Source organism: Amycolatopsis sp. NPDC026612 (assembly GCF_040638285.1).
In the GTDB taxonomy this organism is placed as follows: Bacteria; Actinomycetota; Actinomycetes; order Mycobacteriales; family Pseudonocardiaceae; genus Amycolatopsis.
Genome location: NZ_JBEZYB010000021.1, coordinates 1 through 54,852 on the forward strand (window position 1 = coordinate 1; position 54,852 = coordinate 54,852).

Annotated in this window: 62 protein-coding genes (1 of these 62 only partly in view); 44 read left to right on the forward strand and 18 right to left on the reverse strand. The window is 71.7% G+C overall.

The window, feature by feature from the left end; genetic code table 11:
* Window positions 1-97: 97 nt before the first annotated feature.
* On the reverse strand, window positions 98-1,654 hold the full coding sequence (locus tag AB0F15_RS20650; RefSeq protein ID WP_360272396.1) for an alpha-L-arabinofuranosidase B: 1,557 nt from the start codon (window positions 1,652-1,654) through the stop codon (window positions 98-100).
* Window positions 1,655-1,909: 255 nt separating this feature from the next.
* Here AB0F15_RS20650 and AB0F15_RS20655 point away from each other — a divergent pair, with 255 nt between their 5' ends.
* The gene (locus AB0F15_RS20655) at window positions 1,910-2,512 is read left to right on the forward strand and encodes a hypothetical protein (RefSeq protein WP_360272399.1); all 603 of its coding nucleotides are present in this window, start codon (window positions 1,910-1,912) and stop codon (window positions 2,510-2,512) included.
* Window positions 2,513-2,525: 13 nt separating this feature from the next.
* Here the strand turns inward: AB0F15_RS20655 and AB0F15_RS20660 are convergent, their stop codons facing one another.
* A complete protein-coding gene (locus AB0F15_RS20660; protein WP_360272723.1) occupies window positions 2,526-2,918 on the reverse strand; it encodes a helix-turn-helix domain-containing protein in 393 nt (130 codons plus the stop codon).
* A gap of 143 nt (window positions 2,919-3,061) precedes the next feature.
* Here AB0F15_RS20660 and AB0F15_RS20665 point away from each other — a divergent pair, with 143 nt between their 5' ends.
* Complete coding sequence (locus AB0F15_RS20665) at window positions 3,062-3,913, forward strand: SDR family oxidoreductase (protein ID WP_360272402.1); 852 nt, start codon at window positions 3,062-3,064, stop codon at window positions 3,911-3,913.
* 45 nt (window positions 3,914-3,958) lie between these two features.
* Here AB0F15_RS20665 and AB0F15_RS20670 read toward each other — a convergent pair whose 3' ends face one another.
* Complete coding sequence (locus AB0F15_RS20670; RefSeq protein WP_360272405.1) at window positions 3,959-4,180, reverse strand: hypothetical protein; 222 nt, start codon at window positions 4,178-4,180, stop codon at window positions 3,959-3,961.
* Window positions 4,181-4,375: 195 nt separating this feature from the next.
* Between AB0F15_RS20670 and AB0F15_RS20675 the strand changes: the two genes are divergently transcribed.
* The 3 genes from AB0F15_RS20675 (at window position 4,376) to AB0F15_RS20685 (ending at window position 8,079) form a co-directional block, all read left to right on the forward strand.
* Entirely contained in the window at window positions 4,376-5,242 is an 867-nt protein-coding gene (locus AB0F15_RS20675; RefSeq protein WP_360272408.1) for a manganese catalase family protein, read from the forward strand.
* A 138-nt stretch (window positions 5,243-5,380) separates the two neighbouring features.
* Window positions 5,381-7,564: a glycogen debranching protein GlgX gene (glgX, locus tag AB0F15_RS20680; protein ID WP_360272411.1), complete on the forward strand. Its 2,184-nt coding sequence runs from the start codon at window positions 5,381-5,383 to the stop codon at window positions 7,562-7,564.
* A gap of 74 nt (window positions 7,565-7,638) precedes the next feature.
* Entirely contained in the window at window positions 7,639-8,079 is a 441-nt protein-coding gene (locus tag AB0F15_RS20685) for an SRPBCC family protein (RefSeq protein WP_360272414.1), read from the forward strand.
* A gap of 74 nt (window positions 8,080-8,153) precedes the next feature.
* On the opposite strand, the gene AB0F15_RS20690 is transcribed toward AB0F15_RS20685, so the two are convergent.
* Complete coding sequence (locus tag AB0F15_RS20690) at window positions 8,154-8,630, reverse strand: DUF4383 domain-containing protein (RefSeq protein ID WP_360272417.1); 477 nt, start codon at window positions 8,628-8,630, stop codon at window positions 8,154-8,156.
* A 380-nt stretch (window positions 8,631-9,010) separates the two neighbouring features.
* Here AB0F15_RS20690 and ctaD point away from each other — a divergent pair, with 380 nt between their 5' ends.
* From ctaD to AB0F15_RS20705, 3 genes are read left to right on the forward strand one after another with little or no spacing between them, the layout of a single operon-like run.
* The gene (gene ctaD, locus AB0F15_RS20695; RefSeq protein ID WP_360272420.1) at window positions 9,011-10,783 is read left to right on the forward strand and encodes a cytochrome c oxidase subunit I; all 1,773 of its coding nucleotides are present in this window, start codon (window positions 9,011-9,013) and stop codon (window positions 10,781-10,783) included.
* The gene (locus AB0F15_RS20700; RefSeq protein WP_360272423.1) at window positions 10,761-11,042 is read left to right on the forward strand and encodes a hypothetical protein; all 282 of its coding nucleotides are present in this window, start codon (window positions 10,761-10,763) and stop codon (window positions 11,040-11,042) included. The genes ctaD and AB0F15_RS20700 overlap by 23 nt, the downstream gene beginning before the upstream one ends.
* Window positions 11,030-11,269: a hypothetical protein gene (locus AB0F15_RS20705; protein ID WP_360272426.1), complete on the forward strand. Its 240-nt coding sequence runs from the start codon at window positions 11,030-11,032 to the stop codon at window positions 11,267-11,269. Before AB0F15_RS20700 ends, AB0F15_RS20705 begins: the two co-directional genes overlap by 13 nt.
* A 51-nt stretch (window positions 11,270-11,320) precedes the next feature.
* Here the strand turns inward: AB0F15_RS20705 and AB0F15_RS20710 are convergent, their stop codons facing one another.
* Complete coding sequence (locus AB0F15_RS20710) at window positions 11,321-12,163, reverse strand: SDR family oxidoreductase (protein WP_360272429.1); 843 nt, start codon at window positions 12,161-12,163, stop codon at window positions 11,321-11,323.
* Window positions 12,164-12,246: 83 nt separating this feature from the next.
* On the opposite strand from AB0F15_RS20710, the gene AB0F15_RS20715 reads away from it, so the two are divergent.
* Both AB0F15_RS20715 and AB0F15_RS20720 read left to right on the forward strand, forming a co-directional pair.
* Window positions 12,247-12,684, forward strand: coding sequence for an Hsp20/alpha crystallin family protein (locus AB0F15_RS20715; RefSeq protein ID WP_360272432.1), 438 nt, complete (start codon window positions 12,247-12,249; stop codon window positions 12,682-12,684).
* 10 nt (window positions 12,685-12,694) lie between these two features.
* A complete protein-coding gene (locus AB0F15_RS20720) occupies window positions 12,695-12,973 on the forward strand; it encodes a hypothetical protein (RefSeq protein WP_360272435.1) in 279 nt (92 codons plus the stop codon).
* Window positions 12,974-12,987: 14 nt separating this feature from the next.
* On the opposite strand, the gene AB0F15_RS20725 is transcribed toward AB0F15_RS20720, so the two are convergent.
* Entirely contained in the window at window positions 12,988-14,205 is a 1,218-nt protein-coding gene (locus AB0F15_RS20725; protein WP_360272438.1) for a PP2C family protein-serine/threonine phosphatase, read from the reverse strand.
* A 177-nt stretch (window positions 14,206-14,382) separates the two neighbouring features.
* On the opposite strand from AB0F15_RS20725, the gene AB0F15_RS20730 reads away from it, so the two are divergent.
* The 11 genes from AB0F15_RS20730 to AB0F15_RS20780 all read left to right on the forward strand — a co-directional run bounded on the left by AB0F15_RS20730 (window position 14,383) and on the right by AB0F15_RS20780 (window position 23,525).
* On the forward strand, window positions 14,383-14,808 hold the full coding sequence (locus tag AB0F15_RS20730; RefSeq protein ID WP_360272725.1) for a MarR family transcriptional regulator: 426 nt from the start codon (window positions 14,383-14,385) through the stop codon (window positions 14,806-14,808).
* Window positions 14,809-14,882: 74 nt separating this feature from the next.
* Entirely contained in the window at window positions 14,883-15,746 is an 864-nt protein-coding gene (locus AB0F15_RS20735; RefSeq protein WP_360272441.1) for an STAS domain-containing protein, read from the forward strand.
* The gene (locus AB0F15_RS20740) at window positions 15,743-16,135 is read left to right on the forward strand and encodes an STAS domain-containing protein (protein WP_360272444.1); all 393 of its coding nucleotides are present in this window, start codon (window positions 15,743-15,745) and stop codon (window positions 16,133-16,135) included. The genes AB0F15_RS20735 and AB0F15_RS20740 overlap by 4 nt, the downstream gene beginning before the upstream one ends.
* On the forward strand, window positions 16,125-16,562 hold the full coding sequence (locus AB0F15_RS20745; RefSeq protein ID WP_360272448.1) for an ATP-binding protein: 438 nt from the start codon (window positions 16,125-16,127) through the stop codon (window positions 16,560-16,562). The genes AB0F15_RS20740 and AB0F15_RS20745 overlap by 11 nt, the downstream gene beginning before the upstream one ends.
* Window positions 16,559-17,551 carry a SpoIIE family protein phosphatase gene (locus tag AB0F15_RS20750; RefSeq protein WP_360272451.1) on the forward strand — a complete coding sequence of 331 codons (993 nt, stop codon included), beginning with the start codon at window positions 16,559-16,561 and terminating at the stop codon, window positions 17,549-17,551. Before AB0F15_RS20745 ends, AB0F15_RS20750 begins: the two co-directional genes overlap by 4 nt.
* A complete protein-coding gene (locus AB0F15_RS20755) occupies window positions 17,551-18,747 on the forward strand; it encodes a PP2C family protein-serine/threonine phosphatase (RefSeq protein ID WP_360272454.1) in 1,197 nt (398 codons plus the stop codon). The genes AB0F15_RS20750 and AB0F15_RS20755 overlap by 1 nt, the downstream gene beginning before the upstream one ends.
* Before the next feature lie 76 nt (window positions 18,748-18,823).
* Window positions 18,824-19,537 carry an alpha/beta hydrolase gene (locus tag AB0F15_RS20760; protein WP_360272457.1) on the forward strand — a complete coding sequence of 238 codons (714 nt, stop codon included), beginning with the start codon at window positions 18,824-18,826 and terminating at the stop codon, window positions 19,535-19,537.
* A gap of 57 nt (window positions 19,538-19,594) precedes the next feature.
* Window positions 19,595-20,734, forward strand: a complete 1,140-nt coding sequence (locus AB0F15_RS20765; RefSeq protein WP_360272728.1) for a zinc-dependent alcohol dehydrogenase — start codon at window positions 19,595-19,597, stop codon at window positions 20,732-20,734.
* Between the two features lie 13 nt (window positions 20,735-20,747).
* Window positions 20,748-21,323 (forward strand): hypothetical protein, encoded by a 576-nt coding sequence (locus tag AB0F15_RS20770; protein ID WP_360272460.1) that lies wholly within the window; start codon window positions 20,748-20,750, stop codon window positions 21,321-21,323.
* A 112-nt stretch (window positions 21,324-21,435) separates the two neighbouring features.
* On the forward strand, window positions 21,436-23,067 hold the full coding sequence (locus tag AB0F15_RS20775) for a cytochrome bc complex cytochrome b subunit (RefSeq protein WP_360272463.1): 1,632 nt from the start codon (window positions 21,436-21,438) through the stop codon (window positions 23,065-23,067).
* Window positions 23,064-23,525 carry a hypothetical protein gene (locus AB0F15_RS20780; RefSeq protein ID WP_360272466.1) on the forward strand — a complete coding sequence of 154 codons (462 nt, stop codon included), beginning with the start codon at window positions 23,064-23,066 and terminating at the stop codon, window positions 23,523-23,525. The genes AB0F15_RS20775 and AB0F15_RS20780 overlap by 4 nt, the downstream gene beginning before the upstream one ends.
* A gap of 169 nt (window positions 23,526-23,694) precedes the next feature.
* Here the strand turns inward: AB0F15_RS20780 and AB0F15_RS20785 are convergent, their stop codons facing one another.
* A complete protein-coding gene (locus AB0F15_RS20785; protein ID WP_360272468.1) occupies window positions 23,695-24,471 on the reverse strand; it encodes a GntR family transcriptional regulator in 777 nt (258 codons plus the stop codon).
* A gap of 116 nt (window positions 24,472-24,587) precedes the next feature.
* Here AB0F15_RS20785 and AB0F15_RS20790 point away from each other — a divergent pair, with 116 nt between their 5' ends.
* From AB0F15_RS20790 to AB0F15_RS20800, 3 genes are all read left to right on the forward strand, one after another.
* Complete coding sequence (locus tag AB0F15_RS20790; RefSeq protein ID WP_360272470.1) at window positions 24,588-25,466, forward strand: aldolase; 879 nt, start codon at window positions 24,588-24,590, stop codon at window positions 25,464-25,466.
* A 49-nt stretch (window positions 25,467-25,515) separates the two neighbouring features.
* Window positions 25,516-27,009, forward strand: coding sequence for a CoA-acylating methylmalonate-semialdehyde dehydrogenase (locus tag AB0F15_RS20795; RefSeq protein WP_360272473.1), 1,494 nt, complete (start codon window positions 25,516-25,518; stop codon window positions 27,007-27,009).
* Between the two features lie 67 nt (window positions 27,010-27,076).
* Entirely contained in the window at window positions 27,077-27,436 is a 360-nt protein-coding gene (locus tag AB0F15_RS20800; protein ID WP_360272475.1) for a hypothetical protein, read from the forward strand.
* On the opposite strand, the gene AB0F15_RS20805 is transcribed toward AB0F15_RS20800, so the two are convergent.
* Window positions 27,433-27,999, reverse strand: a complete 567-nt coding sequence (locus tag AB0F15_RS20805) for a TetR/AcrR family transcriptional regulator (protein WP_360272478.1) — start codon at window positions 27,997-27,999, stop codon at window positions 27,433-27,435. The two genes, AB0F15_RS20800 and AB0F15_RS20805, sit on opposite strands and share 4 nt — an antisense overlap.
* Window positions 28,000-28,193: 194 nt before the next feature.
* Here AB0F15_RS20805 and AB0F15_RS20810 point away from each other — a divergent pair, with 194 nt between their 5' ends.
* The 6 genes from AB0F15_RS20810 (at window position 28,194) to AB0F15_RS20835 (ending at window position 35,396) form a co-directional block, all read left to right on the forward strand.
* On the forward strand, window positions 28,194-28,646 hold the full coding sequence (locus tag AB0F15_RS20810; RefSeq protein ID WP_360272481.1) for a (2Fe-2S)-binding protein: 453 nt from the start codon (window positions 28,194-28,196) through the stop codon (window positions 28,644-28,646).
* Window positions 28,633-29,595 (forward strand): xanthine dehydrogenase family protein subunit M, encoded by a 963-nt coding sequence (locus AB0F15_RS20815; protein WP_360272483.1) that lies wholly within the window; start codon window positions 28,633-28,635, stop codon window positions 29,593-29,595. The genes AB0F15_RS20810 and AB0F15_RS20815 overlap by 14 nt, the downstream gene beginning before the upstream one ends.
* Complete coding sequence (locus AB0F15_RS20820; protein WP_360272486.1) at window positions 29,592-31,766, forward strand: xanthine dehydrogenase family protein molybdopterin-binding subunit; 2,175 nt, start codon at window positions 29,592-29,594, stop codon at window positions 31,764-31,766. The genes AB0F15_RS20815 and AB0F15_RS20820 overlap by 4 nt, the downstream gene beginning before the upstream one ends.
* 194 nt (window positions 31,767-31,960) lie before the next feature.
* Complete coding sequence (locus AB0F15_RS20825; RefSeq protein ID WP_360272489.1) at window positions 31,961-33,391, forward strand: carboxylesterase family protein; 1,431 nt, start codon at window positions 31,961-31,963, stop codon at window positions 33,389-33,391.
* 183 nt (window positions 33,392-33,574) lie between these two features.
* A complete protein-coding gene (locus AB0F15_RS20830) occupies window positions 33,575-34,852 on the forward strand; it encodes an ATP-binding protein (protein WP_360272492.1) in 1,278 nt (425 codons plus the stop codon).
* Window positions 34,853-34,970: 118 nt separating this feature from the next.
* Entirely contained in the window at window positions 34,971-35,396 is a 426-nt protein-coding gene (locus tag AB0F15_RS20835; RefSeq protein WP_360272495.1) for a hypothetical protein, read from the forward strand.
* Here AB0F15_RS20835 and AB0F15_RS20840 read toward each other — a convergent pair.
* Window positions 35,393-36,082, reverse strand: a complete 690-nt coding sequence (locus tag AB0F15_RS20840) for a GNAT family N-acetyltransferase (protein WP_360272497.1) — start codon at window positions 36,080-36,082, stop codon at window positions 35,393-35,395. The genes AB0F15_RS20835 and AB0F15_RS20840 overlap by 4 nt on opposite strands.
* A gap of 66 nt (window positions 36,083-36,148) precedes the next feature.
* On the opposite strand from AB0F15_RS20840, the gene AB0F15_RS20845 reads away from it, so the two are divergent.
* The gene (locus AB0F15_RS20845; protein ID WP_360272500.1) at window positions 36,149-36,778 is read left to right on the forward strand and encodes a hypothetical protein; all 630 of its coding nucleotides are present in this window, start codon (window positions 36,149-36,151) and stop codon (window positions 36,776-36,778) included.
* On the opposite strand, the gene AB0F15_RS20850 is transcribed toward AB0F15_RS20845, so the two are convergent.
* The 4 genes from AB0F15_RS20850 to AB0F15_RS20865 form a co-directional block, all read right to left on the reverse strand.
* Window positions 36,697-37,332 (reverse strand): hypothetical protein, encoded by a 636-nt coding sequence (locus tag AB0F15_RS20850; RefSeq protein ID WP_360272502.1) that lies wholly within the window; start codon window positions 37,330-37,332, stop codon window positions 36,697-36,699. The genes AB0F15_RS20845 and AB0F15_RS20850 overlap by 82 nt on opposite strands.
* Window positions 37,333-37,413: 81 nt before the next feature.
* The gene (locus AB0F15_RS20855; RefSeq protein ID WP_360272505.1) at window positions 37,414-37,821 is read right to left on the reverse strand and encodes a VOC family protein; all 408 of its coding nucleotides are present in this window, start codon (window positions 37,819-37,821) and stop codon (window positions 37,414-37,416) included.
* Between the two features lie 91 nt (window positions 37,822-37,912).
* Window positions 37,913-38,467 carry a hypothetical protein gene (locus tag AB0F15_RS20860; RefSeq protein WP_360272508.1) on the reverse strand — a complete coding sequence of 185 codons (555 nt, stop codon included), beginning with the start codon at window positions 38,465-38,467 and terminating at the stop codon, window positions 37,913-37,915.
* A gap of 222 nt (window positions 38,468-38,689) precedes the next feature.
* Window positions 38,690-39,679 carry an NAD(P)-dependent alcohol dehydrogenase gene (locus tag AB0F15_RS20865; RefSeq protein WP_360272510.1) on the reverse strand — a complete coding sequence of 330 codons (990 nt, stop codon included), beginning with the start codon at window positions 39,677-39,679 and terminating at the stop codon, window positions 38,690-38,692.
* An 82-nt stretch (window positions 39,680-39,761) separates the two neighbouring features.
* Between AB0F15_RS20865 and AB0F15_RS20870 the strand changes: the two genes are divergently transcribed.
* From AB0F15_RS20870 to AB0F15_RS20890, 5 genes are all read left to right on the forward strand, one after another.
* Window positions 39,762-40,085, forward strand: coding sequence for a helix-turn-helix domain-containing protein (locus AB0F15_RS20870; RefSeq protein ID WP_360272512.1), 324 nt, complete (start codon window positions 39,762-39,764; stop codon window positions 40,083-40,085).
* A 71-nt stretch (window positions 40,086-40,156) separates the two neighbouring features.
* The gene (locus AB0F15_RS20875) at window positions 40,157-40,597 is read left to right on the forward strand and encodes a MarR family transcriptional regulator (RefSeq protein ID WP_360272515.1); all 441 of its coding nucleotides are present in this window, start codon (window positions 40,157-40,159) and stop codon (window positions 40,595-40,597) included.
* Complete coding sequence (locus AB0F15_RS20880; protein ID WP_360272518.1) at window positions 40,594-41,400, forward strand: ATP-binding cassette domain-containing protein; 807 nt, start codon at window positions 40,594-40,596, stop codon at window positions 41,398-41,400. Before AB0F15_RS20875 ends, AB0F15_RS20880 begins: the two co-directional genes overlap by 4 nt.
* A complete protein-coding gene (locus tag AB0F15_RS20885; RefSeq protein ID WP_360272521.1) occupies window positions 41,360-42,181 on the forward strand; it encodes an ABC transporter permease in 822 nt (273 codons plus the stop codon). Before AB0F15_RS20880 ends, AB0F15_RS20885 begins: the two co-directional genes overlap by 41 nt.
* Window positions 42,182-42,217: 36 nt before the next feature.
* Complete coding sequence (locus AB0F15_RS20890; protein ID WP_360272524.1) at window positions 42,218-44,338, forward strand: transglycosylase domain-containing protein; 2,121 nt, start codon at window positions 42,218-42,220, stop codon at window positions 44,336-44,338.
* 1 nt (window position 44,339) lies between these two features.
* On the opposite strand, the gene AB0F15_RS20895 is transcribed toward AB0F15_RS20890, so the two are convergent.
* Complete coding sequence (locus AB0F15_RS20895) at window positions 44,340-44,765, reverse strand: nitroreductase/quinone reductase family protein (protein ID WP_360272527.1); 426 nt, start codon at window positions 44,763-44,765, stop codon at window positions 44,340-44,342.
* Window positions 44,766-44,922: 157 nt separating this feature from the next.
* Here AB0F15_RS20895 and AB0F15_RS20900 point away from each other — a divergent pair, with 157 nt between their 5' ends.
* The 4 genes from AB0F15_RS20900 (at window position 44,923) to AB0F15_RS20915 (ending at window position 48,133) form a co-directional block, all read left to right on the forward strand.
* Window positions 44,923-45,372, forward strand: coding sequence for a zinc-ribbon domain-containing protein (locus AB0F15_RS20900; protein WP_360272530.1), 450 nt, complete (start codon window positions 44,923-44,925; stop codon window positions 45,370-45,372).
* A 414-nt stretch (window positions 45,373-45,786) separates the two neighbouring features.
* Window positions 45,787-46,221 (forward strand): single-stranded DNA-binding protein, encoded by a 435-nt coding sequence (locus AB0F15_RS20905; protein WP_360272533.1) that lies wholly within the window; start codon window positions 45,787-45,789, stop codon window positions 46,219-46,221.
* A 138-nt stretch (window positions 46,222-46,359) separates the two neighbouring features.
* Window positions 46,360-46,650, forward strand: coding sequence for a hypothetical protein (locus AB0F15_RS20910; RefSeq protein WP_360272535.1), 291 nt, complete (start codon window positions 46,360-46,362; stop codon window positions 46,648-46,650).
* 472 nt (window positions 46,651-47,122) lie between these two features.
* Complete coding sequence (locus tag AB0F15_RS20915) at window positions 47,123-48,133, forward strand: pirin family protein (protein WP_360272538.1); 1,011 nt, start codon at window positions 47,123-47,125, stop codon at window positions 48,131-48,133.
* Between the two features lie 289 nt (window positions 48,134-48,422).
* Here AB0F15_RS20915 and AB0F15_RS20920 read toward each other — a convergent pair whose 3' ends face one another.
* Entirely contained in the window at window positions 48,423-49,808 is a 1,386-nt protein-coding gene (locus AB0F15_RS20920; protein ID WP_360272541.1) for a pyridoxal-dependent decarboxylase, read from the reverse strand.
* Between the two features lie 234 nt (window positions 49,809-50,042).
* Window positions 50,043-50,942: a phosphatase PAP2 family protein gene (locus AB0F15_RS20925; protein ID WP_360272544.1), complete on the reverse strand. Its 900-nt coding sequence runs from the start codon at window positions 50,940-50,942 to the stop codon at window positions 50,043-50,045.
* A 110-nt stretch (window positions 50,943-51,052) separates the two neighbouring features.
* On the opposite strand from AB0F15_RS20925, the gene AB0F15_RS20930 reads away from it, so the two are divergent.
* From AB0F15_RS20930 to AB0F15_RS20940, 3 genes are read left to right on the forward strand one after another with little or no spacing between them, the layout of a single operon-like run.
* Complete coding sequence (locus AB0F15_RS20930) at window positions 51,053-51,742, forward strand: response regulator transcription factor (RefSeq protein ID WP_360272547.1); 690 nt, start codon at window positions 51,053-51,055, stop codon at window positions 51,740-51,742.
* Window positions 51,739-53,148 (forward strand): HAMP domain-containing sensor histidine kinase, encoded by a 1,410-nt coding sequence (locus AB0F15_RS20935; RefSeq protein WP_360272550.1) that lies wholly within the window; start codon window positions 51,739-51,741, stop codon window positions 53,146-53,148. The genes AB0F15_RS20930 and AB0F15_RS20935 overlap by 4 nt, the downstream gene beginning before the upstream one ends.
* On the forward strand, window positions 53,145-53,633 hold the full coding sequence (locus AB0F15_RS20940; protein ID WP_360272553.1) for a hypothetical protein: 489 nt from the start codon (window positions 53,145-53,147) through the stop codon (window positions 53,631-53,633). Before AB0F15_RS20935 ends, AB0F15_RS20940 begins: the two co-directional genes overlap by 4 nt.
* Window positions 53,634-53,661: 28 nt before the next feature.
* Here AB0F15_RS20940 and AB0F15_RS20945 read toward each other — a convergent pair whose 3' ends face one another.
* Window positions 53,662-54,252 carry an NAD(P)H-dependent oxidoreductase gene (locus AB0F15_RS20945; RefSeq protein ID WP_360272556.1) on the reverse strand — a complete coding sequence of 197 codons (591 nt, stop codon included), beginning with the start codon at window positions 54,250-54,252 and terminating at the stop codon, window positions 53,662-53,664.
* A gap of 98 nt (window positions 54,253-54,350) precedes the next feature.
* Between AB0F15_RS20945 and soxR the strand changes: the two genes are divergently transcribed.
* Window positions 54,351-54,833 (forward strand): redox-sensitive transcriptional activator SoxR, encoded by a 483-nt coding sequence (gene soxR / locus AB0F15_RS20950; protein ID WP_360272559.1) that lies wholly within the window; start codon window positions 54,351-54,353, stop codon window positions 54,831-54,833.
* Here the strand turns inward: soxR and AB0F15_RS20955 are convergent, their stop codons facing one another.
* On the reverse strand, window positions 54,834-54,852 hold the final stretch of the coding sequence (locus AB0F15_RS20955; RefSeq protein WP_360272562.1) for a DUF664 domain-containing protein. The gene runs 491 nt beyond the window's last position; 19 of the gene's 510 nt are visible here — the last part of the coding sequence; its start codon lies beyond the right edge, outside the window; the stop codon is at window positions 54,834-54,836.

A 54,852-nucleotide genomic window follows, 5' to 3' on the forward strand; every position in this document is an offset into this window, starting at 1 on the left:
CCCTCTACCGACGCCGGGCCCTCCGCCCGCCCCCCTTAATCCACCCCCGACACGGGAACCGCGTCGGCCGACCGGCCGAGAAAGCGCTATCCCGGAATCAGGACGCCCACGGTGAGCTGACGAGCCAGCTCACGTCATCGCTGTAGGCGTTGGTGCTGTCGAACGTGTTCGAGCCGCCGTTGGCGGCGATGTACACGAGGTTGTCGTAGTGGCGGACGTACCGGTCGGAGAAGTTGAGCGATCGGAGCGACGCACCTTGACCGTTGCGGCCGGCCTCGGGACAGAAGGTCGCGTCCTGGGCGAACAGCGCACTCCCGTCGTTGGCCTGCAGGGACAGCTTGTAGTTCTGGTGCCGCAGGTACTGCCCGGCGACGTTCTTCGACTCGAACGAAACGCAGGAACCGCTGCCGAGCCCGGCCCGGACGGTCCAGGACGCGTTGCCCTTTTCGGTGGCGGAGCTGCCACTGCCGATGACCGCGGTGTCCACTGTGGATCCGGTGTGGTGGATGTAGCGGTCGGTGCAGCAGGCGGTGGTGGCGCGCAGCGAGACGGACGTGCCCGGCGTCAAGCCGGTGTTCGCGGAACCGGTGGCGTAGCCGGCCGCGGTGATGTTGGCCTGCACGGCGTTCTCGGTGGCGTCCGACGGATAACCGGATGTCATCACGCCTTCGTAGAAGGTGCCACGGGCGCCGACGCTGTTGTCGCCGCCGATGCCCAGGATGATGGCCCCTTCCTTCTTCATCGGGTTGTAGCCCGAGACGTTGGGCCGCACGCCGTCGTAGAACGTCGACACGCCACCGGACTGCGCGTTGCCGCCGCGGATGGCCCACCGGTTCTGGCCGCCCTTGATGATGGCGGTCAGGAAGCGGTGGCTGATGCTCGGGTCGTTGGCGTTGTAGTGCTGGTTGACCCCGGAGAACAGGCCGTTCTCGAGGTCGGCCATGATCCACGGGCCGTTGCCGGCGCCGTAGCCCCAGACCTTGATGTTGCCGAAGTAGATGGCCTCCATCGTGCCGTTGCCGTTGTCCCGGCTGTTGCGCTCGGCGTTGCCGTAGTCGAAGCAGCAGCCACCGTTGTAGTGCGTACCGTCGAAGATCGCGTACATGCCCTCCGGCTGATCACCCGTGGCGACGCCGTTGGTGTTGTTGTTGCGGTAGCCGGTACCGGGAGCCACGTAGACGCCGTAGGCCTTGTGGCCGCCGACGGTGATCGGCGCCGCGGTGGCGTTGGCGAGGTTGTCGTACCCGCCCGCGGCCGGGCCGTTGAAGCCGCCTGGCGGTGCCTGCGTGAGACGGTTGTTCCGGCCGGACTGGTCGTAGATGACCGTGATCAGGCAGGTCGTTCCCGCGCAGAAGGAATCCTGCGTCGCGGCGTTCGCCACGCCGCCCGCGGCCAAGGGGGCGATGTCGCGCGTGGCGCTGTCGGACGCGCGCCGGACTTGGTACAGCGGTCCGGTGTAGGCGCCGTACAAGGCCCTGGTGGTGCTGTGCGCGGCGACGCACGGCGTGCCGCCGGCCGCGTAGATGTCGCACGGCCCTTGGGTTGCCGCCTGCGCTGTGCCGCCACCGGTCAGCAGACCGGTGACGAGCGCGCCGGCGGCGACGAGGACCGAGGCGATGGCTCGTGGACGTGCGGATCTCGGCTGTCGTGCCATTAATGATCTCCCGTGGTGTACGGAAATCGTCGAATCGACAGGTGCGCGGGTCGGCGACATTGCCAACCTCCTCCTCGATCACCGACACGCTGGAACGGCACAAGCGGAGCGATTGTGAGCGCTAACATAACGCTCCGGTCGGCGGAGTGCAACGGTCAGTTTCGCCGCCGGAATTCCTTGGGCCCCTTGCCCTCCGGGCCGCGCGGTAAGGGTTCGGTAATCACCGGACGACCCGATGACCGCTACCGTCAGGCGATGCTTCACTCACGATGGTCGCGTGCCGCCGGATACGCCGTGCCCGGGCTCGTGCTGGCCGGCTTCGGGGTGGCACACCCGCTCGCACTGGCTCCGGCCAGCGCACCGTGGTGGACCACCCTGCACGTCGTCCTGCTGCCGGTGTTCCCCTTGCTCGCGGTGGCGCAGTGGCTCCTGCTTTCCCCCGCACCCGCGGTGCTTCGCCACCCCGGCCGGCTGGCGGCGTTCGGCTTCGCGGCGTTCTACGGCGGGCTCGACGCCGTGGCCGGCATCGCGGCCGGGACCGTGGTCCACGCCCAGCACGCCGTCACCCCGGTCACCGGAGCGGTGTTCGGCATCGGCGACACTCTCGGCCACGTCGGCGCGCTGTGCTTCCTGGCCGCCAATGTCCTGATCGTCGCCGCGGTCGCGCGGGAAGCGTCGTGGCGGGCCGCGCCGGGTGCCGTGATCCTGCTGGCCGCCAGCGTTTCCTTCTTCGACAGCCACATCTTCTGGCCACGGGGCGTGGTGACGATGCTCGGCGTCGCGCTGGGGATGTTCCTGCTGCGCGCGGTCCGGAAACCGTTGCCGGCTCAGGGATCCGGCGGCGAACGGGCGCTCTGAACGAGCCCCGCCCCTACGCGCTCGCGGTTTTGGCCTCGTCGTAGCGGGCCTGGGCCGCCAGCACGGCCGGAACGCCGGCTTCGAGGACCTCGATCAACCCCCGCAGCCGCTGCGCGACTTCCCGTCCGGCGGAGGTGAGGCTGTACTCGACGTGCGGCGGGATCGTCGGCCGCGCTTCCCGGTGCACGAAGCCGTCGCGCTCGAGCGCCTGCAGCGTCTGGGCGAGCATCTTCTCGCTGACCCCCTGCACCCGGCGGCGCAGGGCGTTGAACCGGAACACGCCGTCGTCGAGCGCGACGAGCGCCAGCACCCCCCACCGGCCGGTGACGTGCTCCAGCACCGTGCGGGACGCGCACGCCACGGTGAACACGTCGGCGATCAGCGCCTCGTGCTCGGCGTCGGTCACGCCGTCACCTCGTCGTCCGTCCACGCCTCGATACTACCCAAGAGTTCGCACGATGGATGTGACAGCACTAACAAGGAGTTGGTACTTTCTAAAAGTTAGTACATGCTCCAAGTGACCGGTACTTGAAACTTCAAGGAGTCCTCATGATCGTCGTCACCGGCGCCACCGGCCACCTCGGCCGCCTCGTCGTCGAAGGCCTGCTCGAGAAGCTGCCCGCCGACCAGGTCGTCGCCGCGGTCCGCACCCCGGAGAAGGCTGCCGACCTGGCCGAACGCGGCGTCGACGTCCGGCACGCGGACTACACCGAGCCCGAAAGCCTGGTCACCGCGTTCAAGGACGCCGACAAGGTGCTGCTGGTCTCCAGCAGCGAGGTCGGCCAGCGCGTCGCGCAGCACCAGGCGGTCATCGAAGCGGCGAAGCAGGCCGGTGTCCGGCACCTCGTCTACACGAGCGCGCCGCAGGCGACGACGTCGGCGCTCGTGCTGGCCCCGGAGCACAAGGCGACGGAGGACCTGATCCAGGCCTCCGGCCTGATCGCCACCATTCTCCGCAACAACTGGTACCACGAGAACTACGCCGACACGATCAAGCAGGCCGTCGAGACCGGCAGCTTCGCCGGCAGCGCCGGCGAAGGCCGGGTCGCCAGCGCCACCCGCGCGGACTACGCCGCGGCCGCGGTCGCCGTGCTGACCGGTACCGGCCACGAAGGCAAGATCTACGAGCTCGCCGGGGACGTCGCCTGGTCGAACGCGGAGCTCGCCGCCGAGATCGGCCAGGCCACCGGCCGCGAGATCGGCTACGTCGACCTCCCGGCCGTCGAGCACGCCAAGGTGCTCGCCCAGGCGGGCCTGCCGGAGCCGGTCGCCGGCTTCCTGGTTGCCCTGGACGCCAACATCAAGGACGGCTTGCTCGCCGAGACCACGGACGACCTGCGCACCCTCATCGGCCGCCCGGCCACACCGATCGGCGTCACCGTGGCCGAGATCGCCCGCTGAACCCGGTCACGGTGGGGAGTCCCCGGGCGGGACTCCCCACCGGCGTCACCCGGGCCGGCCGGGGTGACGCTGCGAAACGCTGTTCTCCCGCAACGGCGGCTGCCACACCCGGGGTCCCGGGGACGCGCCGTCGTCGCCCGGCTGGTCGAGCGGGTCGGTCCCGTTCTGCCAGCGAGCCCAGTGAGCCGCGCACATCCTCCGCCAGAGGGCCGGCTCGTCGCACTGGTACCGGCGGCAGGTCGGTACCCGTTCCTGGTGCTCGCTCACGTGTCGCTCCACTCGCCATCGAACGTTCCGCGTTCAACTACCACAGCGACGGTGGCGTTGTCGATCCTCGGCCTCCCGGAAGCAGCGCTCGGCAGGACCGTTCGAGATCGCCGTGGTTAACCCTCAGCTAACCGGGAAAGCCCTCTGGACCGCCGGCCCCCGGCGGCGCCAACCCCGGACGACGGAGGGAATCTCGTGTTCCGTCACACGAAGCTGCTGCAGTTCGAAGCCAAACCCGAAAAGCCCGACCCCGTCTACGCCCACAAACTCCAAGAACTCATCGGCGGCGCCTTCGGCGAAATGACCGTGACCATGCAATACCTGTTCCAAGGCTGGAACTGCCGCATCGAAGGCAAGTACAAAGACCTCATCATGGACACCGCCACCGAAGAAATCGGCCACGTCGAAATGCTCGCCACCATGGTCGCCCGCCTCCTCGAAGGCGCCCCCGCCACCGCCACCGCCGAAGCCGTCAAAGACCCCGTCATGGCCGCCACGATCGGCGGCATGGACCTCCAGCAAGCCATCGTCGCCGGCGGCGGCGCCCTGCCCGCCGACAGCAACGGCTACCCCTGGAACGGCCGGTACATCATCGCCTCCGGCAACCTGCTCGCCGACTTCCGCGCCAACGCCGCCGCCGAAGCCCAAGGCCGCCTCCAAACCGCCCGGCTGTACAACATGACCGACGACCCCGGCGTCAAAGCCATGCTCAAATTCAACCTCGCCCGCGACACCGTCCACCAAAAACAGTGGCTCGCCGCCATCGAAGAACTCAAAGCCGACGGCCTCGAAGGCGACATCGCCCCCGACGCCCTGCTCGACGAAGAAGACCAGACCCACAACCACACCATCTGGCACCTCTCCGACGGCCCCGACGGCGCCAAAGGCACCAGCTGGACCACCGACGCCGGCATCGAATACCTCATGGACCCCGAACCCCTCGGCGGCCCCGGCACCGCACCCAAACCCGACCCGGCGCTCTTCGGCACCTACTCGCCGCTCCAGGACGCGAAGGGCACCGCGAAGGGCAAGGCCAAGGAAGTCAAGAACAAGCTGACCTGACGCCGCCGGCGCGGGACCACCGTGCGTACGGCGGTCCCGCGCCGGGTGCTGCGTCCGGGTGAGGAGGCCGACGTCACCGGTTCGGGCCCGCCGTGCTGGGTATTCCCGCAGGACATCCCTCGCACCTGTGGAGGCCCTGTGCAGCCCTGGCCCGGTTCCCCCTACCCGCTCGGGGCCGATTACGACGGCGTCGGCACCAATTTCGCGCTCTTCTCCGAGGTCGCCGACCACGTCGACCTCTGCCTGTTCGCCCCGGACGGAACCGAGACCCGGATCCGGCTGCCGGAGGTCGACGGCTTCGTCCACCACGGCTACCTGACCGGGGTCGGCCCCGGCCAGGAGTACGGCTTCCGGGTCCACGGGCCCCACGACCCCGCCCGTGGGCTGCGGTGCAATCCCGCCAAGCTGCTGCTCGACCCGTACGCCAAGGCCGTCACCGGCCGGGTGGACTGGGACGAGTCCGTGTTCGGCTACCGGTTCGGCCACCCCGAGGAGCGCAACGACGCCGACTCGGCGGCGCACACCGTCCGCGCGGTCGTCGTCAACCCGTACTTCGACTGGGCCAACGACCGGCCCCCGAACGTGCCGTACAACGAGAGCGTCATCTACGAGGCCCACGTCCGCGGGCTGACGAAGCTCCACCCGGACATCCCGGAGGAGCTGCGGGGGACGTACTCCGGGCTGGCGCACCCGGTGATGATCGACTACCTCAAGACCCTCGGCGTCACGGCCGTCGAGCTGATGCCGGTCCACCAGTTTCTGCACGACCACGCCCTCACCGAGCGCGGCCTCGCCAACTACTGGGGCTACAACACCATCGCCTACCTCGCGCCGCACAACGAGTACGCCGCTTCGATCCTGCCCGCGACGCCGGGCAGCGAGGTGCACGAGTTCAAGGCGATGGTCCGGACGCTGCACGAAGCGGGCATCGAGGTCATCCTCGACGTCGTCTACAACCACACGGCCGAGGGCAACCACCTCGGCCCCACGCTGTCCATGCGCGGCATCGACAACCAGGCCTACTACCGGCTGGTCGAGGACGATCCGCAGTACTACATGGACTACACCGGCACCGGGAACTCGCTCAACGTGCGCCAGCCGCACACCCTGCAGCTGATCATGGACTCGCTGCGCTACTGGGTCACCGAGATGCACGTCGACGGTTTCCGGTTCGACCTCGCCGCCACGCTCGCCCGCGAATTCTACGACGTCGACCGGCTCTCGACGTTCTTCGACCTGGTGCAGCAGGACCCGATCGTCAGCCAGGTGAAGCTGATCGCCGAGCCGTGGGACGTCGGCCCCGGCGGCTACCAGGTCGGCAACTTCCCGCCGCTGTGGACCGAGTGGAACGGCGCCTACCGGGACACCGTCCGCGACTTCTGGCGCGGCGAGCCGTCGACGCTGGGCGAGTTCGCGTCCCGCATCACCGGCTCGTCGGACCTCTACCAGAGCGACGGCCGCCGCCCGTTCGCGTCGATCAACTTCGTCACCGCGCACGACGGCTTCACGCTGAACGACCTGGTGTCCTACAACGAAAAGCACAACGAGGCCAACGGCGAGGACGGCCGTGACGGCGCCGACGACAACCGGGCGTGGAACTGCGGCGCGGAAGGCCCGACCGAAGACGAGAAGGTCCTCGACCTGCGGGCGCGCCAGCGCCGCAACATGATCGCCACGCTGCTGCTTTCGCAGGGGGTGCCGATGCTCCTGCACGGCGACGAGCTCGGCCGCACCCAGCAGGGCAACAACAACGCCTACTGCCAGGACAACGAGCTGTCCTGGGTGGACTGGTCGCTGCTGGAGCGCAACCGCGAGCTGTTCGAGTTCACCTCGGCCGTCGTCGACCTCCGCCGCCGGCACCCGGTGTTCCGCCGTCGCCGGTTCTTCGCCGGCCGGCCGATCCGCCGGGGCGACGAACTGCGCGACATCGCCTGGTTCACCCCCGCCGGCGACGAGATGACCGACCAGGACTGGGAGGCCGGCTTCGGCCGCAGCATCATGGTCTTCCTCAACGGCACGGCGATCCCCGACCTCGACGCCCGCGGCGAGCGGGTGGTGGACGACTCGTTCCTGCTCTGCTTCAACGCCCACGACGACGACATCACCATGACCGTCCCCGACGGGGAATACGGCGACGAGTGGGCGATCGTGCTCGACTCCGCGACGGGCGAGGTGTTCCACCGGTCCGTCGGCGGCGTCCTGGTCGGTGGCGTGGCCGGCGACCAGCTCGCGACGCCCCGCACGCTGCCGGGCAAGGGCACGCTGGTGGTCGGCGGCCGGTCCCTGACCGTGTTGCTGCGCACCAAGGAACAGGGCGCGTAACGCCGTTCACGCGGGGTAGCCGGGACGCAGCGGGCCGACCCGGCCCGGCTACCCCGCGTGAACGAGAGGCACCCATGGACAAGGCGACACACCACCTCGAAGTCCGGGCACCGGCACAGGCCTGCTATGACTGGTGGCGGCCGCTGACCCGGCTCCCGGAGATCTTCTCCGACGTCGAATCGGTCGAGGCGGTCACCGGCGACGGGGCGCGGACGCGCTGGAAGGTGGCGGGCCCGGCCGGTTCGACCGTCGAGTGGGAAGCGCGGATCACCGAGGACTCCCCGCCGCACCGGCTCGCGTGGACCACGGTGGCGGAGTCCGATCCCGACGTCACGAACTCCGGGGTCGTCCGCTTCGAAGACAAGGGCGACGGCGTCACCGAGCTGGAAGTCAGCCTCGAGTACTCGCTGCCCGGCGGGAAGCTCGGCGAAGCGGTCGCGGCGCTGCTGGCGAACCCGCAGCGCAAGGTCGAGCGCGCCTGCACCGAGTTCAAGCGGATCATCGAAACCCGGTGACACGCGGGACGTCGGCGGGCCATGACGAGCAGCCGCCGACGTCCCCTTGGTGACCACGCGCGGTGCGTGGGTGGTCAGCCGAGGCCGGGACCCCGGGCGGCGTGCGGCCCCGGGCCGGTGCGCCCGGCCCGGGCGGTCAGCAGGCCGAGGGCGATCATGCCGACGCCCAGGACGAGGTGCAGCCAGTTGTCGGCGTTGTTGACGGGCACGAAGTTCGCGTCACTGCCGCGGTCGATGAGCAGGCCGTACAGCCAGAGCACCAGGTAGACGGCACCCCCGCCGACGAGGAACAGCCGGGCGGCGCGCGGGGTGCGGGCCGAGGCGAGCCCGGCGATCCCGAACAGCAGGTGGACGATGTTGTGCAGCACCGAGACCATGAACAGGCCCAGCAGCATGGCCATCGAGTCGTGGCCGGCGAAGCTCAGCTGGTCGTAGTGGGTGGTGACGCCCGGGATGAAGCCGAGCACGCCGACCAGCAGGAAGACGACCGCGACAACCGCGGCGGCGACCTGCACGGGCGTTCTGGTGCGGGGATGGGTGGCGGTGGACATGGCGGTTCCTTTCGGCGGTCCGCGCCGCGCCCGGACCGTGGTCCGGCCGGTGGACGGCGCTACGCCGGACGGCATACCCAGCCGGACCGCCGCCAAGCGCCGGTCCGGGTCTCACTGACGTTGCAGTTGCGCTTCACGGACACCCAAGCGCCGTGTCAGGCTGTCGAGGACCCGGCAGGAAATGGCCGATCGGAGCACTCGCCGTGGCCGGCGTCGCGGTGTCTTCGCGGATGTCGTCGACAAACAAGAAGGACGAGTGCCTGTGCGCCGTCCTGCACCCGGCCGGCTGATCCCGCAAATAGGCGCGTCCCGCGTGTGTATCCGCCTCCGGCCGGGGTACGCGCGTGGGACAACCATCCTCGCAGCCCAGTGGGAGTCCGATGACCGACACGGTGGCACGCCCGGCTCCGATCCCCCACCGGCCGGTGTGGCGGGGGCAGCGCGGCGCGACGATCCTGAAGACCATCCGCACCACGGACCACAAGACGATCGGGGTGCTGTACCTGACGACGTCGTTCGGGTTCTTCCTGATCGGCGGCCTGACCGCGTTGCTGATGCGGGGCGAGCTGGCCCGGCCCGGCCTGCAGTTCCTGTCGCCGGAGCAGTACAACCAGCTCTTCACCATGCACGGCACGATCATGCTGCTGCTCTACGCCACGCCGAACCTGTTCGGGTTCGCCAACTTCGTCCTGCCGCTGCAGATCGGCTCGCCGGACGTGGCGTTCCCCCGGCTCAACGCGTTCTCCTACTGGCTGTACCTGTTCGGCGGCACGGTCGTCCTGTCCGCCTACGCCACGCCCGGCGGCCCGCCCGACTTCGGCTGGACCGCGTACACGCCGCTGTCCAACGCCATCCACAGTCCCGGCGTCGGCGGGGACCTGTGGATCGCGGGGCTGATCGTCACCGGTCTCGGCACGATCCTCGGCGCGGTCAACATGATCACGACCGTCGTGTGCCTGCGCTGTCCCGGAATGCTCATGTGGCGCATGCCGATCTTCACCTGGAACATCCTGTTCACCTCGATCCTGATCCTGCTCGCGTTCCCGATCCTCACCGCGGCGCTGTTCGGGCTGCTGGCCGACCGGCACCTCGGCGCGCACGTGTTCGACCCGGAGAACGGCGGCGCGATCCTGTGGCAGCACCTGTTCTGGTTCTTCGGCCATCCCGAGGTGTACGTGGTGGCGTTGCCCTACTTCGGGATCGTCACCGAGATCATCCCGGTGTTCAGCCGGAAGCCCCTGTTCGGCTACAAGCTGATGGTGTTCGCGACGATCGGGATCACCGGGCTGTCGGCAGTGGTGTGGGCGCACCACATGTTCGCCACCGGTGCCGTCCTCCTGCCCTTCTTTTCGATCACGACGTTCCTCATCGCGGTACCGACCGGGATCAAGTTCTTCAACTGGATCGGCACGATGTGGAAGGGGTCGATCACGTTCGAGTCGCCGATGCTGTGGTCGATCGGCTTCATGGTGACCTTCCTGCTCGGCGGCCTGACCGGGGTCATCCTCGCGTCCCCGCCGCTGGACTTCCACGTCCACGACACCTACTTCGTCGTCGCGCACTTCCACTACGTGCTCTTCGGCACCATCGTCTTCGCCACCTTCGCCGGCATCTACTTCTGGTTCCCCAAGATCACCGGCCGGATGCTCGACGAAGGACTGGCGAAGTGGCACTTCTGGACGACGTTCATCGGCTTCCACACGACGTTCCTCATCCAGCACTGGCTCGGCGACGCGGGCATGCCGCGCCGCTACGCCGACTACCTGTCCAGCGACAACTTCACCTGGATGCACACGGTTTCCACGATCGGCGCCTTCATCCTGGGCCTGTCGGTGCTGCCGTTCATCTGGAACGTCTTCAAGAGCTACCGCTACGGGGAGCCCATCGACGTCGACGACCCGTGGGGGTACGGCAATTCGCTCGAGTGGGCCACCACCAGCCCGCCACCCCGGCACAACTTCCTCGAGCTGCCCCGCATCCGCTCCGAACGCCCCGCGTTCGAGCTGCACTACCCGCACATGGTCGAGCGGATGCGCGCCGAAGGCCACGTGACCCGCGGGCACCCCGACGGCGCCGCGAGTCCGGCCGAAGTGGCGGCCGCCACCATCCAGCCCGACGAACAGGGCGAAAGTGACGACCCCCGCGGCCGCTGACCCCGGCCCGCCGCTGCGGACGTGGGAACGGCGGCGGCTGCGCGGGATCGAGCGAGGACTGCGGGCGGGCGGCGCCTGGGCGCGGCCGGCGCTGTGCCTCGGCCTGGACGCCGCCACGCTCGTGCTGCTGGCCGCCGGGATCTTCGTGGCGCTGCCGTGGTTGTTCGCCGGGTGCGTCGCGGCCAACCTCGCCGTCTGCCTGCACTTCGAGCGGAGCAGCCGGCCCATCCGACGAGGAGGAAACGCATGTCCCAGGTGACCGTCGACGACCTGCGCGGGCTGCTCGGGTCGGACCTGCCGGACCCGGTACTGGTCCTGACCGGAGGCCGGCTGCGGGTCGAGCCGTCCGACCGGCGGACCGCGGGCGCGAGCGAGGTGATCACCCGCGGCGACCTGCGGGAACGACTGGGGGACGCGGCCGCGGACCGGGATCTGGAGCTCGTCGCCGCGACGCTCACCACGGCGATGGTCCAGCGCGGCGGCTGAGCGCCGGAAAGCCGCCGGAACCGAGGGGTTCCGGCGGCTTCCTTGTGCAGCTCAGAGGATCGGCGCCCCACCCGTCACCGCGACGCGGGCCCCGGACACGTAACTGCCGTCGTCGGAGGCCAGCAGCACGTACACCGGCGCCAGCTCGGCGGGCTGGCCGGCGCGGCCCAGCGGCACCTGCTCACCGAAGGACTTCACCTGCTCCTCCGGCATGGTGGCCGGGATCAGCGGCGTCCAGATGGGGCCGGGCGCGACGCTGTTGGCCCGGATGCCCTTCGGGCCCAGCAGCTGCGCCAGCGCGGCGGTCATGTTGGCGATGCCCGCCTTCGTCACGTCGTAGGGCAGCAACTGCGGGGTCGGGTTGTCGGAGTTCACCGACGAGCTCCCGATGATCGACGCCCCCGGCTTCATGTGCGGCACCGCCGCCTTGGCGAGGTGGAAGAACGCGCTCAGGTTGATGGCGAGGGTGCGGTCCCACTCCTCGTCCGGGATCTCCTCGAGCGTTTCGTGGCTCATCTGGAAGGCGGCGTTGTTCACCAGGACGTCGATCCGGCCGAATTCTTCGACCGCGCGGGCGACGAGGGCCCGGCAGTGCGCCGGGTCGGCGACGTCGCCGGGCACGACGACGGCCTTGCGCCCGGCTTCCTCCACCCAGCGCCGGGTCTCTTCCGCGTCCTCGTGCTCGTCCAGGTAGGAGATCAGCACGTCGGCGCCTTCCCGCGCGTACGCGATCGCCACCGCGCGGCCGATCCCGCTGTCCGCACCGGTGATGAGCGCGGCCTTGCCGGTCAGCTTCCCGGAGCCGCGGTAGGTGTGCTCGCCGTGGTCGGGCCGGGGCGTCATCGCGGCGGTCGTCCCGGGTGGGGTCTGCTGCTGGGCGGGCTGCTCGGACACGGTGGCTCCTCGGATACGGGGTTGGATCTCCCGTTCCGGGTTCCCGGCGCAGGGCGATTCACACTTGTCATCATCTGGATGACATGTTGATGCGCACCGACCCGTTCCGTGAACTGGACCGCCTCACCCAGCAGGTCCTCGGTACCGCCGGAACCTGGTCGAAGCCGGCCGCGATGCCGATGGACGCCTACCGCGCCGGCGACGAGTTCGTGGTCTGCTTCGACCTGCCCGGCGTCGCCCCGGACGCCATCGAGCTCGACATCGAGCGCAACGTGCTGACCGTCAAGGCCGAGCGCCGCCCGCTCCCCGGCGGCAACGACGTGGAGATGCAGGTCTCCGAACGGCCGCTCGGCGTCTTTTCGCGCCAGCTCTTCCTCGGCGAAAGCCTCGACACCGACCACATCGCCGCCGACTACGAGTCCGGCGTGCTGACGCTGCGCATCCCGGTCGCCGAGAAGGCCAAGCCGCGGCGCATCGAGATCAGCGGCGCCCAGTCCGACCGGAAGGAGATCCAGGCCTGACGGGCGAACGATGAACGACCAGGTCCGTGGCGCGGCGGAGAAGATCTTCGCCGCGGCCGCCACCCGGCAAGAGGCGGTCCTCGTGACCCGGGCGGTGCACGCGGTCAAGAACGGCCGCCCGACCGACGTCGCGCTCACCGACACCGCGCAGCACCGGCGGCGCAGGCTCGCCCACGTCGTCGGCTGCGCGCTGTGGGACCCGGCCCTCGACGCGGACGAGGTGCTCGCCGCCGTCGTCAACGCAGGTCGCGCAGCCCCGCGCGAGCGGCAACCCGCAGCGGCCGCCTGACCCCGCGCGAAAGCTCAGTGCGGCGCATCGGTGCGGCGGACCGTCACCGACGGTCCGTGCCCGGTGCCGGACAGCGGGATCGAGCCGAACCAGTCCAGGCACACGACCATCGCGTCGTCCTCGGCCTGGCTGCCGTGGCGGCGGGTGGAGAGCTCCCGCAGCATCGCGCCGGGGACGTGCGCGGCCGGCAGGCCGGCGGTCGCGATCACCACCTCGGCGAGTTCGCGGTCACCGTAGAGCTCGCCGTGCGGGCCGAGCGCGTTGTAGACGCCGTCGCTGACGAAGACGAACCGGTCGCCGTCGGCCGCCTGGAAGCCTTCGAGCGCGTAGATCGTGGCGTCGAACGTGCCGAGCGGGAGCTGTTCGTCGAAGTGGATCCGCTCGGCCTTCCCGTCCCGCAGCCGCCAGAGCCGGGGCGAGCCGGCGTCGACCACGGCCACCGCGCCGGTGCGGAGGTCGAACTCCAGCAGCAGCGCGGCCACGTGCTCGGCGCCGCGGTAATGCGCGTAGACGGCTTGGTCGGCGAGTTCGGCCTGCGCGTCGAGCGGGATCCCGGCGCGCCGGGCGTTGCGCAGCGCGTTGATCGCCAGATTGGTCAGCAGGGCCGCTTCGCTGCCCTCTCCCATGCCGTTGATCAGCGTGACGGCGAGCTTCCGGGCAGACGCCGACCAGTCGAAGCAGTCGCCGTAGATGGCGTAGGCGGGCTCGAGCTGACCGCCGAGCGCGAATTCGGCGCGGGTGCAGGCGCGCCCGGGCAGCAGCTGCCACTGCATCTCCGCGGCCAGCGTGAGCCGCGAGGAACGCCGGGCCTGGATGTAGAGGTCGGTGTCCCGGTCGGCGACGAACAGCTCGTGGGCCACCACTTCGGCGAACCGCTCGAGCTCGGCCCACACCGGCGGTTCGGGATCGTGGGGCAGGGTGACGGCGAGGACGCCGATCCGGTCGCCGCGGACGCTGACCGGCAGGTAGCCGGTGACGCGGTCGCCGTCGCGGGCGAACGTGGCCGCCTGGGCCAGGAACGCCGCACCTGGGGTCGTGCCGTCGACGGGAACCGGCTCCGCCGTGTAGGGCACTTCACTCACCTGGCACAGCTCGGTCAGGGCGTAGTCGGCCATCAGCAGCTCGACCGCCTCGGCGCCGAAGTGCTCGGCCAGTCCCGAGCGCAACGCGCCGGGCAGGTCGTGCGGCGGTACGTCACGGAGGAGACGCTCCACCGCCAGGGATCTGTCCAACGCCTGCCTCCTGCTCAGGGGTGCGCGCGCCGGCGCCGGTCCGTCGAGTCTGCGCCGTTCCGGCGGGCCGGTCCACGGCGATCCGCGCGGGCCGTGCTGCCGGTTCAGCATAGGGATGCCACAGTGGACGCCGTGGATCGATCCCGCGAGCACGCCGCCCCGGACGGGACGGCTGCCGTGTCGGACCTGGCCCGGCTCTTCGAGTCGGTGGTCGAGCGCGAGCGGGAGGTGTCGGCGCGTCCGCTGTCGGTTTCGCAGCTGCGCGCGGTCGTCGCCCTGGATCGCCACGACGGGGTCAACCTGCGGGAACTCGCCGAGCAGCTGGGCTCGACGCCGCCGCTGGTGAGCAGGCTCTGCGACCGGCTGGAGGCGGTCGGCTTCCTCGAACGCCTGCCCAGCGCGCGCAGCAGGCGGGAACTGACGCTGCGGCTGTCCGACCGCGGCCGCGCGTACCTGCAGGACCTGCGGGCGCGGCGCCGGGACCACGTCGAGGCGTTGCTGGCGAAGATGACGCCGGCGGGCCGGACCGCGCTGGCCGCCGGACTGGCGGAATACCGGGCGCTGGCGGAGGCGAGCGGGAAAACCCCCGATTTGCATCGCTGACACAACTGTTGTTATATGGCAATACTTAGGTAGGCGTACAGCAGAGCGCGCCCCGACCACCGGAGGAGGAGTCGGTGCTGGGCACGGACGACAGCCAGGTCCGCACGGTCTTGGCGCGCATGCTGGAAGAGGACCGGGCCGCGCTGGCCCGCGACTGGGCCGGGCAGGAGCCGCGCGACGGCGACCGGAGCGGCCAGGAACTGCGCCGCGAGGCCGTCGCGTTGCTGGACGCCCTCCGGGACGCGCTGAGCGGCACGCTCCCGGTGTCCCGGATCGCCGACCAGGACCCCGCGGTGCGGGACGCACTGACGTCGCTTTCGGAGCGCCGGGCCCGCGCCGGCGCGCAGCCGTCGGCGACGGCCATGGCGATCCTCGCGCTCAAGCGCACGATGCTGAGCGCGATCGAGCGGCACACCGACGACTCCGCCTTGCGCTACCGGGCCGCGTTGCTGGTCAACGAGCTCCTCGACAGCGCGGGGGTGCTGACGTTCGAGGTCTACTGCGCCGGCCGGGAACGGATCATCCGCGAGCAGCACAGCCAGATGCTGGAGCTGTCCACGCCGGTCGTGCGGTTGTGGCGGCACGTCCTCGCGGTGCCCCTGATCGGCACGCTCGACAGCGCCCGGACGCAGGTCGTGATGAACAGCCTCCTGGAAGCGATCCAGGCGAACGAGGCACGGGTGGCGATCATCGACATCACCGGCGTCCCGACCGTCGACACCGCGGTGGCCCACCACCTGCTGCAGACCGTCAGCGCCGTCCGGCTGATGGGCGCGGAGTGCGTGATCAGCGGCATCCGCCCGTCGATCGCCCAGACCATCACCCAGCTGGGCATCGACCTCTCGCACATCGTCACCCGCGGTTCGCTGGCCGACGCGCTGGCCACCGCGATGCAGCTGCTCGGTGACAACGGCCGCCCGGGCGCGGTGACCGGGTGAACGCCGGCCTGCCGATCCTGCGGCTCGGGGACATCCTGCTCAGCGGCCTGATGAACGACCTCGACGACAAGACCGCCCTCGCGTTCACCGACGAGCTGACCACGCGGATCGCGAACGAAGGCATCCGCGGCGTCATCATCGACATCTCCCGGCTGGAGATCATCGACTCGTTCGTCGCCCGCGTGCTCATGGAGCTGGCCGGCACCGGGCGGCTGCTCGGCACGCGGATGGTCGTGGCGGGGATGCGCCCGGCCGTCGCACTGACCCTGACCGAGCTCGGGCTCCAGCTCACCGGCGTCCGGACCGCCCTCAACGCGGAACAGGCGATGGAACTGCTGGGCTGGCGCCGTCCCACCGAGGTCGCCGAAGAGGCGCCTCATGCTTCCTGACGAGCGGACCGGCCACGGGCACGACGTCCCCTCCCGCGAACACCCCGTCCGGGTGGAAGAGGACCTCCTCGCCGCCCGCCACGCCGTGCGGGCGGCCGCGGTCGCCGCCGGTTTCTCGATCGTCGACCAGACGAAGATCGTCACCGCGGCCAGCGAGCTCGTCCGCAACGCCTACATCCACGGCGGCGGCGGCACCATGACCGTCGGTGTCGCGCGGAACCCGGCCGGGCGGCTCGGGATCCGGCTCCGGGTGCGCGACGAGGGACCCGGGATCGCCGACGTCGACCAGGCGATGACCGACGGGTTCAGCACCGGCGCCGGCCTCGGGCACGGCCTCGGCGGCACCCGCCGCCTGGTCGACGACTTCCACCTCGACACCGCACCCGGCCGTGGCACCACCGTCACGGTCGTGCGCTGGAAACGATGACCGCCACCGCGCCCGCCCTGACGCGCCAGATCCGCGTCGAGCACTCCAGTGCCGGGTACGCCGCCGCCCGCGTCGCGCGCGAAACCGCGCAGGACGCCGGGCTGCCGGGCGTGCTGGCCGACCGCGCCGCGGTCGTCGCCGCCGAACTCGCCGGCAACATCGACAAGCACACCACCGGCGGCTCGGTGTTCGTGCAGCGGTCGCTCACCGGGCGCGGGGTCGACGTGCTGGCCGCCGACGACGGCCCCGGCATGGCCGACCTCGACCACTGGCTGCTCGACGGGAACACGACCACCGCCACCCTCGGCACCGGCCTCGGTGCGGTGAAGCGGATGGCGACCGAATTCCGGATCACCTCGTCGCCCGACACCGGCACGCTCGCCGCCGCCCGCCTGTTCGACCCCGCCTCGCCGCCGTCCCACCGCGCGATCGGGCACTTCCGCCTGGCGCGTGACGGCGAGGACTACTGCGGGGACGCCGTCGCGCTGGCCGACGTCACCGGCAGCCGGACCGCCGTCGTCGCCGACGGGCTCGGCCACGGACCCGACGCCGCCGAAGCCGCGGACGCCGCGCTGCGCGTGTTCACCGAGAACCCGGACCGCCCGCTGCCCCACCAGCTCACGAACATGCACCGGGCCCTGCGCACGACCCGCGGCGCTGCGGTGGCGCTCGTGCGGATCGCGCCGCGGCGGCTCGAGTTCTGCGGCGTCGGCAACGTCAGTGGCGCGAGCGTCGGCGGCGGACCGTCCCGGCTGCTGCTCAGCACCCCCGGCATCGTCGGCTTCACGCTGCCGTCGGCGCCGGTCCGGCACGTGCCGCTGGCCGACGACGATGTCGTGGTCCTGCACACCGACGGCGTCGGCACCGGCTGGCGCGTCCCCGGCCGGGCCCCGGACCTGCTGCTGCTCGCCGCCGACCTCGCCCACCGCCACCGGAACGCGCGTGACGACGCCGCCATGCTGGCCCTGCGCGCGGACCGGGCCGGCTGATGCGCCCCGACCTGGCCCGCATCCGGCGGCGGCTGCGCACCGCGTGCGTCGAAGCCGGTGTGCCCGCCGACGACCGCGGGCGGCTGGTGCTCGCCGTGACCCTGCTCGCCGAGCCCGCCCTCACCGCGGGCGAAACCGTCGACGTGGCGACGGCGGCCTCGGACCGGCGGCTCGCCGTCACCGTGCGGCTGGACCACGCCGTGAGCCAGCACAGCCGCGATGCCCTGCCACTGCTGCCCGAACGGGGCGACGGCGAGACCCTCACCTGGCACCTCGCCGGCGGCAGGCCCGCGGCTCCGGCCGATCCCGACGACGACCGGGCGACGCGCGAAGAGATGCTCGCGCTGATCGCCCGGGCCGACGCCCTAACCCAGGACCAACGGGACCTGAAGCACGAACTCGCGGAGACGAACAGCGGCGTGCTGGCGATGTACGTCGAGCTCGAACAGCGCGACGAACAGCTCCGCCGCGCGCACGCGGCCATCTTCCGCGAGCTGGAGGACGCGCTGCGCCCGCGGCCGCCCGCCGTGCCGGGGTTCGAGCTGGCCGTCCACTATTCGCCGACCGACCAGGACTCCCCGACCGGCGGCGACCTCTACGACTGGTTCGTGCTGCCCGACGGGCAGGTCCACGTGACCCTGGTCGACGCGGTCGGCCACGGCGTCACGTCGACCCGGCACGCCCTCACCGTCACCCACGCGATCCGCACGCTCGTCCTGGAGGGCCACCCGTTCCCGGACCTGATCGCCCGCGCCTCCCACACCCTGGCGGCGATCGAGCCGGGGCTGATGGCCACGGTCCTGCTCGCCCGCATCGACCCGGTGACCGGCCGCACCCGCTTCGCGAACGGCGGCCACCCGGAGCCCGTGCTCGTCACCGGAGCCGGGCCGGCGCGGCTGCTGCCCGCCCCGGTGCCCGGCCGCGGGGTCGGTTTCCCCGATCCGGGCAGCCGCCGGCTCGTCGAGGTGGTCCTCGACCCGGGCGACACCGTGCTGCTCTACACCGACGGCCTGGTGGAGAGCCGCAAGGACGTCGACGAAGGACAGGCCCGGCTCCTGGCACTGGCCACGGCCCACCGCACCCGGCCGGCCGCGGAACTGCCCCGGTACCTGGTGACCCGGATGCACGACGTCGTCCTGCACGCCGACGACACGGTCGTCCTGGCCCTGCGCCGCACGGCAGCGCGGCGGCCCTGAGGCGTAGCTTTCACGTGAAAGCTACGCCTCACACCGCAACTGATTGCGCTCGCCATTGCCGGGTACCCGGGCCTCGATGCCCACCTCGACCACCACCGCGCGCGTGCGGGCGCTTTCCGCCGGCACTGAACGCCCGGGCCGTCCCCCGGTCGTGCTGCTGCCCGGCCTCGGCGCGCCCGGCTACCTCGTCGACACGTTGCACGGGTGTGCCGCGGCCACCCGGAGCCACCTGCTCGACGTCCCCGGCTTCGGCGGGCCGGGCCCCCTCACGTGCGAGCCGGAGATCGAGGCGATCGCCGGCACCGTCACCGCCTGGCTGGACCGGCCGGCTGTCCTGTTCGGACACTCGACGGCCGCGCAGGTGGCCATCGCCGTCGCGCTGCGGCGGCCGGACCTCGTCCACGCGCTCGTCCTGGCCGGGCCGACGTTCCCGCCCGGGCTGCGCCGCCTCGGCCCCCTGTCCGCGGCGTTCCTGGCCGACGTGGTCCACGAGTCGCCGTCGGCGCTGCCCGGCACGGTCCCGCACTACCTGCGCGCCGGGCCCCGGCGGCTGCTGCGGATGATCCGCTCGGCCCAGCGGGACGCACCGGAACGGGCGATGCCGCTGCTGCGGTGCCCCGTCCTGGTCGTGCGCGGCCGCCGCGACACGCTGAGCCCCGAGCCTTGGGCGCGTTCCCTCGCCGAGGCCGCCCGGGACGGTTCGTTCGTCACCGTTCCCGGCGCGCACACGTTCCCGGCGCGGTCCGGCGGGGTGACGTCGGCGTTGATCACGGAGTTCGCCCAGGGTTAGCCGCAGTGGGCCCGGGTATGCGCCGGCGACCCATCGGAAGGAGGCGCTGTGCGTGCGATGGTCTACCGCGGGCCGTACAAGGTCCGCGTCGAAGAGAAGGACATGCCCGCGATCGAGCACCCGGGGGACGCGATCGTCCGGGTGACGCTGGCCGCGATCTGCGGTTCGGACCTGCACCTGTACCACGGGATGATGCCCGACACGCGCGTCGGCATGACGTTCGGGCACGAGTTCATCGGCGTGGTCGAGGAAGTCGGGTCCGGGGTGCGGAACCTCAAGCGCGGTGACCGCGTCATGGTGCCCTTCAACGTCTACTGCGGCACCTGCTGGTTCTGCGCGCGGGGGCTGTACTCCAACTGCCACAACGTGAACCCGAACGCCACCGCCGTCGGCGGCATCTACGGCTACTCCCACACCTGCGGCGGGTACGACGGCGGGCAGGCCGAGTTCGTCCGGGTGCCGTTCGCCGACGTCGGGCCCACGGTGATCCCCGGCTGGATGGACGACGAAGACGCCGTCCTGCTCACCGACGCGCTCGCCACCGGCTACTTCGGCGCCCAGCTCGGCGACATCGTCGAGGGCGACGTCGTGGTGGTCTTCGGGGCCGGGCCGGTGGGCCTGTTCGCGGCGAAGTCGGCTTGGCTGATGGGCGCGGGCCGGGTGATCGTCATCGACCACCTGGAGAACCGCCTGGAGAAGGCCCGCACCTTCGCCCACGCGGAGACGTACAACTTCACCGAGTACGACGACATCGTCGTGCACCTGAAGAAGCTCACCGGCCACCTCGGCGCCGACGTCGCGATCGACGCCGTGGGCGCGGAGGCCGACGGCAATCTGACCCAGCACATCACCTCGTCGAAGCTGAAGCTGCAGGGCGGCTCGCCGGTGGCGCTCAACTGGTGCATCGACGGCGTCCGCAAAGGTGGCACGGTTTCGGTGATGGGCGCCTACGGCCCGATGTTCAGCGCCGTCAAGTTCGGCGACGCGATGAACAAGGGCCTCACGCTGCGGATGAACCAGTGCCCCGTGAAGCGGCAGTGGCCGCGGCTGTTCGAGCACATCCGCAACGGCTATCTGAAGCCGAGTGACATCGTCACCCACCGCATCCCGCTCGAGCACATCGCCGAGGGGTACCACATCTTCTCGGCCAAGCTGGACGGCTGCATCAAGCCACTCATCGTCACCGACGCCGGCTGAGGAAGGAACGACCATGACCTACACGTCGGAGCGGCCGCCGATCGCCGAATCGAGCGAGAGCCTGCGCGCCCGGATCCCGGGCTGGGGCGCGGACCTGGACCCGAAGGACCGGCCGTCGGTGCCGAAGCTGCAGTGGCAGGACGACGAGAGCGGCGCCCACTGGGAGTTCCCCGAACGGCAGCCGGAGAAGTGGCCGCGGGAACGGTCGATCGAGCACGAGTTCCTGACCCCGGTCTTCGGGACGTCGTGCCCGCCGAAGGGCCTTTCCGGGGCGATGCGCAAGTTCTCCTACCGGAAGTACAGCGAAGGGCGCGCGGCGCACTGGCTGCTGCTGCTCGCCGCCGACCGGGTGGACGCCTGGGAGAGCCACCTGCGCTCGTTCGCCACGCTCCGCCCGGACAACCCGGTCACCGAGACCGGCGTGCTGAGCGAGTTCACCCGGCACGGTTTTTCCTCGCGGGTGGGCAAGAAGCGCGCCGACGTCAAGCACCACCTGGCGGACCCGATCATCATCGCGGGCCCGTGGGTGCTGGCGGCCGGGCTGGCCTATTCGGCGGTCCGGAAGGTGCTGGGGTGGCGCCGCCGGTGATCGGACGGCGCCGGCTGGCGGGGGTCCGGGAAGCGAAGGGATTGTCGCGCGCCGGCACGGGTACGCACGGCTGACCGCCACCGAGGCACCGTCACCGAGGCAATGGAGAGCCATGAGCCCCAGCCACGTTCCCGCTCCCACCCGCGGGCCGGGCCGCGCCACCCGGGCGGCGGCCTCGGCCGCGGACACCGCCGACCGGCGGCTGCACGCGGCCGCCGGCCTGCGCCACCAGTTCAACAAGGTCTTCCCCACCCACTGGTCGTTCCTGCTCGGCGAAGTGGCGCTCTACAGCTTCCTCGTCCTGCTCCTCAGCGGCGTGTACCTGACGCTGTTCTTCGACCCCTCGATGCAGGAGGTCACCTACCAAGGCGCCTACGCCGACCTGCAGGGCGTCCCGATGTCGAGGGCGTTCGCCACCACCCTCGACCTGTCGTTCGAGGTCCGCGGCGGGCTGTTCGTGCGGCAGCTGCACCACTGGGCGGCGCTGATCTTCGTCGCCGCCATGATGGTGCACATGCTCCGGATCTTCTTCACCGGAGCGTTCCGCCGTCCCCGCGAAGCGAACTGGGTGATCGGGGCGCTCCTGCTGGTCCTGGGCATGTTCGAGGGGTTCTTCGGCTATTCGCTGCCCGACGACCTGCTGTCCGGTACCGGCATCCGCGCCACCCTTTCCGGGATCGTGCTGTCCCTGCCGGTGATCGGGACGTGGCTGCACTGGGCGCTGTTCGGCGGCGAATTCCCCGGCGACGTGATCATCCCCCGGCTCTACACCATCCACATCCTGTTGATCCCGGGCATCATGCTCGCGCTCGTCGGTGTGCACCTCGCCCTGGTCTGGTACCAGAAGCACACCCAGTTCCCCGGTGTCCGGCGGAAGGAGACCAACGTCGTCGGCGTCCGGATCCTGCCAGTGTTCGCGCTCAAGGGCGGCGCGTTCTTCGCGCTCGTCACCGGCTTGCTGGCGCTGATGTCCGGGCTGTTCCAGATCAACCCGGTGTGGAAGTTCGGCCCCTACGACCCGTCGAAGGTCTCCGCCGGCTCCCAGCCCGACTGGTACATGGGCTTCGCCGACGGCCTCCTGCGCGTCTACCCGCCCTGGGAGCTGTTCCCCGGCAACCACACCATCCCGCAGCCGTTCTTCGCCGGCGTCCTCGGCATGACCGTGCTCTTCGCCGCCCTGTTCACCTACCCCTGGATCGAACGGCGCCTCTCCGGCGACACCGCCCACCACAACCTCCTCCAACGCCCCCGCGACGTCCCGGTCCGCACGAGCATCGGCATGATGGCGCTCGCCTTCTACGGCGTCCTGACGCTGTCGTCGTTCAACGACATCATCGCGCTGGAGTTCGACATCTCGCTCAACGCCACCACCTGGGCCGGGCGCATCGGGCTGGTGCTCGTCCCGCCCGTCGCGTACGTGCTCACCTACCGCATCTGCCTGGCCCTGCAGCGGTCGGACCGCGAAGTGCTGGACCACGGCATCGAAACCGGGATCATCACCCGCAGCCCGGACGGTACCTACCTCGAGATCCACCAGCCGCTCGACGGCAAGGCCCTGGCGTACCAAGGAGCATCTGTGCCGAAGAAGCCCAACAAGCTCGGCGCCGCCGGGCACGCGGTCCCGGGCAGCCTGCTGCGCCCCGACCCACCGGAGGAGACCGCGGCGCTGGAAGCGGCGGCCCGCCGCGGACAGGTGCGCCACGGCCTCGGCGGCGAACCGCAAGACGGGCAGGCCCGCTCGTGACCGGCGCGGCGATGCCGTCCCGCTGGCAGATCGACATCCTGGTCTACGAAGAGGAGTACTCCTACCCGGTGCTGCTCCTGCAGCCGGCTCGCCAGGACGACCACCGGCGGCTCCTCCGGCTCCTGGCGAGGGCAGGACTGGCCGCACCGACGACGTGGGAGTGGGAACACGGCTTCTGGCCGCTGGCGGCGGGCTGCGAGGTCGAACTGGCGGCGGGTCCGTCCGCGGTGACGGTCCACGCCGGCGAGCACAGCCTGACGGTCGGCTTCCGGTTCGCCGAGCCACCCCAGCCCTGGCTCACGGCCGCGCGCCGGCAGCGGCAGGTGCTGTTCGTGCTGCTGCCACCCCGCCCCCACGCCGCCGAAGACGCCTTGATCATCGACGACGTGAGCAGACTGGTCCTTCCCACCGAGCGCGACGGCTGTTTGACGGGCACCATCCCCCTCGCGGGCCCCTGACGCCCTTCAACCACCACGGCCGATCCGCGACCCCACGGGCCCCGCACCGACCCGCCCCACCGCGACTTGCGGCTCCGGCCGGGAAACCCGCCCCACCGCGCCCGGTCCGCGACCACCCGAGGCCCACCGGCCCGCACCCACACCGCCCAACCCTGCGATCGGCCCAGCCCTACTGAGGTCCGTTGGTCAGCGAAAGGTTGAACGTGTAGCGGGACGCGCGGTAGACGTGCCAGCCGTACTCGACCACCCGTCCCTCGTCGTCGTAGGTCGTGCGCTGCATCGTCAGCAACGCCGCTCCCGGCTCCTCCTGGAGCAGCTCCGCGTCCTCTTCGGTGGCGAGCCGGGCGCCGATGTTCTGTTCGGCGGCGTGCAACCGCACCCCGGCCGAGCGCAGGAGCTGGTACAGGCCCCGCTCGCGCAGTTCCTCGTCGGCCGGGTCGATGACGCCGTCGGGCAGGTAGTTGTTCATCAGCGCGAGCGGCTCGCCGTCGGTCGAGCGGAGCCGCTTCAGCCGCCGCACGTGCGTCAGGCCGGGCGCTTCCAGCAGCTCGGCCACCTCGGCGCCGGCGTCTTCGACGCGGTTGACCAGCACCGCCGACTCCGGCCTGCCACCCAGTCCGGCGAGGTCGTCGAACAGGCTGCTCAGCCGCAGCGGCCGGGCCACCTTGGTGCGGACGACCTGCGTGCCGACCCCCCGCCGCCGCACGAGCAGGCCCTGGTTGACCAGCGTCTGGATCGCCTGGCGGATCGTCGGCCGCGACAGGCGCAGCCTCGCGGCGAGGTCGACCTCGTTGCCCAGCCGCGCTCCCGCCGGCAGCCTGCCGTCTTCGATCGCGGCGTGCAGCTGCCGGGACACCTGGAAGTACAGCGGCTCGGGACTGCCCGGGTCCAGGACGATCTCGCGGCCCGCGTCCCAGGCCGGGAAGTTGACGTCCGTCTTGCTCATCCCCGGAGCCTACCGCCACCCCGGCCACTGTAGGGATGACGTGTTGTCCATATGTCTTGACAAAGTCCCGTGGCACTGGAATCGTCGATCCCGGCAACGACTCAGGGAGGGCACCGATGACCACGCGGTTCGACTTGCTGCGGCGCATCGTCGCCCGGCGCGTGCACGAGCCGGAAGCGATCGCCGAGGCGGCCGCGAACCGCGTGCGGGCCGAGTCACCGTTCAACGACAAGGGCCGCACGATGATCATCGCCGCGGACCACCCCGCCCGCGGCGCGAACGCCGTGGGCGGCAACCCTTCGGCGATGGCCGACCGGGGTGAGCTGCTCGAGCGGCTGTGCCTGGCGCTGGAACGGCCGGGCGTCACCGGCGTGCTGGCGACCGCGGACGTCATCGACGACCTGCTGCTGCTCGGCGTGCTGGACGGCAAGACGGTGATCGGGTCGATGAACCGCACCGGGCTGGCCGGCTCGAGCTTCGAGATCGACGATCGCTTCGCCTGCTACGACGCCGAAGCGATCGAGCGGATGCGGTTCGACGGCGGCAAGACGCTCACCCGGATCTGCCTGGACGACCCGGCCACGCCGAGCGTCCTGGAGAACACCGCGAAGGCGGTCAACGAGCTGGCCGATCGCCAGCTGATCGCGATGGTCGAGCCGTTCCTGTCGACGTGGGCGGGCGGACGCGTCAAGAACGACCTCTCCCCCGACGCCGTGATCAAGTCGATCACGATCGCCGCCGGCCTCGGCCGTTCGTCGGCCTACACCTGGCTCAAGCTCCCCGTGGTGGACGACATGCAGCGCGTGCTCGCGTCTTCCACCCTGCCCGCCGTCCTGCTGGGCGGCGAGGTCAAGGACGCGGACGCGGCGTTCGCGGCGTGGCAGCGCGCGCTGGCCCTGCCGACCGTGCAGGGCCTGGTGGTGGGGCGCTCGCTGCTCTACCCGCACGACGGCGACGTCGCCAAGGCCGTGGACACCGCGGTGGGGCTGCTGTGAACCGGCACCGCCGCCAAGCAGACCCAGCGCCACTACCCGGAGGAGCACCGTGAACACCATCGAACACTGGATCAACGGCACCGCCACACCGGCGGGCTCGACCCGTACGGCGCCGGTCTACGATCCGGCCACCGGGCGGCCGCAGGCCGAGGTCCTGCTGGCGGAACCGTCGGACGTCGACACCGCGATCGCGGCCGCGAGCAAGGCTTTCGAGTCGTGGGGCAACTCCTCGCTGTCCCAGCGCACGAAGGTGATGTTCGCCTTCCGTGAGCTGCTCGTGCGGCACGAAACCGACCTGGCGAAGATCATCTCCGCCGAGCACGGCAAGGTGATCGAGGACGCCCGCGGCGAGATCGTCCGCGGCCGGGAGGTCGTCGAGTACGCGTGCGGCATCGCCGACGCGCTCAAGGGCAGCTTCTCCGACCAGGTCTCCCGGGACATCGACGTGCACGACTTCCGGCAGCCGCTCGGCGTGGTCGCCGGAATCACGCCGTTCAACTTCCCGATCATGGTGCCGTTGTGGATGCACCCGATCGCGATCGCCACCGGGAACACGTTCGTCCTCAAGCCCAGCGAACGCGACCCGTCGGTCTCGAACTTCGTCGCCCGGCTGTACGCCGAGGCCGGGCTGCCCGAGGGCGTCTTCAACGTCGTGCACGGCGACAAGGCGGCAGTCGACGCGATCCTCGACCACCCGGACATCGCGGCGGTGTCGTTCGTCGGCTCGACCCCGATCGCCAAGTACGTGCACGAACGCGGCACCGCGGCCGGCAAGCGCGTCCAGGCCCTCGGCGGCGCGAAGAACCACGCGGTCGTTCTGCCCGACGCCGACTTGGAGTACGCCGCCGACCACCTCACCGCCGCCGCGTTCGGCTCGGCCGGCCAGCGGTGCATGGCGATCTCGGTCGGCGTCGCGGTCGGGGCGGCCGGCGACAAGCTGGTGGAAATCCTCGAGCGCAAGGCCCGCGAAGTCCGGGTGGGCCCCGGCACGGACCCGGACAGCGACATGGGGCCGGTCGTCACCGAGGCCGCCCGCGAGCGCGTGGTGCACTCCGTCGCCCGAGGCGCGGAGCAGGGCGCGACGGTCGTCGTCGACGGCCGCGGCCTGCGGGTCGAAGGCCACGAGGAGGGCTTCTTCGTCGGGCCGTCCCTGCTGGACAACGTGACGCCGGAGATGGACGCCTACCGCGAAGAGATCTTCGGCCCGGTGCTGGTGATCGTCCGCGTCGGGACGGTCGACGAGGCGATCGAGGTCATCAACGCAAACCCGTACGGCAACGGCACCGCGATCTTCACCGCCGGCGGGGAGGCGGCCCGCAAGTTCCAGCGCGCGGTGAAGGTCGGCATGATCGGCGTCAACGTGCCGATCCCGGTCCCGATGTCGTACTACTCCTTCGGCGGCTGGAAGGATTCCCTCATCGGCGACAGCCCGATCCACGGTCCCGCCGGCGTCCGCTTCTACACCCGGGCCAAGGTCGTCACCACCCGCTGGCCGCACCGGAGCGCCGCCACGGCGGCATTCAACTTCCCGACGTCCAGCTGAAGCCAACAACCGGAACACTGTCCTCCGTTTTCCGGTACCGTGGCGGCAACCGCCGAAGGAGGCTGCTGTGGGATACCGAGGCCCGTTTCCGAAGAACGCCGTCAACCGCTTCAACACCTGCGTCGGCACGCTCCGGACGTCCCCGCGCTGGGGACAGCTGGTCCGCCGCCACCTCACCCAGGTCACCTACACGGGCCGCCGGTCGGGCCACACCATCAGCACCCCGGTCGGCTACCGACGAGCGGGCGACGTCGTCACCATCCGCGTGATGATGCCCGACGCGAAGTCGTGGTGGCGCAACTTCACCGGCGACGGCGCTCCGCTCACCCTGGCACTCGACGACACCGGCCGCACCGGCCACGCGGTGGCCCGACGCGACGAGAAGGGCCGGGTCACCGTGACCGTCCGCTTGGACGGCGAAGCCTAGCGGGCCATCCCGTGCCAAATCAGCTCGGCGAGGCTCGCCGCTTCGCTGCGCCAGTCGCCGTTCGGGTCGAGCAGCAGCAACCCCGCCAGGCCGCGCAGCACCACCAGCGGGGAAAGGTCCGGCCGCACGGTTCCGACCGCGACGTTCGCCTCCAGCATCTCCGCCACCGCGCCGACCATCGCCTCGTAGGCGTTCGCCGGCAGTTCGCCCCGGGACGCCGTCGCGCGGCGCAGGGCGTCGGCCAGCCCCTTCTTCGTCATCATGTAGTGCGCGAGGTGGTCGGTCACCCACACCCGGAACGCTTCGTCCGGGGCGTACTTCTCCAGCAGCACCGGCACGATGTCCACGATCTGCCGGACCTCGCGCCGGTAGACCGCCAGGATCAGCGTCTCCGGGGTCGGGAAGTGCCGGTAGACCGTGCCGACGCCGACCTCCGCCTGCTTCGCGATCGCGTTGAACGACACCTCGCCCGTCTCGGCCAGCGACGCCGCGGCAGCCACGAGAATCCGTTCGTGGTTGCGCCGGGTGTCCGCGCGCCGGGGGCTGACCGATCCCGTCGTCATCGTCCCTCCGGGGGTCTCGTCGTCCCGCTGAATCTAGCCGAGAGCTGGAGCAACTCCAGTCCGCGCACTTCGTTGCGAAGCGGATTGTAATCCGCTAGCCTCGCGGTCGAGTGAAGCGGATGACTATCCGCTCCCCCCTGACACCGCCCCACCACACCGTCGGGCTGCCCGCCCGGCTCCGCGGAAAGAGACCAGTGGAAATCTCACTCCAAGTCAACGGCACAACCGAACACCTGGACGTCGATCCCGGCGTGACACTCCTGGACGCCCTGCGCGAGCGCCTCGCCGTCACCGGCCCGAAGAAGGGCTGCGACCGCGGGCAGTGCGGCGCCTGCACCGTGCACGTAGACGGCCGGCCCGTGCTGTCGTGCCTCACCCTGGCCGCCACCGTGAAGCAGCCGGTGACGACCGTCGAAGGACTGTCCACTGAGGACGGTTTGCACCCGGTGCAGCAGGCCTTCGTCGACCAGGACGCCCTGCAGTGCGGGTTCTGCACCGCCGGGCAGATCATGTCGGCGGTCGCCGCCGTCGAGCAGGACGTCGAAGACGTGCGGGAGTTCATGTCCGGCAACCTCTGCCGGTGCGCGGCCTACCCGAACATCGTCAAGGCGGTCCAGCAGGCGAGGCGGGCCGATGCGTCCCTTTGAGCTGACCGCCCCCACCACCGTCGAAGCCGCGGTGTCCACGCCCGGCACGTACCTCGCCGGCGGGACGACCCTGGTCGACCTCATGAAGCTCGACGTCCTGACGCCGGAACACGTCCTGGACATCAACGCGGTGCCGTTGCGCGGCATCGACACCGCCGACGGGCTGCGCTTCGGCGCACTGGAGCGGATGAGCGCCATCGCCGCGCACCCGGACGTCTACCCGGCGATCTCGCGCGCCCTGCTGCTGAGTGCCTCCCAGCAGCTGCGGAACATGGCGAGCATCGGCGGGAACCTGCTGCAGCGCACGCGCTGCACGTACTTCCGCGACGTCGCCATGCCGTGCAACAAGCGCGTCCCCGGCAGCGGCTGCTCCGCGCTCACCGGCGCGAACCGGATGCACGCGATCCTCGGCACGAGCGAGTCGTGCGTGGCCACGCACGCCAGTGACGTCGCCGTCGCCCTGCTCGCGCTCGACGCGCGCCTGCGGCTGGCCGACGCGACCGGCACCCGCGAGGTCGCGCTCGGCGACTTCTACCAGCTGCCCGGCGACACCCCCGCCGTGGAGAACGACCTGCGCCCGGGCGAACTGATCACCGAGGTGCTCGTGCCCCGGCTGGACTGGGCCGCGAACTCCACCTACGTCAAGGTGCGCGACCGGCAGTCCTACGAGTTCGCACTGTGCTCCGCCGCCGTCGCCCTGGACGTGCGGGACGGGGTCGTCGCCGACGCCCGGGTCGCGGCCGGTGGCGTCGGGACGGTGCCGTGGCGGCTGACCGCGGTCGAAGCGGCCCTGCGGGGCGCCCCGGCGACCCAGGCTTCCTTCGAAGAAGCTGCCGCCGTGGCGGTCGACGGCGCGCAACCGTTGTCGGAGAACGGGTTCAAGGTGCCGCTGCTGCAGCGGACCATCATCCGAGCGCTGCTCGAACTGACCGAGGGGAGCTCCCGATGATCACCCGGCTGGACGCGCCGCTGAAGGTCACCGGCGAGGCCAAGTACGGCGCCGACCACACCTTCACCGGCATGGCCTACGGCTACGTCGTGCTCAGCACGATCGCGCACGGCGAGATCGAGGCCATGGACGTCACCGCAGCGACGAGCGCACCCGGCGTGCTCGCGGTGTACACGCCGTTCGACCCGCTGACGCTGAACACGCCGAGCATGCCGGTGTTCGGCGACACGTGGGTTCCGTTGCAGGACAAGGAAGTCACCTACTACGGCCAGCCGATCGGGTTCGTGGTCGCGGAGACGTTCGAGCAGGCCAGGGACGCCGCGTCGCTCGTCGCGGTCACCTACCGCGAGCGGCCCGCCCGGACCTCGCTCGCCGAGCACCTCGACTCGGCCGAACCCGCGCCCCCGGCCATGGACGGCGCTCCCCCGGAAATCGAAGTGCTCGAAGACGGCGTCGAGTCCTTCGAAGCCGCCTTGGCCGCGAGCCCGGTGGTCGTCGAGGCGACCTACACGACCGCGACGCAGAACCACGCCGCGATGGAGCCGCACTCGGCCGTCGCGGTGTGGGACGACGGCGAGCTGACGATCTACAGCGGGAACCAGGCGTCGAACATGCAGGCGACGGAAGTGGCCATGGCCCTCGGCTTGGCGCCGGAGGCCGTCCACGCGATCAACCCGTTCGTCGGCGGCGCGTTCGGCGGCAAGGGCCGGACGTCCACGCCGGCGTTCCTGGCCGCGGCGGCGGCCCGGGCCCTCGGCCGTCCGGTGAAAGCCGCGCTCGCCCGCGAACAGGTCTTCACCGCCACCGCCGGCCGGGCCGCGACGGTCCAGAAGCTCGCGATCGGCGCCGAACCGGACGGCACCCTGGTGGCCCTGCGCCACGACTCGTGGTGCCACACCGACACCGCCCGGTCGTTCGTCGAACCGACGTCGCACGGCACCTCGCGCGAGTGGTACGCCACCAAGAACCTGTCCATCTCCCAGAAGATCGTGCCGCTGAACGTCCCGCCGACGACGTTCATGCGGGCGCCCGGCGAGGCCCCCGGCTCGTTCGCGCTGGAGAGCGCGATCGACGAGCTCGCCGTGAAGCTGGGCATGGACCCGATCGAGCTGCGCGTCCGCAACAACTCGACCGCCCCGCCCGGCCACGACCTGCAGTGGTCGAGCAAGCACCTCGACGAGTGCTTCCGCATCGGCGCCGACCGCTTCGGCTGGGCGCACCGCCCGGCGGGCACGCGCACCGACGGCGACTGGCTCGTCGGCATGGGCGTGGCCACCGCGGTGTTCCCCGCCCTGCGGTTCCCGGCCACGGTCGGCATCACGCTGCGGACGGACGGCACCGCCGTCGTCGCGACCAGCGGCGCGGACCCCGGCACCGGCCTGCTGACCGTGCTCTCCCTGGTGGGCGCCGAGTCGCTGGACATCCCGGCGGACCGGATCGTGCCGCGGCTCGGCGATTCCGCCCTGCCTCCCGGCGGCATGTCCGGCGGTTCCACGGCCACGGCGAGCGCGGGCACGGCGATCATGCTCGCCGCCACCAAGGCGATCGACGAACTCACCGCGCTCGCCGCCGATCCCGGCGCGCCGTTCGAGGGCCGCCAGGTCACCTACGCCGACGGCCACGTCGTCGCCGACGGGGAGTCCATGCCGTTCGGCGAGCTGCTGCGCGCCGTGGGCCGCGAATCACTCGAGGTGACCGGCACGTCGGCACCCGGTGAAGAGCTGACCAAGCACTCGTTCGCTTCGTGGGGCGCCCAGTTCTGCGAGGTCCGGGTGCACAAGTGGACGCGCGAGGCGCGGGTGTCGCGGATGCTCGGCGTGTTCGACGCGGGCCGGATCATCAACGACAAGGCGGCTCGCAGCCAGCTGATGGGCGGCATGATCTGGGGTGTGTCGGCCGCGCTGCACGAGGGCCTGGAGATCGAGGCGAACGGCCGGCTCGCCAACGGCGACTTCGCGAGCTACCTGCTCCCGGTCAACGCCGACATCCCGGAGGTCGAAGTCCAGTTCGTCGAGTACCCCGACACCCTGCACAACGCGGTCGGCGCGCGGGGCCTCGGCGAGATCGGCACGGTCGGCATGGCGGCGGCGGTCGCCAACGCCGTGTACAACGCCACCGGCATCCGGGTCCGGCACATCCCGATCACCATCGAGGACCTCCTCGAAGGCTGAAGCCGCGGGCGGGGCGTCCCCAGCGCCCCGCCCGCTCCGCCGGGAATCCACGGTTCCTTCGTCCGCTTGGCCGATCGAGGCCCGGCGCCGTTATCCTTCCGCGACAACGACAGACGGTCCGCCCGTGACGGCGGCCCGTCCACGGTCCTAGGCTGACGGGCGCTCCCCCGATCTTCCACGAAGGGCCCCCTCGCATGACCGACCCCGTCGTCCCCACCACGTCCGGCGCGGTCCGCGGTCAGGTCACCCCCGCCGGCGTGGTGCTCTTCCGCGGTATCCCCTACGCCGCCGCGCCCGACGGCGAGCTGCGGTTCGCCGAACCCGTCCCGGCCCAGCCGTGGGAGGGCGTCCGCGACACGTGGAGACCCGGGCCGACCGCGCCGCAACGCCGTCACGACGTGCCCGGGCTCGACCTGACCCCGCTCGCCGGCACCGGCTGGCGGCCGGGGCCGGAGTACCTGACGGTGGACGTCTGGACCCCGCAGCCGGGCGCCGCTTCGCTGCCGGTGCTGGTGTTCGTGCACGGCGGCGCGTTCCTCGGCGGCGCCGGGTCCGCCGCCGTCCACGACGGCACCGCGTTCGCCCGCTCCGGCGCGGTCATGGTGACCGTGCAGTACCGGCTGGGCGTCGACGGGTTCCTCCCCCTGGACGGCGGCGCGACCAACCTGGGTCTGCGCGACCAGCTCGCCGCCCTGCACTGGGTCCAGGACAACATCGCCGCGTTCGGCGGCGACCCCGCGAACGTCACCCTCTTCGGCTCGGCTTCCGGCGCGGTCAGCGTCGCGTGCCTGCTCGGATCGCCGCTGTCGACCGGGCTCTTCCACCGCGCCATCGTCCAAAGCGGACACCCGGACATGGTGCGCGACAGCGTCCAGGCGCGGCGGCTGGCCAGGGTGGTCGCCGACGAGCTGAAGGCGGAACCGACCGCGGAGGCGTTCCGGAAGGTGTCGACCGAGCAGCTGCTCGACGCGCAGGACGCCGTCCTGCGGCCGGGCGGCGCGCCCGATCTGCGGGACGCCCTGGGCTACGACCGCGGGTACGGGCTGAGCCCGTTCCTCCCGATGTTCGGCGACGACGTCCTGCCGCAGCACCCCGGCAAGGCGATCCGGGCGGGCGCGGGCCGTGACGTCGACCTGATCGCCGGCAGCTGCAGCGAAGAGATGCGGCTCTACCTGGTGCCCACCGGCGCGCTCGAAGCGGTCACCGACGACCAGGCCGTGGCGTCGCTGGCGGTGTCGCACCCCGACCCGGCCGGCGTGCTCCACGCCTACGGTCTCGGCTCCGGCCGGACGGCGGGCGAGGTCCTCGTCGAAGCCCTGACCGACCTGGTCTTCCGCGACGGGGTGCGCGCCCTCGCCGAGCACCACACCGGCCGGACGTTCCGGTACGAGTTCGAGTGGGGTTCGCCGTTGCTCGAAGGCCGGCTGGGCGCGTGCCACGGACTCGAGCTGCCCTTCGTGTTCAACGCGCTCGACGTGGTCTCCGGGCCGCGCGGCCTGCTCGGCGAGAACCCACCGCGGGAGCTGGCCGCCGAGCTGAACGGCGCCTGGCACCGCTTCGCGACCACGGGTTCGCCCGGCTGGCCGGAGTACACGGGCGAGGACACCATGTTCCACGCGTACTGACCTCTCCGGTGACGGAGGCCGGCTGAGCAGGCCCCGATCCACCCCCACCGCTCGATCATCAGGTCACGAACCGGTCGAGGGCTTTGCTCCAGCGGGCTGGCTCCCGGCCGGAACGGTTGACTATCCGCCTGCCGCGCTGCCACGCTCAGGCCGCCCGGACGGCCGGATGAATGGGGACCCCCGATGCCCGAGGCGGGCTCCGCCGCACCGCCGCGCACGTTCGTCCGCACGCTCCTGCGCAGCGGCACCCCCGCGGAGCCGGCCGAGCTTGTTCCCGACAGCGGCGACCTCGCCACCATCGGGGACGCGACGCTCGCCCGCGCCTCGCGCTACTGGGTCCTGGTGCCCCTGGCCTACCGGATCGCCGCGTTCGTCAAGGTGTTCATCGGATTCACCGCGGCCAACGGCACACTCGGGCTCGGGCCGGTGCTGGGCGCCACCGTGTTCGCCGTCGCCACCAACACGGCCGCGGCGATCCGGGTGCTGCGTTCGGGCGGACTGCGGGCCCGCGTCACCGGCCGCGCCCTCGGCCTGGACCTGGCCGTCGGCGTCGGGCTCAACTTCGTGGTGGCCGTGACGGCTCCGGCCGTGGTGCAGCCGTTCGCCGTCGACGTCTCCTGGACGTGGCTGGTCGGCACGATCGCCATGTGGGCGGGCACGTGCGGGCTGCCCGCCGCGCTGTGGCTGTTCGCGGCGGCCGCCCCGCTCCGGGTGGCGCTGACCCTGGCCGGCGGGCTGCCGCTGAGCAACCAGCTCGCGCTGACGCGGTCGATCGGCTGCATGGTGGCGCTGGCGGTGGCGATCGTGCTGGCCGTGGCGATCCTCGTCCTGCTCGGCGTCGGCACGCGGTTCGCGGTGGACATCGGCCTGCGGCGGGGGCGCGAGGCCGAGCGCCACCGGACCCGGCGCATCATGCACGACAGCGTGCTGCAGACGCTCGAAGCGCTGGCCATTTCGGCACCGGGGGACGACGCCCAAGCGGTCACGCGGCTGTCGGAGCTGCGTTCGGTCGCCAAGGCGGAAGCGGCTGAGCTGCGCCGCCGGATCACCGAGCCGGTGCCAACCGGGCTGACGCGGAGTTTCGCGGTCGAACTCGCCGACGTCGCCACCGAGCTGGCCCGCGACGGCCTGCGCACCCAGCTCGTCGCCGCGGACTTCGCCGACGACCACAAGGTCTCGCAGGACCGGCGCACCGCATTGTGCGAAGCGGTCCGGGAGGCGTTGCGCAACACCGTCAAGCACTCGGGCACGAAGCAGGTCGTGCTGCGCGTGGAGGAACGCGACGGCGGGATCGCGGTGGTGGCCAGGGACCAGGGGCAGGGCTTCGACATCCGCGACCGGCCCCCGGGATTCGGCATCAGCCAGTCCATCGTGGCCCGGCTCGCCGAAGTCGGCGGGCACGGCACGGTCGATTCGCACCCGGGCCGCGGCACCCGCGTCACGATGTGGGTGCCCGGCTGAGCCACCCACCGCGCGACGAGACTCCCCCGGCAGGCGCGGGTGCCCCTTGGCTGGATCTCGAGGGTTCTTGGCATTCCAGCCACTACTCCGCCCGTGCGAAGATCGATAACTTTGCCGCGTGTCCAAAATTCTCCTTTCGGTCCACGTCCTGGCGGCGATCCTCGCCGTGGGCCCGGTCGCGGTCGCGGCCAGCATGTTTCCCGCCGCGGTCCGCCGGGGCGATGTCAAGGCGGCGACCCTGCTGCACCGCATCTGCCGCGTGTACGCCTACGCGGCCATCGCGGTCCCGGTGTTCGGCTTCGGCGTCGCGGGCACGATGCACGTCATGGGCGACCCGTGGCTGCTCGTGTCGATCGGCCTGACGGCGGTCGCCGCCGCGGTGCTCGCGGTGCTGATCCTGCCGCGCCAGAAGCGGCTGCTGGCCGAGGCGCCCGCTTCGGACCTCCTCGGCCGGCTGGCCATGCTGACCGGGGTGTTCAACCTGCTGTGGGCGGCGGTGACGGTCCTGATGATCGTCCGGCCCGGGTCCTCGACCGGTGCCTAGACTCCGACCGCGAGGGGCACGCGGACCGCGACGAAGTCCGGGCGCTGCCGCAGGGCGAACCCCAGGGAGAGGTAGAGGCCGATCGCCGAGGTGTTCTCCGCCGCCGCGTGCAGCATCGGCGTCTCGCCGCGCTCGCGGATGCCCGCGGCCACCGCGAGCACCAGCCGCGTCGCGAGGCCCTGCCCGCGGTACGCCGGGTCCGTGCAGACCGCGCTGATCTCCGTGTACCCCGGCGGGTGCAGCCGCTCGCCTGCCATCGCCACCAGCGCTCCACCGCGCCGGATGCCGAGGTAGGTGCCGAGCTCGACGGTCCGCTTGCGGAACGGCCCCGGCCGCGTCCGCTCGACGAGGTCCAGCATCTCCGGCACGTCCGCGGGGCCGAGCCGCACGGCTTCCGGTTCGGGCGCGGCCGCGATGCCCGCGTCGACCAGCTGCACGGCGGGGATCACGTCGAGCACCTCCCACCCGGACGGCGGCCGGGCGGTGGCCGCGGCGAGCACGACCGTCGCCCCCGGCCCGGCGAGCTCGGCGACGTCCAGCCAGTCCTGTTCACCGGGGTCGTCGGGCAGGGCCAGGAACGGCGCGACGTCCTCCGGGTAGCGCAGGACGCGCCCTCGCCGTTCCGCGAAGCGGGCGTGCGGGCCGGTCAGCGACGACCGAGTCGGGTTGTCGAGCGGAGAAGCCATGGCTCCAGCATGCGGACCCGGGGTGCGACCCCGCCGCCGCTCCCACATCCTGGGTAGGGTGCGCACGTGGGTTCCCAGGTCCCGGTGTGGATTCCGATCGTCGTCGCCCTCCTCGGCCTCGCCGGGGTGATCCTGACCCAGGTCCTTTCGGGACGGCGTGAAGCCCGGCGGATGGCCGAAGAGGCGGCCCGCGAGGAGCGCCGGTGGCAGCGCGAACGCGAGGCCCGGACCCACGAGACCCGCGCCGACGCCTATGCCCAGCTGATGGGCGTCCTCGAAGCGTTCGACGGTGTCCTGTTCCAGGCCCGCGCGGTCCGGGAGGCGGGCCTGGAACTCGACGAACACCAGATCGCCGAGCTGCGCGAGGTGCGCAGCGAGGCCCAGCACGTGCTCGGGCCCGTCGTGCTGCACGCGCCGGAGGCGGTCCGGCGGCTGGTCAGCGACGCCACGCTGCCCCGGATGCGGCTGGCCGCGATGCTGCTGGCCGGCGACGGTGACGGCGACGGCATGCGGGCCGCCTGGAAAGCCGGCCAGCGCGGCTACCGCGTCATGCGCGCCCGGATGCGGGCCGACCTGGGGTTCGACGCGGAGCCGGTGGAAGAGCTGTTCGGCGCTCAGCCGACCGCGGTCAGCTCGTCGTCCGAGAGCACGTCGGCCCCGGCCGAGACGACCAGCCTGCCGCCGTCGACCGTGTAGCGGTAGTCGCCGTTCACCGCGACGAAGCCGTCGCCCGCGGCTTGGGCGGGCAGCATGATGTGGGTGTCGTCGGAGGCCACCTGCCCGCGGGCCTGGCCGTCGTAGAAGATCCGGCCGTCGGGGATCCGGCAGATGGTGACGACGGACTTCGCGGTCTGCGCCACGAGCAGCGCCGTCCCCGCGCCGCCGGGCAGGTAGCGCGCGGCTTCGGCGGGGCACGGCTTGTCCGACGACGGCGAGGGGGACGAGGAGGTGGGCGGCGTGCTGGGCGGGGTGACGTCGTTCGTGGTCGTGACCACCGTCTTCGTGGTCGGCAGCACGGGCGTCGTGTACTCCGGGAACGGCCCCGACGCGGACGGCGAGGACCGGGAGTGCCCGGTGAACAGCAGGACCCCGCCCACCGCCGCGCCGGCGACCAGCATCAGGGTCAGCAAAACCCACAGCGCCCGCGCCCGGGCCCGGCCCGGGGCCAAGCCCGCGCAGGTGCTGCACCGCCGGGCAGCGGGGTCGTTGACCGCGCCGCACTGCGCACACGTCCAGGAAAAACCCGCCATCGGGCCTCCTTCGGACCGGCGCCACGCCACGCCGGCACCCCCATCGTCACCGACGAGAGCACCGGCTGCAACGGCTCGTGGTCAGCCGTGCACGACGTTGACCATCCAGGGAATGCCGAACTTGTCGACACAAGCGCCGAATTCGTCGCCCCACATCTGTTTTTCGAACGGAACCGTCACGGCGCCGCCGTCGCTCAGCTTTTCCCAGTACCCGCGCAGGTCGTCGGCGTCGTCCCCGCTGAGGCTCACCGAGATGTTCGTGCCCGGGTTGTGCTCCATCCCGGCCGGGGTGTCGGACGCCATCAGCGTGAAGCCGTTCTCGGCCTCCAGCTGAGCGTGCATGACCTTGTCCGCGTCCGCCCCTTCGGGTGAACCGAACTCCCCGAACGTGTTCAGGGTCAGCGTGCCGCCGAAGACGTCCTTGTAGAACTCCATGGCCTGCCGCGCGTCGTCGCGGAAACTCAGGTACGGGTTGAGACGAGAAGCCACGGCCATCTCCTTCGATCGGACGAGAGCAGCATCCTCGCAGAACACCCGGGCTGCGCCAATCGGCGGATTTTCAGCGTGCCGGTCAGACCGCTCAGACCGCGAACCGCCGCTGGCCGACCGGTTCCATCGGCAACGCGCCGCGCAACGCGGCCCGGGCCCGCAGCTCCAGCGCCCGGTCCAGCGGCCGGGTCCCCGGCGCCGCGGTGTGGAACGTGCCGCGGTCGAACAGGTACACCAGCACGAGCTTCCCCTCGCGGTGCCCGGTCTGTTCGGCGAACTCGACGGTCGCGGACCGCAGGCAGCCGCCGTAGCCCGCCCTGGTCAGCCGGTCCGCGACGTCCACCAGGTCACCGGTCAGCACGCGCAGGTCCTGGTTGCGGCGCCAGCACCGGACCGTCGAGCGGCCGTGCAGGTCCTGCGTCACCCGCGGGTGCACCGGCAGCCGTGCCGACGTCGCGGCGATCAGCTCCGCTTGGGTGCGCGCCAGCGCGTCCCCGTCCACCTTGAAGTCGACCGTGCCGCCGCCGGTGGGCGCCAGGCCGAGCGCGGCGCGCATCCGCGGGGCGGCCGCGGCGAGGGTGTAGAGGGACTGCAGGTGCGGGCGGGAGGTCCAGCACCGGACGAGCTTGCTGTCCAGCAGGGTCACGACGAACGTTCCTATCCTGATCGCGAGAAGACCGCCGGACCGGGCACGCTGGCAGTGTCCACAGTGGACGTCAGGTGCGGGGACGCGGGGTCGGAGAGGACAGCATGCCCCCGCGCCGCCCGTTCCGGAGCGGAACCGGGCCGCTACGCGGCGAACGGCACCGGCCCGCCGCCGAACGGTCATCGGTGAAGCAGTTCAACCGATCAGCGGTATCCCCTCGCCTCACTCGGTCGTGATCACCACCTTGCCGACGTTGGCCCGGCTCTCGAAGTGCCGGAAAGCCGCGTCGGCCTGTTCGAACGGGTGAACGCTGTCGATGACCGGCTCGATCGGCCACACGGCGAGCCACCGGAGCAGGTCCTCGGTGTCCTCGCGGCTGCCGACCCAGATCTTCCGCACGGTCGCGCCGCTGCGGAAGAGATCCATGAAGTCGACCGGCGCCCCGCCCGTGCCGACGAACCCGACGAGCGCGATGTCGGCGTGGTGCGTCCCGGCGGCGACGAGCGACTGCGCGAACGTACCGGGCCCGCCGACCTCGACGATCCGGTCCGCACCCCGGCCGCCGGTGGCGTCGAGCACGGCCTTGCCCCACTCCGGCGTCGTGGCGTAGTCGATCACCGTGTCCGCACCGAGTCCGGTCAGCTTCACCGCCTTTTCCGCGCTCGACGTCGTCGCGACGACCCGGGCCCCGCGCGCCTTCGCCAGTTGCACGGCGAACAGGGAGACACCACCGGTACCGAGGGTCAGCACGACGTCGCCGGGGCGCACGCCGTCGAGCGACACCCACGCCGTGACGGCGGCACAGGGCAGCGTCGCGCCCTGCTCGAAGCTCAGCGAATCCGGCAGCGCGACGAGTGCGTGCTCCGAGACGGCGCGGTATTCGGCCAGCCAGCCGTCCTGGCCGTTGCCGTAACCCACCAAGGTGTCCGGCATCCGCCCCGCGATCCAGCCGGGGTGGAAGGCGTTGATCACCCGGTCCCCCTCGGCGAAGCGCGTGACCCCTTCGCCGACCGCCGCGACCTCGCCGGCGGCATCGGACACGGGAACGAGACCGCTCCCGCCGTCCGCGAAGTGGTCGCCGTTCAGGATGAGCAGGTCACGGTAGTTCAGCGAGGTCGCCCGGACGCGGACGAGCACCTCGCCGTGCCGCGGCTCGGGCACGGGCTCTTCACGCCGGACCAGACGGCCGGCTCGGGGACGGTAGACGCGCACCAGGACTCCTCATGTTAACCAAATGACTAACATCGACCATGGCACGGCTGCTCGCGCACCGGCAACCGGGGATACTCGGGACATGGCCAGCCGCACCTCGACTCCCCTGGACCACCCGGCCCTCGAAGACGTCTCCTTCAGCGCGGCCCTGGAAGCCCTGCGCGACCCGCACCGGCTGGCCATGGTCGCCGCTCTCGCCCGCGAACCCGGTCAGCCGTGCGGCGCGATCATGCCGCCGGTCAGCAAGCCCGCCGCGTCCCGGCACTTCAAGATCCTCCGGGCGGCCGGCCTGCTCCAGCAGTGGGACTGCGGCACGCAACGGCTGAACGCGTTGCGCCGGGAGGAGTTCGACGCCCGCTTCCCCGGCCTCCTCGGCTTGGCGCTCGCCGAAGCCGCACAGAGCTGATTCCCCGCACAATGGCGCCAACCAGACATTTAGCGTTACTAATAGATCTGTAGCAGAGCTACCTTGGAGGCATGACCGAACTAGCCGAGCGGCTACTGGGGGCCGTGCAAGGGATCCGCCGGGTGGTGCGCCGCCGGGTCCGCGCCGGCGTGCCGGGCACCCCGCTGCCCGGCGCCCAGGCCGAGCTCCTGCGCGTCGTGGCCGACCACCCCGGCATCGGCGTCGCCGCGGCCGCACGGGAACTGCACCTGGCGAACAACTCCGTCAGCACGCTGGTGAACCAGCTCGCCGACGCCGGGCTGCTGCGGCGCGAGGCCGACCCCGCCGACCGGCGCGCCGCCCGGCTGGAGATCACCGCCGCGGCCGCCGACCGGATGGCCGCCTGGCGCCGCGCCCGGACCGGGCTCGTCTCCGACGCACTCGCCGGACTGTCCGAAGAGGACACCGCAGCGATCGAACACGCGTTGCCGGCCCTCGAAAAGCTCATGGGCATCCTGAAGGAGCAGCCATGACCCCACCCGCGGCGGTGCACTGCACCGGCCTGAGCCACTCGTTCGGCGCGACCCGCGCGGTGGACGGCGTCGACCTGGAGATCCACCCGGGCGAGGTGTTCGGCCTGCTCGGACCGAACGGCGCCGGCAAGACCACCACCCTCCGGATGATCACCACGCTGCTGCCAACGACGCCGGACCGGATCACCGTCTTCGGCGTCGACGTCGCCCGCCGCCGGATGGCCGTGCGGCGGCTGATCGGGTACGTCCCGCAGCAGCTGTCCGCCGACAGCGCGCTGACCGGCCGCGAGAACGTCGCATTGTTCGCGCGGCTCTTCGACGTGCCGCGCGCCGGGCGTCGCGAGCAGGTGCGGCTCGCGCTCGACCTGGTCGGGCTGGCCGACGACGCCGACCGCACGGCCAAGACGTACTCCGGCGGCATGATCCGCCGGCTCGAACTCGCCCAGGCCCTGGTCAGCTCGCCGCGACTGCTCATCCTCGACGAGCCCACGATCGGGCTCGACCCGGTCGCCCGGTCGTCGGTGTGGGACCGCATCGCCTCGATCCGCGAGGCGACCGGCATGACCGTGCTCGTCACCACGCACTACATGGACGAGGCCGAGCAGTACTGCGACCGCGTCGCCCTGATGCACGCCGGCCGGATCCGCGCACTGGGCACCCCCGCCGAGCTGGAGGCCGACCTCGGTCCGACGTCCACTTTGGACGACGTGTTCCGAGCGGTCACCGGCAACCGGCTCGAAAGCGACGAAGGAGGGATCCGCGGTGTCCGTGCCACTCGCCGTACCGCCCGCCGCCTCGGCTGACCCCGGCCCGCTGCGCCGGCTGCGCGTGCTCGGCGCCCGCGTCGGCGCGATGTGCCTGGTGGAGCTGCAGAAACTGCGTCGCGACCAGACCGAGCTGCTCACCAGGGCGATCCAGCCCGCGCTGTGGCTGCTGATCTTCGGGGAAACGTTCACCCGGCTGCGCGCGATCCCGACCGGCTCGACGCCGTACCTCGACTACCTGGCGCCGGGCATCCTGGCCCAGTCGGCGTTGTTCATCGCGATCTTCTACGGCATCCAGATCATTTGGGAGCGCGACGCGGGCGTGCTGGCCAAGCTCCTGGTGACCCCGACACCGCGCGCCGCACTGGTCGCGGGGAAGGCGTTCGCCGCCGGGGTCCGCGCGCTCGTCCAGGCCTTGATGGTGCTGGTGCTGGCCGCGATCCTCGGCGTCGGGCTGACCGCGAACCCGCTGAAGCTGTTCGCGATGGCCGTCGTCCTCGTGCTCGGCTCGGCGTTCTTCTGCTGTCTGTCCATCGTGATCGCCGGGATCGTGTTGTCGCGGGAACGGCTGATGGGCATCGGGCAGGCGATCACGATGCCGCTGTTCTTCGGCTCGAACGCGCTGTACCCGGTGGACCTGATGCCGTCGTGGCTGAAGGTGCTCAGCCACGTCAACCCGCTGAGCTACCAGGTGGACGCCCTGCGCGGTCTGCTGATCGGGACGCCCGCGCACCTCGGGACCGACTTCGCCGTGCTGGCCGTGGCGACGGTGGTGGCCGTTTCGGTCGCCTCGGCCCTGCTGGGCAGGTTGGCCCGGTGAGGCCCATGTCTCACCGAACGGAAGCTTTATCGCCCGATGCCTAATCTCGAATTCGTGAAACGTCGCCGGGGCGTGGTCCCCTTTGCCGGGTTGTGCGTGCTCGCCGGAATTCTGGTGGCCGGGACGGTGGCACCCGCCGCCATCGGGGCGGGCCTGCTGTCGAATCAGGTCAGCGATTCGGTGGACGCCATTTCCGCCCGGCTCGCCGCGGCCGACCCGCCGCTGACCACGACGGTGACCGACCGCGACGGCACCCCGATCGCGACGCTGTACGCGCAGTACCGCCTGCCGGCCACCGCAGCCGGGATCGCCACCACGATGAAGGCCGCGATCATCGCGATCGAGGACCGCCGGTTCTACACCGAAGGCGGCGTCGACCTGCAGGGAATGCTGCGCGCGGCAGTAAACGACAGCGCCGGCGGCTCGCTGCAGGGCGCGTCGACGATCACGCAGCAGGACGTCAAGAACTACCTGATCAACGTCGTCGACCGGACCGACCCGGCAGCCCAGCAGGCCGACCGCGAGGATTCGCTCGCCCGCAAGCTACGGGAAGCGAAAATGGCCGTCCAGCTCAACCAGACCATGAGCAAGGACGACATTCTGGCGAACTACCTCAATGTGGTCGAATTCAGCGGAACCGTGTACGGGGTCGGCGCGGCCGCAAAAGCGTACTTCGGGACGACGGCGGACAAACTGACCGTGCCGCAGGCCGCACTGCTCGCCGGAATGGTGAACAACCCCAACGTCTACAACCCGTACACGCACCCGGACAAAGCACTGCAGCGCCGCAACCTCGTCCTCGACGACATGGTCGCCAACGGCTCCGTCCCCGTCTCGTACGCGGCGAAGGCGAAGGCGGCCCCGCTCGGGCTGCTGCCGAACGGGCCGGTCACGCCGTCCGGCTCGTGCCTGGGCGCGGCGCCGGACGCCGGGTTCTTCTGCGCCTACGCGGAAAGCTACCTGGTGCACGCCGGGTTCACCGCCGACCAGCTGGCCACCGGCGGGTACACGATCAAGACCACCCTCGACCCGCGCGTCTCACAGGTGACCAAGGACGCCGTCGACGCGAACGTGCCCACCACGCAGGACGGCGTGGCCAACACCTTCGCCGTCGTCCAGCCGGGACAGGACGGGCACCAGGTGCTCGCGATGGTCGCCAACCGCAACTACGGCACCGATCCGGGCCGGGGCGAGACGTCGACCGACATCGTCGCCGACGCGAGCAACGAGTTCGGCGCGGGCTCGTCGTTCAAGATCTTCACCTCGGCGGCGGCGCTCGTCACCGGCAAGGCCGGGCTGAACACCCCCCTGCCGAACCCGGACAGCCAGTGCTTCACGCCGCCGGACGCCGACGCGCACACGCCGTGCTACACCGTCCACAACGACGGCCACTACGCCGATCCGATCACCCTCGCCGACGGGCTGGCGACGTCGCCGAACGTCGCGTTCGTCGGGCTCGAGAGCCAGGTCGGGATGCCCGCGGTGCTCGACATGGCCGCCAAGCTCGGGCTGCGGAACACCCTCGCCACCAACGACGCCGGCCGCACGCCGGATCCGAAGTCGGGCAACCCGCAGTACAGCCAACCGCAGTCGCAGTACTTCCGGAACCTGCTGTCGTTCACCCTCGGCAACAGCCCGGTCAGCCCGCTGGAGATGGCGAACGTCTCGGCGACGCTGATGAGCGGCGGCGTCTGGTGCCCGCCGAACCCGATCCTGTCCGTCACCGACCGGAACGGCAACGCCGTGCCGGTCCAGCAGCAGGCGTGCGAACGGGTCCTCCCCACCGGCGTGGCGAACACACTGGAAGCGGGACTGAGCAAGGACACCACGAGCGGCACGTCCGCCCAGGCGGCGCACGCCGCCGGCTGGACCCGGCCCGACATCGGCAAGACGGGCACGACCCAGCTGAGCGAGTCGGTCGCGTTCGTCGGCGGGGTCGACGGCTACGCGGTCTCGTCCATGGTCTTCGCCGACGGGCCGCACCCGCGCGAGATCTGCCCGGGCACACCGGTGCACCTCGGCACCTGCGGCCACGGTGCGTTCGGCGGCACGGTCGCCGCGCCGCCGTACTTCCACGCCATGAGCGAGCTGCTGACCGGCGTCCCGGACCAGCCGATCCCCGCCGCCGACCCGGCGTACCTGGCGGCGCGGTCGTGAGCTACCGCGGTTCGAGGAAGACGAGCGGGATCTCGCGCTCGGTCTTCGTCTGGTACTGCCCGTAGTTCTTGAACTCGGCGGTGATCTTCGGCCACAGCTGCGCGCGTTCCCCGGCGTCGGCGATCCGCGCGCGCATCGGCCGCTTCGGGCCGCCCTTCAGCGAGACCTCGACGTCGGGGTGGTCGCGCAGGTTGAGGAACCACGCGGGGTGCGTGTCGTCCCCACCGCGCGAAGCGACGACGACGACCGTCTCGCCCTCCTGGTGCGGCGAGGTCAGCAGCACCGTCCGCGGCTGCCCGCTCTTGCGGCCGATCGTGGTGAGTTCCAGAACGGGCATGGCGACCTGCCACCCCACCCGCCCACCGGTGAGCTTGATCAGGCCGCGGTGCACGGCATTCATCGTCTTCAGGGCGAAGTCGCTCGGCATGATCCCAATCTAGCCCCGGCGCGTTCGGCGCCTCGGTACGGGCCGAATGTCTCGTTTGCCGGGTCCTGGTCCGGACCGGATCGGCGAAACCGCCCCGGCGAGCACCCACGGTGTGCGAGGCTGCGCGGCGAACGAAGGACCGAAAGAGAGAAGACCGATGCTGATCTGGGGCTGGCGTACGCGCATCTACGTGCTGGCGATGACGACGTTCTTGTGCGGCCGGTGCGGCAACCCGGCTTCGCACGCGGTGCGCAAGGCGGTCACGAAGTTCACGCTGTTCTTCATCCCGCTGTTCCCGATCAGCGTCAAGTACACCGCGCAGTGCACCTTCTGCGGGATCGAGAACCGCATCCCGAAGGAGGACGCGCTCCGGCTGCAGGCGCAGGAGGAGCAGAACCAGGCCCAGCAGCAGGGGGCGCCGGGGTACCCGCCGCACCCGTCCCAGCCGCAGGCGGCTTCGCAGCCAGGGCACCCCTCGCAGCCGTACGGCACGCCGCAGCCGGGATTCCAGCAGCCGCAGGGTTTCCAGCAGGCACCGCACCCCTCCCAGCCCCAGGGTCTCCCGCAGCCGGGACAGCCGGGGCAGTTCCCGCAGCAGGGCCGCTGAGCAGCACCTGACGACGGCGGTCCGGCGAACGAGCCGGGCCGCCGTCGCGGGTCCCGGCGCAAGACCACCCGTCCGAGTGGGATCCGCGGCGGTGTGGACGGCGCCGACGACCGCCTTCGCCGCCGCCGTGCAGGGCGGCGGCGCACCCGCCCGGCCTACACGCCCGGCGGCCTGCTCGTACGCACGTCCGCCCAGCGTACGGGCACTTTCCTGGGTCTCTTCGAGAGCGTTCGCACAGCTCCGCCGACCGCTGGGCCGGCGTGACAGCTCCTTGCGGAACGGCGTCGCCATGGCGACCGGGACCCGGCTCGGCCGGGTGCCGCACGTCGTCGCCCGGTCCGGAATTGTCGGTCCCCCGTGCTCTCCTCGTCGGCAAGAGCGGTGCACCCCGCACCCGGCGAGAAGGAGAGACCGATGGCAGGCGAAACGACGATCACCGTGGTCGGCAACCTGACGACCGACCCCGAACTGCGGTTCACCCCGGCCGGCGCGGCGGTCGCGAGCTTCACGGTCGCGAGCACCCCGCGGGTACTCGACCGCGAGTCCGGCGCCTGGCGCGACGGTGATGCGCTGTTCCTGCGCTGCAGCTTGTGGCGGCAGTACGCGGAAAACGTCGCGGAGTCGCTCGTGCGGGGCGCCCGCGTCGTCGTCCACGGCCGGCTGAGACAGCGGTCGTACGAGACGAAGGAGGGTGAGAAGCGCACCGTGACGGAGCTGGACGTCGACGAGATCGGCCCGTCCCTGCGGTACGCCACCGCCAAGGTGACCAAGGTCAGCCGCGCGGCGGGCGGCGAGGGCGGCAGTTCCTGGACTCCGGAACCGGTGGCGGTGGGCGACCCGCCGTTCTGATCCCCGTCCGTGCGCGGCCGGCCTCCGAATCCCTGTCGACAGGGATTCGACCCGTGCTGGATCGCCTGCGGTGACGATGAGGGGGACGCTCCGGCCGGGCGTGCTGACCAGGCCGAACGACGAGCGGGAGGGACCGACATGGACGGGAACGAGAAGACCGCACCACCGGCGGCGCACCCCGTGGTCAACGACCGGATGCGGGCCATGCTCCGAGCCGTCGGCGCCGGCCGCGGCCGGGTGTCGTGCAGCAGCGAACCGGACCTCTTCATCGACGGTCTGTCGTGCGGCGACCAGTTCGCGGCCCACGCACTGGCCCACCAGGGCCTGGTCCGCGCGGCCCGCCCCGGCCGCCCCGGCGAGCTGGTCCCCGCGGTCCTGACCCCCGCAGGCCAGGCCCTCATCGCCCCCCAGCAGAAGTCGGTCGCCTGACCCGGCAACCGGCGGGATGTTTGACAACTCCAGAAAGCAACCGTCGACGGCCCGGCCGCGGTTTCGACGAGCCCGCTCGAACGGCGGCGCCGAGCGCGCGATCCGCCGGGCAGCAGCGCTTTGTCCACACAGCAACCGCGCAGGGCACACAGCGGCCGGCCGGGGAAGCGCGCGCGCCCGCCCGCGTCCATGCCCCGATCCCGCGTTCACCACGCACATCCACGCCCGGCCACCGCAGCCAGCCAACCCGCCACCCGCACCTCCCAGCCCACAACCAGCCCCACAACCGCACCTCTCAGCCCCACAACCGCACCTTCCAGCCCCCACATCGGACCCGCCGCCGAGCACCAGCGGCCCCACAACCGCAGCCTCGGCCCTACCCGCCGGGCCACCACCCCCAGCACCAGCGCCCACCCGCGGCGGTGACCCCGCCCACCCGCGCACGAGCGCAACCGCGACTACCGTGGCGAACATGAGCAACACCGAGGCCGCCCCCGCCGAGCTGGCCTGCGGCGACCGACCGGCGGCCACCGACCCCGACGGCCCGGCCGTCGAGATCCTCACCCCGCGCGAAGTTCCGCTCGGCGGCCCCCGCGCGATGCGCGTCCGGCGCACCCTTCCGCAGCGATCGCGGTCGCTGATCGGCGCGTGGTGCTTCGCCGACCACTACGGCCCGGACAAGGTCACCGGGCCCGGTGCGATGGACGTCGCCCCGCACCCGCACACCGGCCTGCAGACGGTGAGCTGGCTGTTCGACGGCGAGATCGAGCACCGCGACAGCCTCGGCACGCACGCGCTGGTCCGGCCCGGCGAGCTGAACCTGATGACCGGCGGCCACGGCATCTGCCACTCGGAGGTCTCGACCGCGGCCACGAAGACGCTGCACGGCGTCCAGCTCTGGGTGGCGCTGCCCGAGCGGCACCGGCACACGGCGCGGGCGTTCGACCACTACGTGCCCTCGGTGAACCGGATCGAAGGCGCGGAGATCCGTGTGTTCCTCGGATCGCTGGCCGGGCGCACGTCCCCGATCCCGACGTTCACCCCGCTGCTGGGCGCGGAAGTCGTGCTGGGCCCGGACGCCCACATGTCCCTCGGCGTGGACCCCCGCTTCGAGCACGGGGTCCTGGTGGACACCGGCGACGTCGTCGTGGCCGGCACCCGTGTCCGCGCGGCGGAGCTGGGCTACGTTGGCACCGGGGTGCGCTCGCTGACCCTGAGCAACCGCGGCACCGCCCCGGCCCGGTTCCTCCTGCTGGGCGGCACCCCGTTCGACGAAGAGATCCTGATGTGGTGGAACTTCGTCGGCCGCACCCACGAGGAGATCGCCGCGTTCCGCGAGGCGTGGCAGGCCGGGTCGGACCAGTTCGGCGACGTCACGGGCTACACCGGCACTCCCCCGCGGCTGCCGGCACCGGTCCTGCCCGCAGTCCGGATCAAACCGCGCCGCAACCCGGCCGCAGGCGGCGAAACCGTCCCCGGCTGATCCCAACGCGGGTCCCGGGAGGCACCGGCCCACCGGGCCTCAACCCCTCCGCCGCGTTGCTCTCGGCCTATGGGCGAGTGCACCGGGTGCTGTGCCTCACGAGCGAAATCCCACGCGCTCGACCAGGAGCGGCTGTTCGAGGGCCATGCGCCGGGCGGGCGGCTCGGAAACCGGATTTCGCCCGGCTCGCCGAGACGTTCGGCGCGCTCGGTCTGACCGCAAGCACCCCGGACGACCTGCGCGGTGCGCTGGGCGTCGGCGCCTCGCCGTGGAAGAAGTCGGACCGCAGTCAGCCGGCGGCCAAGCGCTCCAGCACGGCGAAGACCCGGTCGACGTCCGCCTCGGTCGTCCGCCAGTTGCTGAAGGCGGCGCGGAGCGCGGGGCGGCCGTCGTACACCGTCGGCGTCAGGAACGTGGTCCCGTCCTCGGCGATGGCGCGCACGAGAGCGTCGATCCGGTCCTGTGTGGTCTCTCCGGCCGGGGTGAAGCAGACGACGTTGAGCCGCACCGGCGCGAGCAGGTGCCAGCGCGGCGAGCCGTCGATCCGCGCCCCCAGGTCCCGTGCCAGCGCGACACAGCGTTCGACGATCTCGCGGTGTCCGGCGCGGCCGTACGCCACGAGCGAGAACCACGCGGGCAGCGCGCGCAGCCGCCGGGAGTTCTCCGGCGTGAGGTGCAGGAAGTCCGGGGTCTCGCCGATCTCGCCGAGGTAGGCGGCGTTGTTGCTGAACACGCGCAGCTGCAGGTCGCGGCGGCGGGTGAACTGGACGGCCGAGTCGTAGGGCACGTTGAGCCACTTGTGCAGGTCGACGACCACGGAGTCGGCCTGGTCGAGGCCGGCGGCGAACGCGGCGTGCTCCGGCGCGAGCGCGGCGAACCCGCCGAAAGCGGCGTCGACGTGCAGCCAGAAGTCGTGCCGCTGCTTCAGCGCGGCGATCGCCCGCAGGTCGTCGAAGTCGACGGTGTTCACGGTCCCCGCGTTCGCGACGACGACAGCCGGGCCGTCGAGCATCTCGAGCACTTCGGCGAGTTTCGCGACATCGACGGCTTCGCGTCCCGGCAGCACCGGCACCGTCCGCAGCGCGGACCGGCCCATCCCGAGGAACGACAAGGCCTTCAGGACGCTCGAGTGCGGCGAGCCGGACAACACGGTGACCGGACCGAGCACGGCGGCGCCGTCCTCCGAGACCCTCACACCGGCCCGTTCGCCGAGCCACTCGCGGGCGATGGCCAGGCCGGTCACCGTGGACATCGTGGCCCCGGTGACGAACGCGCCGGAGAACTCCGGGCCCAGCCCGAACAGTTCCGCCAGCCAGCCGATGGTCTCGCGTTCCAGGTCCTGCGCCGAGGAGTCCATCCCGCTGGCGGGATTCTGGTCGTAGGCGGCGGTGAGCCAGTCCCCGGCCAGCGAGGCCGGGGTCGCCCCGCCGGTCACGAAGCCGAGGTACCGCGGACCAGCACTGGCCGCGAAGCCGGGTTCCCAGCGCCGCGAGAACTCTTCCAGCGCGCCCCGCGCGCCGGCGCCTTCGACCGGCAGGGGTGCCGGCTCCCCGGCCACGGGCGGCACGGCCGCCGCCCGTTCGGCCAGCCCGGCGAGCGCCTCACCCGCGAGTTTGCTTGCGGCGTCGAGGAGATCGGGCAGGGAGTGCAGGTCTTCGGCAAGCCTCGGGTCCATCTCCCCGACGCTAGGCGCGCCGACGACGGCTGTCGCGGGCCAATCCCCCGAAACTGGCCCGCTCAGCCCCGCCCCGCCTGCGGCGGCCCCGCCAATCCGCAAGACGCCCCCAGCCACGCGAGGTGCCGCCGATCACGCGAGTGCCCGTCCCGGCACGTAACCCGACCGTCCCAGCACGCAAAGCGACCGGCTCGACGCGTCGCCCGCGCGGCCACCGGCACGGCGGACCGGTGGTCAGCGGCGCCGGAGGCGGCGGACGCGGCCCTCGGCCGGGTCGAACGTCACCCGGCGCAGCGGTCCCACGAGCAGCAGCACCACCGCCATCGCCGACAGCGCCGCCAGCACCATCGCGGCGACGAACTGGGCCGCCCCGGATGTCGCCGTCGCCAAGACCGCGAAACCGGCCAGTACCAGCGCCGGTGGTGCCAGCAACCCCGTCAGGACCGGGACCGGCGGCACGCGGTCACCGTCGGGGCGGCGGGCGGACACCACCGCCGCCCCGACGCAGGTGACCGCCGCGACCAGCAAGCAGCCGCCGACGGTGTCGCTCAACCGGTGCCAGCCCAGTGCCACCGCCGCGGCGGAGACCCAGGCGACGCCGAACCCCCCTGCCACCAGTGCCGTCCGGCGGAACCTGCGGGGCAGGACGATCGCGAGCGCCACCAGCACGGCCATCGCCGCGCTGACGTGCCCGCTCGGGAAGCTGTTGTGGCCCGCCACGCCGAGGCGGTCGCCGGTGCTCGGACGTTCCAGGACGTACAGCTTGAGCAGCTGCGCCACCACCAGGGGCGCGGCGAGCAGGACCAACGCCAGGACGCCGAGCGCCAGCCGCCTCCGCACCACGGAGATCACCACGAGCAGCACCGCGACCCCGCCGAGCGTGACCACCAGGTCGGTCTCCCGCAGCGGGGCCGCCCAGTCCACTGTGGTCCCGGAGGACTGGGCGCTGCGGACGACGCCGTTCTCGACGCCGCGGCCGGCCTGCGTGCGAACGAAGAGCAGGTAGGCCGCGACGAACGCGAGCGCGAACCCGGTTGCGCTCGCGGCGAGCACCGCCGTGCGGGATGCGGCCCGGGTCGCCGGCGCGGTGCCGGTCCGGCGGGCGGGGGGTGCCTCGAAGAAGATCACTGCCATGTCCCCGAGTCTGGAACGCGCGTTTCGGGATCGCGTCAGGGCGATGTCATGGTTTTGCTACAAGATCCGCCCGGGTCGCCATGACGTGCGCTTTTCCGAATAATGGCGCCGTGGCCGAGGTACTGGTGGTAGAAGACGACGCGGCGGTGCGGGAGGGGCTGCAACTGGCGCTGCGCAGGCAGGGACACGTGGTGCACACCGCGGAATCGGGTGAGCTCGGCATCGAGGTGTTCGTGCACCACCGGCCCGACATCGTCGTGCTCGACCTGATGCTGCCGGGCATGGACGGCTTCGAGACGTGCCGCCGGATGCGGGCGGCGGGCCCGGTCCCGATCATCATGCTCACCGCGCGCAGCGACGACTTCGACGTCGTGGCCGGGCTCGAAGCGGGCGCGGACGACTACGTCGCCAAGCCGGTCGAGCCGCGCGTGCTGGACGCGCGGATCCGGGCGGTCCTGCGCCGGGCCGTCAGCGAGCGGCCGGGCGAGCCGGCGGCGGCCGAAGAACGGCACGGCGACCTGGTGATCGACCGGGCCGCGCTCGAGGTGACCAAGCGTGGCGCGCCGGTGTCGCTGACGCCGACCGAGCTGAAGCTGCTGCTCGAGCTCTCGCGCACGCCCGGGCAGGTGTACAGCCGCCAGCAGATCCTCTCCGCCGTGTGGGACCACGACTACCTCGGGGACTCGCGGCTGGTCGACGCGTGCGTGCAGCGGCTGCGCGCGAAGATCGAGGACGTGCCGGCGAAGCCGGAGCACGTGCAGACGGTCCGGGGGTTCGGCTACCGGTTCGGCCGATCGTGACGGCACCGCGGATCCGGTCGTGGCTCGCGGGGCTGCGGCCCCGGCTGGTGGCCGCCTTCGCGGTGATCATGATCCTCGGCGTCACCACCGCGGCGGGCGTGAGTTACGTCTTCGCGCGCCGGGCCATCCTGGAGGGTTTCCAGGACCAGACGATGCTGAAGCTGCGCGACCAGATCGTCGCGTACCTGCCCACGGTGTCGCTGCCACCGTCCCAGGGCACGCTCGACGCCTTCGCGACGGCGCTCAAGTCCAGCAACGCGCTCGTCGTCTACCGGGACCTGCACTCGACTTCGGGCTTGTCGATCGACGACGTGCCGGGCGACCTGCGCCACGCCGTGGCCACCACCACCAACATCCAGTTCCAGCGCATCGACGTCCAGGGCTTCCCGGTGTTCCTGGTCGGCGTGCCGGTCCAGACCGGCAGCGGCAAGCCGAGCGGCCTCGAGGTCTACGCGATGGCGCGGCTGACCGACCAGCAGGTGGCGATCGACGAGCTGGCCCGCAACACCTTTTTGTTCTCCGCGCTCGTCCTGCCGTTCGCGGTCGGGGTCGCGCTGCTCGCGGCCCGGCAGGTGCTGCGGCCGGTGCGCGCGCTGAACACCGCGGCGAGCCAGCTCGGCCGCGGCCGGCTGGACGTGCGGCTGCGCGTGAAGGGCTCCGACGAGCTCGCGCAGCTGGTCACGACGTTCAACCACACCGCCGCGGAGCTGGAGCGCACGGTGGGCACCCTGCGCGCGATAGAGGCCGACGCGCGGCGGTTCGTCGCCGACGTCTCCCACGAGCTGCGGACTCCGCTGGCGGCGATGAACGCGGTCACCGACGTCCTCGACGAGGACGCGGAGCAGCTGCCGCCGGACACCGCGGTCGCGGCGCGGCTGGTGTCGGCCGAGACGCGGCGGCTGACCCGGCTGGTGCAGGACCTGATCGAGATCTCCCGGTTCGACGCCGGGCGGGCGGAGCTGCGCCGGGAGGAGCTGGACGTCGCCGCCGCGATCACCGAAACCCTCGCCGCGCGCGGCTGGGAGCCCGGTGCCGACCTGGTCGCCGACCTGCCGCCGGGGATCAGCGCCCGGCTCGACCGGCGGCGGCTCGACATCGTCGTGGCGAACCTCGTCGGCAACGCGCTGCGGCACGGCTCGCCGCCGGTCGAGGTGGCGCTGCGCGAGGAGCGCGGTGACCTCGTGCTGACCGTCACCGACCACGGGCCGGGGATCCCCGCCGAAGTGCTGCCGAAGGTTTTCGACCGCTTCACCAAGGCCGACTCCGCCCGCGCCCGGTCCGAGGGCAGCGGCCTCGGGCTGTCCATCGCGCGGGAGAACGCGCGGCTGCACGGCGGCGACATCGTCGCGGCCAACACCGGCACCGGCGCCCGGTTCGAGCTCCGCCTGCCCCGGGAGGCGTGGTGAAGAAGCTCGTCGTCGTCCTCGCGGCGCTGCTGCTGGTGAGCGCGTGCGGGATCAAGCCGACGCCGGTGCTCGCGGCGGGTCCGGCGCCGACCCTGCGGATCCCGGCGACCGACGGCCGCGGCACCGACCTCATCCTCTACTTCGTCCTCGACGACCGGGTGGCTCCGGTGGCGCGGTCGTCCGACGGGGACGTGGGCGTCGAAGCTGCGCTGTCGCTGCTGCTGGACGGGCCGACCGCCGACGAGCGGGCGGACGGGTACGCAACGATGCTGCCCCGGCCGGCCGGCGCGATCACCGTGACCCCCGGCTCGCCGGCGACGATCGGTTTCCCGTTCCCGCTGCGGCCGCTGTCCGGCGTCGGGATCAACCAGCTGGTGTGCACCGCGTTCGCGGCACTGGCCGCTCAAGGCGGGTACGCGACCGACGGCACCGTCGCCCTCGCCGGTCCGGACGTCCTGCTGCCGAACCAGACGTGCCAGGCGTGAGCACCGATGTCGACATGACGCCAAAGCGTCAGCCGGGGTAGGGCCGCGCTGTCCGGGCTTCCGTCAGCGACCGGGCCCACCAGCCCAGCTGGTCGAGCATCGCCTTCGCCGCGACAGCCGCTCCGGCGTCGTTCGGCACGCCGTCGTCCCCGAACCGGGCCTGGGCGCCGTGGAAGCTGACCGTCTCGCGGATGGTCACGGCGTGCAGCTCCGCGAAGACCGCGCGCAGGTGCTCGACCGCGCGCAGACCTCCCGAAATCCCGCCATAGGAAACGAAAGCCACCGGCTTGGCCCGCCATTCGTGCCGGTGCCAGTCGATGGCGTTCTTGAGCGACGCGGGATAGCTGTGGTTGTACTCCGGGGTGACCACGACGAAGGCGTCGGCGGCTTCGAGCCGTGGAGTCACCTTCGCGACTTCGGCGACGACAGTCGCGGACGGCGCGGCGCCGAACGCCGGCATCACGAGCGGGAGATCGGGTTCGGCGAGGTCGACGACGTCGACCTCGAAGCCACCGTGCGCATCCGCGACGCCGGCCAGCCAGTCCGCCACCACCGGGCCGAACCGTCCTTGCCGGACACTTCCCACGATCACCGCGACCCGCACCGGTGCTTCCGACACAATTCCTCCTTGACGCATAGGCGTTGCCGCTCTCCGCACCAGGATGAGACTTCAAGTTCGCTTGAAGTCAAGCGTGTCGCTGTGGTTGGGTGACGGCCATGGTGAACGCCCCGGCCCGGCCGCTGCCCGACCTGACGGTCGGCGAACTTTCCCGGCGCAGCGGAGTACCCGCGTCGGCCCTGCGCTTCTACGAGGACGAAGGCCTCATCCACAGCCGCCGCACTGCGGGCAACCAACGGCGCTACCGCCGCGACACGTTGCGGCGGGTGACCTTCGTCCGGATGTCCCAGCGGGTCGGCATGCCGTTGTCGAAGATCCGCGAAGTACTCGCTCTGCTGCCGGACGACCGCACGCCCACCCGCACCGACTGGGCCCGGATCTCCCGGTGCTGGCAGGACGATCTGGACGCGCGGATCCGCCAGCTGGAACAGCTGCGCGACCAGCTCGGCGACTGCATCGGCTGCGGCTGCATGTCACTGGCCAAGTGCCGGCTCGCCAACCCGGGCGACCGGCTCGGCGCCGACGGCCCGGGTCCGCAGCGGCTCGCCGATCACCGCGGCGACGGCTACGAGGACTGCTGACTACCGGCGTTCCAGCAGG

Coding starts and splice junctions, on each gene's coding strand:
- AB0F15_RS20650 (WP_360272396.1), bottom strand. CDS start 1,654: ATGGCACGACAGCCGAGATCCGCACGTCCACGAGCCATCGCCTCGGTC.
- AB0F15_RS20655 (WP_360272399.1), top strand. CDS start 1,910: ATGCTTCACTCACGATGGTCGCGTGCCGCCGGATACGCCGTGCCCGGG.
- AB0F15_RS20665 (WP_360272402.1), top strand. CDS start 3,062: ATGATCGTCGTCACCGGCGCCACCGGCCACCTCGGCCGCCTCGTCGTC.
- AB0F15_RS20685 (WP_360272414.1), top strand. CDS start 7,639: ATGGACAAGGCGACACACCACCTCGAAGTCCGGGCACCGGCACAGGCC.
- AB0F15_RS20690 (WP_360272417.1), bottom strand. CDS start 8,630: ATGTCCACCGCCACCCATCCCCGCACCAGAACGCCCGTGCAGGTCGCC.
- ctaD (WP_360272420.1), top strand. CDS start 9,011: ATGACCGACACGGTGGCACGCCCGGCTCCGATCCCCCACCGGCCGGTG.
- AB0F15_RS20705 (WP_360272426.1), top strand. CDS start 11,030: ATGTCCCAGGTGACCGTCGACGACCTGCGCGGGCTGCTCGGGTCGGAC.
- AB0F15_RS20715 (WP_360272432.1), top strand. CDS start 12,247: ATGTTGATGCGCACCGACCCGTTCCGTGAACTGGACCGCCTCACCCAG.
- AB0F15_RS20720 (WP_360272435.1), top strand. CDS start 12,695: ATGAACGACCAGGTCCGTGGCGCGGCGGAGAAGATCTTCGCCGCGGCC.
- AB0F15_RS20745 (WP_360272448.1), top strand. CDS start 16,125: ATGCTTCCTGACGAGCGGACCGGCCACGGGCACGACGTCCCCTCCCGC.
- AB0F15_RS20750 (WP_360272451.1), top strand. CDS start 16,559: ATGACCGCCACCGCGCCCGCCCTGACGCGCCAGATCCGCGTCGAGCAC.
- AB0F15_RS20755 (WP_360272454.1), top strand. CDS start 17,551: ATGCGCCCCGACCTGGCCCGCATCCGGCGGCGGCTGCGCACCGCGTGC.
- AB0F15_RS20760 (WP_360272457.1), top strand. CDS start 18,824: ATGCCCACCTCGACCACCACCGCGCGCGTGCGGGCGCTTTCCGCCGGC.
- AB0F15_RS20765 (WP_360272728.1), top strand. CDS start 19,595: ATGGTCTACCGCGGGCCGTACAAGGTCCGCGTCGAAGAGAAGGACATG.
- AB0F15_RS20770 (WP_360272460.1), top strand. CDS start 20,748: ATGACCTACACGTCGGAGCGGCCGCCGATCGCCGAATCGAGCGAGAGC.
- AB0F15_RS20775 (WP_360272463.1), top strand. CDS start 21,436: ATGAGCCCCAGCCACGTTCCCGCTCCCACCCGCGGGCCGGGCCGCGCC.
- AB0F15_RS20785 (WP_360272468.1), bottom strand. CDS start 24,471: ATGAGCAAGACGGACGTCAACTTCCCGGCCTGGGACGCGGGCCGCGAG.
- AB0F15_RS20790 (WP_360272470.1), top strand. CDS start 24,588: ATGACCACGCGGTTCGACTTGCTGCGGCGCATCGTCGCCCGGCGCGTG.
- AB0F15_RS20805 (WP_360272478.1), bottom strand. CDS start 27,999: ATGACGACGGGATCGGTCAGCCCCCGGCGCGCGGACACCCGGCGCAAC.
- AB0F15_RS20815 (WP_360272483.1), top strand. CDS start 28,633: ATGCGTCCCTTTGAGCTGACCGCCCCCACCACCGTCGAAGCCGCGGTG.
- AB0F15_RS20820 (WP_360272486.1), top strand. CDS start 29,592: ATGATCACCCGGCTGGACGCGCCGCTGAAGGTCACCGGCGAGGCCAAG.
- AB0F15_RS20825 (WP_360272489.1), top strand. CDS start 31,961: ATGACCGACCCCGTCGTCCCCACCACGTCCGGCGCGGTCCGCGGTCAG.
- AB0F15_RS20830 (WP_360272492.1), top strand. CDS start 33,575: ATGCCCGAGGCGGGCTCCGCCGCACCGCCGCGCACGTTCGTCCGCACG.
- AB0F15_RS20840 (WP_360272497.1), bottom strand. CDS start 36,082: ATGGCTTCTCCGCTCGACAACCCGACTCGGTCGTCGCTGACCGGCCCG.
- AB0F15_RS20850 (WP_360272502.1), bottom strand. CDS start 37,332: ATGGCGGGTTTTTCCTGGACGTGTGCGCAGTGCGGCGCGGTCAACGAC.
- AB0F15_RS20870 (WP_360272512.1), top strand. CDS start 39,762: ATGGCCAGCCGCACCTCGACTCCCCTGGACCACCCGGCCCTCGAAGAC.
- AB0F15_RS20875 (WP_360272515.1), top strand. CDS start 40,157: ATGACCGAACTAGCCGAGCGGCTACTGGGGGCCGTGCAAGGGATCCGC.
- AB0F15_RS20880 (WP_360272518.1), top strand. CDS start 40,594: ATGACCCCACCCGCGGCGGTGCACTGCACCGGCCTGAGCCACTCGTTC.
- AB0F15_RS20890 (WP_360272524.1), top strand. CDS start 42,218: ATGCCTAATCTCGAATTCGTGAAACGTCGCCGGGGCGTGGTCCCCTTT.
- AB0F15_RS20895 (WP_360272527.1), bottom strand. CDS start 44,765: ATGCCGAGCGACTTCGCCCTGAAGACGATGAATGCCGTGCACCGCGGC.
- AB0F15_RS20900 (WP_360272530.1), top strand. CDS start 44,923: ATGCTGATCTGGGGCTGGCGTACGCGCATCTACGTGCTGGCGATGACG.
- AB0F15_RS20905 (WP_360272533.1), top strand. CDS start 45,787: ATGGCAGGCGAAACGACGATCACCGTGGTCGGCAACCTGACGACCGAC.
- AB0F15_RS20910 (WP_360272535.1), top strand. CDS start 46,360: ATGGACGGGAACGAGAAGACCGCACCACCGGCGGCGCACCCCGTGGTC.
- AB0F15_RS20915 (WP_360272538.1), top strand. CDS start 47,123: ATGAGCAACACCGAGGCCGCCCCCGCCGAGCTGGCCTGCGGCGACCGA.
- AB0F15_RS20920 (WP_360272541.1), bottom strand. CDS start 49,808: ATGGACCCGAGGCTTGCCGAAGACCTGCACTCCCTGCCCGATCTCCTC.
- AB0F15_RS20925 (WP_360272544.1), bottom strand. CDS start 50,942: ATGGCAGTGATCTTCTTCGAGGCACCCCCCGCCCGCCGGACCGGCACC.
- soxR (WP_360272559.1), top strand. CDS start 54,351: ATGGTGAACGCCCCGGCCCGGCCGCTGCCCGACCTGACGGTCGGCGAA.